Source organism: Rheinheimera pacifica, assembly GCF_900108485.1.
GTDB lineage: Bacteria > Pseudomonadota > Gammaproteobacteria > Enterobacterales > Alteromonadaceae > Alishewanella > Alishewanella pacifica.
Genome location: NZ_FNXF01000012.1, coordinates 1 through 56,465, shown reverse-complemented (window position 1 = coordinate 56,465; position 56,465 = coordinate 1). Strand labels below are relative to the sequence as shown.

The 56,465-nt window shown below is 49.0% G+C and carries 56 protein-coding genes (1 of these 56 running past the window's edge); 38 read left to right on the top strand and 18 right to left on the bottom strand.

Annotated elements, in window-relative coordinates; translation table 11 throughout:
• The 5 genes in view from rnm to rluB are tightly spaced (at most 29 nt apart) and all read left to right on the top strand, a layout consistent with a single transcriptional unit that may run on beyond the window.
• Positions 1-767: the 3' portion of an RNase RNM gene (gene rnm, locus BLW68_RS14585; protein WP_092794945.1), read on the top strand. Its footprint begins 91 nt before the window's first position; only the last 767 of its 858 coding nucleotides appear in the window; its start codon lies off the left edge, out of view; it ends in the stop codon at positions 765-767.
• 29 nt (positions 768-796) lie between these two features.
• Positions 797-1,417, top strand: a complete 621-nt coding sequence (locus BLW68_RS14580; RefSeq protein ID WP_092794944.1) for an L-threonylcarbamoyladenylate synthase — start codon at positions 797-799, stop codon at positions 1,415-1,417.
• A 23-nt stretch (positions 1,418-1,440) separates the two neighbouring features.
• Positions 1,441-2,265: a segregation and condensation protein A gene (locus tag BLW68_RS14575; protein WP_092795132.1), complete on the top strand. Its 825-nt coding sequence runs from the start codon at positions 1,441-1,443 to the stop codon at positions 2,263-2,265.
• Positions 2,265-2,849, top strand: a complete 585-nt coding sequence (gene scpB / locus BLW68_RS14570) for an SMC-Scp complex subunit ScpB (RefSeq protein ID WP_092794942.1) — start codon at positions 2,265-2,267, stop codon at positions 2,847-2,849. The genes BLW68_RS14575 and scpB overlap by 1 nt, the downstream gene beginning before the upstream one ends.
• The gene (rluB, locus tag BLW68_RS14565) at positions 2,849-3,859 is read left to right on the top strand and encodes a 23S rRNA pseudouridine(2605) synthase RluB (protein WP_092794941.1); all 1,011 of its coding nucleotides are present in this window, start codon (positions 2,849-2,851) and stop codon (positions 3,857-3,859) included. The genes scpB and rluB overlap by 1 nt, the downstream gene beginning before the upstream one ends.
• A 58-nt stretch (positions 3,860-3,917) precedes the next feature.
• Here rluB and BLW68_RS14560 read toward each other — a convergent pair whose 3' ends face one another.
• The 6 genes from BLW68_RS14560 to BLW68_RS14535 all read right to left on the bottom strand — a co-directional run bounded on the left by BLW68_RS14560 (position 3,918) and on the right by BLW68_RS14535 (position 8,583).
• Positions 3,918-4,214: a hypothetical protein gene (locus BLW68_RS14560; protein ID WP_092794939.1), complete on the bottom strand. Its 297-nt coding sequence runs from the start codon at positions 4,212-4,214 to the stop codon at positions 3,918-3,920.
• The gene (locus BLW68_RS14555) at positions 4,214-5,035 is read right to left on the bottom strand and encodes a formylglycine-generating enzyme family protein (protein WP_177172258.1); all 822 of its coding nucleotides are present in this window, start codon (positions 5,033-5,035) and stop codon (positions 4,214-4,216) included. Before BLW68_RS14555 ends, BLW68_RS14560 begins: the two co-directional genes overlap by 1 nt.
• A gap of 7 nt (positions 5,036-5,042) precedes the next feature.
• Entirely contained in the window at positions 5,043-6,029 is a 987-nt protein-coding gene (locus tag BLW68_RS14550) for a hypothetical protein (protein ID WP_092794937.1), read from the bottom strand.
• Between the two features lie 250 nt (positions 6,030-6,279).
• Positions 6,280-7,089 (bottom strand): SDR family oxidoreductase, encoded by an 810-nt coding sequence (locus BLW68_RS14545; protein WP_177172257.1) that lies wholly within the window; start codon positions 7,087-7,089, stop codon positions 6,280-6,282.
• Between the two features lie 153 nt (positions 7,090-7,242).
• Positions 7,243-8,259 (bottom strand): UDP-glucose 4-epimerase GalE, encoded by a 1,017-nt coding sequence (galE, locus tag BLW68_RS14540; protein ID WP_092794935.1) that lies wholly within the window; start codon positions 8,257-8,259, stop codon positions 7,243-7,245.
• Positions 8,260-8,283: 24 nt separating this feature from the next.
• Positions 8,284-8,583: a YciI family protein gene (locus BLW68_RS14535; protein WP_092794932.1), complete on the bottom strand. Its 300-nt coding sequence runs from the start codon at positions 8,581-8,583 to the stop codon at positions 8,284-8,286.
• A gap of 200 nt (positions 8,584-8,783) precedes the next feature.
• Between BLW68_RS14535 and BLW68_RS14530 the strand changes: the two genes are divergently transcribed.
• The 3 genes from BLW68_RS14530 to BLW68_RS14520 all read left to right on the top strand — a co-directional run bounded on the left by BLW68_RS14530 (position 8,784) and on the right by BLW68_RS14520 (position 10,842).
• Positions 8,784-10,196, top strand: a complete 1,413-nt coding sequence (locus BLW68_RS14530) for a sodium-dependent transporter (protein WP_092794930.1) — start codon at positions 8,784-8,786, stop codon at positions 10,194-10,196.
• Positions 10,197-10,303: 107 nt separating this feature from the next.
• Complete coding sequence (locus BLW68_RS14525) at positions 10,304-10,549, top strand: type II toxin-antitoxin system ParD family antitoxin (protein ID WP_092794928.1); 246 nt, start codon at positions 10,304-10,306, stop codon at positions 10,547-10,549.
• Positions 10,546-10,842 carry a type II toxin-antitoxin system RelE/ParE family toxin gene (locus tag BLW68_RS14520; RefSeq protein WP_092794926.1) on the top strand — a complete coding sequence of 99 codons (297 nt, stop codon included), beginning with the start codon at positions 10,546-10,548 and terminating at the stop codon, positions 10,840-10,842. The genes BLW68_RS14525 and BLW68_RS14520 overlap by 4 nt, the downstream gene beginning before the upstream one ends.
• A 48-nt stretch (positions 10,843-10,890) precedes the next feature.
• On the opposite strand, the gene BLW68_RS14515 is transcribed toward BLW68_RS14520, so the two are convergent.
• The 3 genes from BLW68_RS14515 to tsaA form a co-directional block, all read right to left on the bottom strand.
• The gene (locus tag BLW68_RS14515; protein WP_092794923.1) at positions 10,891-12,618 is read right to left on the bottom strand and encodes a proline--tRNA ligase; all 1,728 of its coding nucleotides are present in this window, start codon (positions 12,616-12,618) and stop codon (positions 10,891-10,893) included.
• Positions 12,619-12,679: 61 nt separating this feature from the next.
• Positions 12,680-13,747 carry a Kelch repeat-containing protein gene (locus tag BLW68_RS14510; RefSeq protein WP_092794920.1) on the bottom strand — a complete coding sequence of 356 codons (1,068 nt, stop codon included), beginning with the start codon at positions 13,745-13,747 and terminating at the stop codon, positions 12,680-12,682.
• Positions 13,716-14,450 carry a tRNA (N6-threonylcarbamoyladenosine(37)-N6)-methyltransferase TrmO gene (gene tsaA, locus BLW68_RS14505; RefSeq protein ID WP_245728349.1) on the bottom strand — a complete coding sequence of 245 codons (735 nt, stop codon included), beginning with the start codon at positions 14,448-14,450 and terminating at the stop codon, positions 13,716-13,718. Before tsaA ends, BLW68_RS14510 begins: the two co-directional genes overlap by 32 nt.
• A gap of 131 nt (positions 14,451-14,581) precedes the next feature.
• Here tsaA and purU point away from each other — a divergent pair, with 131 nt between their 5' ends.
• Complete coding sequence (gene purU / locus BLW68_RS14500) at positions 14,582-15,415, top strand: formyltetrahydrofolate deformylase (protein WP_092794916.1); 834 nt, start codon at positions 14,582-14,584, stop codon at positions 15,413-15,415.
• Between the two features lie 114 nt (positions 15,416-15,529).
• Here the strand turns inward: purU and can are convergent, their stop codons facing one another.
• Positions 15,530-16,186, bottom strand: coding sequence for a carbonate dehydratase (gene can, locus BLW68_RS14495; protein ID WP_068229795.1), 657 nt, complete (start codon positions 16,184-16,186; stop codon positions 15,530-15,532).
• A 204-nt stretch (positions 16,187-16,390) separates the two neighbouring features.
• Here can and BLW68_RS14490 point away from each other — a divergent pair, with 204 nt between their 5' ends.
• Positions 16,391-17,809, top strand: coding sequence for a mannose-1-phosphate guanylyltransferase/mannose-6-phosphate isomerase (locus BLW68_RS14490; protein ID WP_092794914.1), 1,419 nt, complete (start codon positions 16,391-16,393; stop codon positions 17,807-17,809).
• 350 nt (positions 17,810-18,159) lie between these two features.
• Positions 18,160-18,690: an H-NS family histone-like protein gene (locus BLW68_RS14485; protein ID WP_092794912.1), complete on the top strand. Its 531-nt coding sequence runs from the start codon at positions 18,160-18,162 to the stop codon at positions 18,688-18,690.
• 49 nt (positions 18,691-18,739) lie between these two features.
• On the opposite strand, the gene BLW68_RS14480 is transcribed toward BLW68_RS14485, so the two are convergent.
• A complete protein-coding gene (locus BLW68_RS14480; RefSeq protein ID WP_177172256.1) occupies positions 18,740-19,111 on the bottom strand; it encodes a DUF6746 family protein in 372 nt (123 codons plus the stop codon).
• Between the two features lie 426 nt (positions 19,112-19,537).
• Here BLW68_RS14480 and BLW68_RS21155 point away from each other — a divergent pair, with 426 nt between their 5' ends.
• Positions 19,538-19,690: a hypothetical protein gene (locus BLW68_RS21155; RefSeq protein WP_177172255.1), complete on the top strand. Its 153-nt coding sequence runs from the start codon at positions 19,538-19,540 to the stop codon at positions 19,688-19,690.
• Positions 19,691-19,821: 131 nt separating this feature from the next.
• Positions 19,822-20,175, top strand: coding sequence for a VOC family protein (locus BLW68_RS14475; protein WP_092794907.1), 354 nt, complete (start codon positions 19,822-19,824; stop codon positions 20,173-20,175).
• A 79-nt stretch (positions 20,176-20,254) separates the two neighbouring features.
• Here BLW68_RS14475 and BLW68_RS14470 read toward each other — a convergent pair whose 3' ends face one another.
• A complete protein-coding gene (locus BLW68_RS14470) occupies positions 20,255-20,512 on the bottom strand; it encodes a hypothetical protein (RefSeq protein ID WP_092794901.1) in 258 nt (85 codons plus the stop codon).
• Positions 20,513-20,777: 265 nt separating this feature from the next.
• Between BLW68_RS14470 and BLW68_RS14465 the strand changes: the two genes are divergently transcribed.
• Positions 20,778-21,530, top strand: a complete 753-nt coding sequence (locus tag BLW68_RS14465) for a substrate-binding periplasmic protein (RefSeq protein ID WP_245728348.1) — start codon at positions 20,778-20,780, stop codon at positions 21,528-21,530.
• Positions 21,531-21,564: 34 nt separating this feature from the next.
• Here BLW68_RS14465 and ettA read toward each other — a convergent pair whose 3' ends face one another.
• Positions 21,565-23,226: an energy-dependent translational throttle protein EttA gene (gene ettA, locus BLW68_RS14460; RefSeq protein WP_092794897.1), complete on the bottom strand. Its 1,662-nt coding sequence runs from the start codon at positions 23,224-23,226 to the stop codon at positions 21,565-21,567.
• A gap of 160 nt (positions 23,227-23,386) precedes the next feature.
• Between ettA and BLW68_RS14455 the strand changes: the two genes are divergently transcribed.
• The 14 genes from BLW68_RS14455 (at position 23,387) to purF (ending at position 37,660) form a co-directional block, all read left to right on the top strand.
• Positions 23,387-23,740 carry a DUF2750 domain-containing protein gene (locus tag BLW68_RS14455; protein ID WP_068229814.1) on the top strand — a complete coding sequence of 118 codons (354 nt, stop codon included), beginning with the start codon at positions 23,387-23,389 and terminating at the stop codon, positions 23,738-23,740.
• Between the two features lie 142 nt (positions 23,741-23,882).
• On the top strand, positions 23,883-24,527 hold the full coding sequence (folE, locus tag BLW68_RS14450) for a GTP cyclohydrolase I FolE (RefSeq protein WP_092794893.1): 645 nt from the start codon (positions 23,883-23,885) through the stop codon (positions 24,525-24,527).
• 128 nt (positions 24,528-24,655) lie between these two features.
• Complete coding sequence (locus tag BLW68_RS14445; RefSeq protein WP_092794891.1) at positions 24,656-25,285, top strand: PepSY-associated TM helix domain-containing protein; 630 nt, start codon at positions 24,656-24,658, stop codon at positions 25,283-25,285.
• Between the two features lie 32 nt (positions 25,286-25,317).
• Complete coding sequence (locus BLW68_RS14440) at positions 25,318-25,815, top strand: DUF2271 domain-containing protein (RefSeq protein ID WP_092794887.1); 498 nt, start codon at positions 25,318-25,320, stop codon at positions 25,813-25,815.
• A 38-nt stretch (positions 25,816-25,853) separates the two neighbouring features.
• Positions 25,854-26,654 carry a DUF4198 domain-containing protein gene (locus BLW68_RS14435; protein WP_092794882.1) on the top strand — a complete coding sequence of 267 codons (801 nt, stop codon included), beginning with the start codon at positions 25,854-25,856 and terminating at the stop codon, positions 26,652-26,654.
• 102 nt (positions 26,655-26,756) lie between these two features.
• Positions 26,757-27,878: a 4-phosphoerythronate dehydrogenase gene (locus BLW68_RS14430; RefSeq protein WP_092794876.1), complete on the top strand. Its 1,122-nt coding sequence runs from the start codon at positions 26,757-26,759 to the stop codon at positions 27,876-27,878.
• Positions 27,879-27,892: 14 nt separating this feature from the next.
• Positions 27,893-28,912: an aspartate-semialdehyde dehydrogenase gene (locus tag BLW68_RS14425; protein ID WP_092794871.1), complete on the top strand. Its 1,020-nt coding sequence runs from the start codon at positions 27,893-27,895 to the stop codon at positions 28,910-28,912.
• A 227-nt stretch (positions 28,913-29,139) separates the two neighbouring features.
• Positions 29,140-31,794 carry a FimV/HubP family polar landmark protein gene (locus BLW68_RS14420; protein ID WP_092794868.1) on the top strand — a complete coding sequence of 885 codons (2,655 nt, stop codon included), beginning with the start codon at positions 29,140-29,142 and terminating at the stop codon, positions 31,792-31,794.
• 63 nt (positions 31,795-31,857) lie between these two features.
• Positions 31,858-32,643: a tRNA pseudouridine(38-40) synthase TruA gene (gene truA, locus BLW68_RS14415; protein ID WP_092794865.1), complete on the top strand. Its 786-nt coding sequence runs from the start codon at positions 31,858-31,860 to the stop codon at positions 32,641-32,643.
• A 162-nt stretch (positions 32,644-32,805) separates the two neighbouring features.
• On the top strand, positions 32,806-33,681 hold the full coding sequence (accD, locus tag BLW68_RS14410) for an acetyl-CoA carboxylase, carboxyltransferase subunit beta (protein ID WP_092794862.1): 876 nt from the start codon (positions 32,806-32,808) through the stop codon (positions 33,679-33,681).
• 6 nt (positions 33,682-33,687) lie between these two features.
• Positions 33,688-34,971, top strand: a complete 1,284-nt coding sequence (gene folC, locus BLW68_RS14405) for a bifunctional tetrahydrofolate synthase/dihydrofolate synthase (RefSeq protein WP_092794859.1) — start codon at positions 33,688-33,690, stop codon at positions 34,969-34,971.
• Complete coding sequence (locus BLW68_RS14400; protein WP_092794855.1) at positions 34,968-35,579, top strand: SPOR domain-containing protein; 612 nt, start codon at positions 34,968-34,970, stop codon at positions 35,577-35,579. The genes folC and BLW68_RS14400 overlap by 4 nt, the downstream gene beginning before the upstream one ends.
• A gap of 59 nt (positions 35,580-35,638) precedes the next feature.
• A complete protein-coding gene (locus BLW68_RS14395) occupies positions 35,639-36,127 on the top strand; it encodes a CvpA family protein (protein ID WP_092794851.1) in 489 nt (162 codons plus the stop codon).
• A 21-nt stretch (positions 36,128-36,148) separates the two neighbouring features.
• Positions 36,149-37,660 (top strand): amidophosphoribosyltransferase, encoded by a 1,512-nt coding sequence (purF, locus tag BLW68_RS14390; RefSeq protein WP_092794848.1) that lies wholly within the window; start codon positions 36,149-36,151, stop codon positions 37,658-37,660.
• A 62-nt stretch (positions 37,661-37,722) separates the two neighbouring features.
• Here the strand turns inward: purF and BLW68_RS14385 are convergent, their stop codons facing one another.
• Positions 37,723-38,322 (bottom strand): Yip1 family protein, encoded by a 600-nt coding sequence (locus BLW68_RS14385; RefSeq protein WP_092794843.1) that lies wholly within the window; start codon positions 38,320-38,322, stop codon positions 37,723-37,725.
• 163 nt (positions 38,323-38,485) lie between these two features.
• Here BLW68_RS14385 and miaE point away from each other — a divergent pair, with 163 nt between their 5' ends.
• Positions 38,486-39,283: a tRNA isopentenyl-2-thiomethyl-A-37 hydroxylase MiaE gene (gene miaE / locus BLW68_RS14380; protein WP_245728347.1), complete on the top strand. Its 798-nt coding sequence runs from the start codon at positions 38,486-38,488 to the stop codon at positions 39,281-39,283.
• A 2-nt stretch (positions 39,284-39,285) separates the two neighbouring features.
• Here the strand turns inward: miaE and BLW68_RS14375 are convergent, their stop codons facing one another.
• Positions 39,286-40,221: a GGDEF domain-containing protein gene (locus BLW68_RS14375; protein ID WP_092794840.1), complete on the bottom strand. Its 936-nt coding sequence runs from the start codon at positions 40,219-40,221 to the stop codon at positions 39,286-39,288.
• An 84-nt stretch (positions 40,222-40,305) separates the two neighbouring features.
• Here BLW68_RS14375 and BLW68_RS14370 point away from each other — a divergent pair, with 84 nt between their 5' ends.
• On the top strand, positions 40,306-42,015 hold the full coding sequence (locus BLW68_RS14370) for an esterase/lipase family protein (RefSeq protein WP_092794837.1): 1,710 nt from the start codon (positions 40,306-40,308) through the stop codon (positions 42,013-42,015).
• Between the two features lie 317 nt (positions 42,016-42,332).
• Positions 42,333-44,804 carry a TonB-dependent receptor gene (locus tag BLW68_RS14365; protein WP_092794834.1) on the top strand — a complete coding sequence of 824 codons (2,472 nt, stop codon included), beginning with the start codon at positions 42,333-42,335 and terminating at the stop codon, positions 44,802-44,804.
• Positions 44,805-44,873: 69 nt separating this feature from the next.
• Here the strand turns inward: BLW68_RS14365 and BLW68_RS14360 are convergent, their stop codons facing one another.
• A complete protein-coding gene (locus BLW68_RS14360) occupies positions 44,874-45,875 on the bottom strand; it encodes a LacI family DNA-binding transcriptional regulator (protein WP_092794829.1) in 1,002 nt (333 codons plus the stop codon).
• A 131-nt stretch (positions 45,876-46,006) separates the two neighbouring features.
• On the opposite strand from BLW68_RS14360, the gene BLW68_RS14355 reads away from it, so the two are divergent.
• The 6 genes from BLW68_RS14355 (at position 46,007) to BLW68_RS14330 (ending at position 53,135) form a co-directional block, all read left to right on the top strand.
• Positions 46,007-46,519: a gluconokinase gene (locus BLW68_RS14355; protein WP_092794826.1), complete on the top strand. Its 513-nt coding sequence runs from the start codon at positions 46,007-46,009 to the stop codon at positions 46,517-46,519.
• Between the two features lie 67 nt (positions 46,520-46,586).
• Positions 46,587-47,981: an MFS transporter gene (locus BLW68_RS14350; RefSeq protein ID WP_092794823.1), complete on the top strand. Its 1,395-nt coding sequence runs from the start codon at positions 46,587-46,589 to the stop codon at positions 47,979-47,981.
• A 22-nt stretch (positions 47,982-48,003) separates the two neighbouring features.
• On the top strand, positions 48,004-50,391 hold the full coding sequence (locus BLW68_RS14345; protein ID WP_245728356.1) for a GH36-type glycosyl hydrolase domain-containing protein: 2,388 nt from the start codon (positions 48,004-48,006) through the stop codon (positions 50,389-50,391).
• A gap of 21 nt (positions 50,392-50,412) precedes the next feature.
• A complete protein-coding gene (locus tag BLW68_RS14340) occupies positions 50,413-51,435 on the top strand; it encodes a Gfo/Idh/MocA family protein (protein WP_092794820.1) in 1,023 nt (340 codons plus the stop codon).
• Between the two features lie 82 nt (positions 51,436-51,517).
• Positions 51,518-52,426 carry a LysR family transcriptional regulator gene (locus BLW68_RS14335; RefSeq protein ID WP_092794817.1) on the top strand — a complete coding sequence of 303 codons (909 nt, stop codon included), beginning with the start codon at positions 51,518-51,520 and terminating at the stop codon, positions 52,424-52,426.
• 160 nt (positions 52,427-52,586) lie between these two features.
• Complete coding sequence (locus tag BLW68_RS14330; RefSeq protein ID WP_092794814.1) at positions 52,587-53,135, top strand: acyloxyacyl hydrolase; 549 nt, start codon at positions 52,587-52,589, stop codon at positions 53,133-53,135.
• On the opposite strand, the gene BLW68_RS14325 is transcribed toward BLW68_RS14330, so the two are convergent.
• On the bottom strand, positions 53,132-53,908 hold the full coding sequence (locus BLW68_RS14325; protein WP_342741260.1) for a UDP-2,3-diacylglucosamine diphosphatase: 777 nt from the start codon (positions 53,906-53,908) through the stop codon (positions 53,132-53,134). The genes BLW68_RS14330 and BLW68_RS14325 overlap by 4 nt on opposite strands.
• A gap of 9 nt (positions 53,909-53,917) precedes the next feature.
• The gene (locus tag BLW68_RS14320; protein WP_092794811.1) at positions 53,918-54,412 is read right to left on the bottom strand and encodes a peptidylprolyl isomerase; all 495 of its coding nucleotides are present in this window, start codon (positions 54,410-54,412) and stop codon (positions 53,918-53,920) included.
• A 178-nt stretch (positions 54,413-54,590) separates the two neighbouring features.
• Between BLW68_RS14320 and cysS the strand changes: the two genes are divergently transcribed.
• The gene (gene cysS / locus BLW68_RS14315; RefSeq protein ID WP_092794807.1) at positions 54,591-55,970 is read left to right on the top strand and encodes a cysteine--tRNA ligase; all 1,380 of its coding nucleotides are present in this window, start codon (positions 54,591-54,593) and stop codon (positions 55,968-55,970) included.
• Positions 55,971-56,465: the final 495 nt, after the last annotated feature.

Below are 56,465 nucleotides of genomic sequence, written 5' to 3'. Positions count from 1 at the left end.
ATGTACTGGCCATTACCGATCATGACACGGTAGCCGGTTTAGCCGCGGCACAGCAAGCCATAACAGAACAGCAATTAGCGTTGCAACTGATTAATGGTGTGGAAATTTCTACCGCCTGGCAGCAACTGGAAATTCATATCGTTGGCTTGAATATTAACCCGCAGTGCCCGGTGTTTTTGCAGCGTTTAGCCAGCCAGCAACAAGCCCGGTTGGTACGTGCTGAGGAAATGGCGCGCCGGCTGGAAAAAAGCCAAATTCCTGATGTGCTGCCAGCCGTGCTTGAGCTGGCTAATGGTGCGGCGTTAACCCGTACCCACTTTGCCCGCCATCTGGTGAGTATTGGCAAAGCCAGCTCGATGGATGGCGTATTTAAAAAGTATTTAAGCCGCGGCAAAATTGGTTATGTGCCGAATAACTGGGTTGAGATGGCTGATGCCATCCAATGGATCCACGATGCCGGCGGTGTGGCCGTGCTGGCGCACCCGCTGAAATATAAACTGACAACCAAGTGGGTAAAACGGCTGGCAGAGCAGTTCGCTGCTGCCGGAGGTGATGCGATAGAGGTGATCTCGCCGCAGCAAACGCCGGTACAAAAACGTGAACTATGGGCCCTGTGCCAGTTACATGGTTTAACGGCGTCGGTCGGCTCGGATTTTCATCAGGTAACAACTTGGAATGACATTGGAAAAAATCTATATTTAACCGACGATGTCATTCCGGTTTGGGCTAACTGGCCACTGACAGTCGCAACTGTGCAGCCGGGCTAACGTAATAATTTACTGTAAGAAGAATAACAATGAGTCAATTTTTTCATATTCACCCTGAAACCCCGCAGCTTCGCTTGTTAAAACAAGCTGTGCAAATTATTCGTCAGGGCGGTGTAGTGATTTATCCCACCGACAGTGGCTATGCGCTTGGGTGTCACGTAGGTGATAAAAACGCTATGGAGCGTATTTTACAAATCCGGCAGGTAAACGTTGATCATAACTTTACGCTGTTATGCCGCGATTTATCCGAGTTATCAGTGTATGCCAAAGTAGAAAACAGCGCCTTTCGCCTAATTAAAAACAATACGCCCGGCGCTTATACCTTTATTTTGCGCGGTACCAAAGAAGTGCCGAAACGTTTGCTGAACGAAAAAAAGAAGACCATAGGTTTACGCATTCCAGAAAATAAAATTGCCCAGGCACTGCTGGAAGAATTAGGCGAACCCTTACTGAGCACCAGTTTGATACTACCCGGTGAAGAATTTGCTGAAAGCGATCCAGAGGAAATGCGCGCCAGGCTGGAAAAGCAAGTTGATTTAATTTTGCACGGTGGTGTAATTGGTGAAGCACCGACAACGGTTATTGATCTGTCGGATGATGAGCCCGTGCTACTGCGTGAAGGCCGTGGCGATCCAACGCCATTTCGCTAACGCTGTTGCCAGAGCATGCCAGTTTGACAGAACTCTTACCAGATAGCTTAACCATTCAACAGCCGCTGCCGCTGGCTTTTGTTCGCGGCGAAGCGGTGCTTGAACGGCCGGAAGACTTATATATTCCGCCGGATGCGCTGGAAATTTTGCTTGATGCCTTTGAAGGCCCGCTGGATTTTCTGCTGTATTTAATTCGTAAGCACAAATTTGATATTGTCGATTTACCGGTCAATGAAATTACTCTGCAGTATATGGAATACATAGACCTGATGCAGGGAATGAATTTTGAGCTGGCGGCAGAATATTTAGTCATGGCGGCGATGCTGGCCGAGATTAAATCCCGCCTGTTGCTGCCAAGACATAGCCAGATCGAAGACGAAGAGGCCGATCCGCGGGCAGAGCTAATCCGCCGCCTGCAGGAATATGAAGTATTTAAACAGGCCGCGACAGAGCTGGACAGCCTGCCGCGCGATGAACGTGATCATTTTACTGCCAATGCGGTGTTGGCAGATAACTTTGCGCCACTACTGATTTTACCGGATGTCGATTTAGCCGAGCTGACATTAGCGCTTAAAGACATTGTAAAACGGGCGAAAGACTTTCAGCATCATCATATTAAGCGCGAGCATTTATCTACCCGTGAAAGGATGAGCCGCATTCTGGATTTGCTTAGCCAACATAATGGTTATCTGGCGTTTTCCAGCTGTTTTGATGTAACAGAAGGCCGCGAAGGGGTAGTGGTCACCTTTTTAGCCATGCTGGAGCTAACCAAAGAAAAGCTGGTAGAAATTATTCAGGTGGAAGCCTACGGCCAAATTCATGTCAAACTTAAAGCAGGTGAGGCATAATGGCCGGCAAAATTAATGACGTGCAGTTAATGCAGTTGGTAGAGGCGGCTATTTTTGCTGCCGACAAGCCACTTAACAGCGATGATTTGCAAAGCACGGTGCTCGATGGCTTTAATGTCAGCAAAAAGCGTTTAGCTGATACCTTAGCGCGGTTGGTGCAGGATTATGCCGGGCGCGGTATTAGCTTAAGTGAAACGGCATCAGGCTATCGCTTTATTACCAAACCGGAGCTGAGTGACTATTTAGCCAGACTGTGGCCAGAGCGCTCGCCGCGTTATTCGCGTGCAGTGCTGGAAACCCTGGCGCTGATAGCCTACCGTCAACCCATTACCCGTGGTGAGATTGAAGATATTCGCGGCGTGTCGGTAAGCAGCCAGATTATGCGGACCTTGCTCGATCGTAACTGGGTTAAGGTGGTCGGCCATAAAGAAGTACCGGGCCGGCCGGGTTTATACGCCACTACAAAAGAGTTTTTAGATTACTTTGGTTTAAAACATTTAAACCAATTACCCCCTTTGCCGGAATTTCAGGCCATTAGCCTGGATCTGGCTGACACCGTCGTGACGACAGGAGAATTGCACTAATGAGTGAAAAAGCCGCAAGTGAAAAGCTACAGAAAGTATTGGCCCGCGCCGGCGTAGGTTCGCGCCGTGAAATGGAAGAGTGGATAAGCGGTGGCCGCGTAACAGTAGATGGCAAGCCAGCAACGTTAGGTGATCGCATCAGCCCAACACAACAAGTGCGGGTAGATGGCCACCCGGTACAAATTGCCAGTGAAGCCGAGCAAATTTGCCGCGTGCTGGCGTATCACAAACCGGAAGGTGAAATTTGTTCGCGTACCGATCCGGAAGGCCGGCCCACGGTATTCTCGCGCCTGCCAAATATAAAAGGTGCGCGCTGGATAGCAATTGGCCGCCTTGATATTAATACCTCAGGCTTATTGTTGTTTACCACTGACGGTGAGCTGGCCAACCGCCTGATGCACCCCAAGTTTGAAGTAGAACGTGAATACGCGGTACGGGTATTTGGTGATGTGAACGATGCGATGATCCAGCGTTTGCGCACCGGCGTTGAGCTGGAAGACGGCAAAGCTAACTTCAAAAAAATCAAAGCCCTGCCGGGCGAAGGTATTAACCGCTGGTTTCATGTAGTGTTAACAGAAGGCCGCAATCGCGAAGTGCGCCGCATGTGGGAATCACAGGGCGCGGTAGTCAGCCGGCTTATTCGCGTGCGCTATGGTGATTTACTGCTGCCCAAACACCTGCCGGCTGGCGGCTATGCCGAATACCCGCTGGAAGATGTTAACTACCTGCGTAAGTTGGTCAGCTTAGCGCCGGAAGTTGCAACCCTGGTTAAACCGGAAGACCGCGACGAGCGCCGTCGCCGTATGGCCAGCATGAAGCGCGCTGTGCGTAAACACGATATCGCCGCTAAAACACCGGAACGCACTCCCAAAGAACGCAAACCAAGCGAGGCAAGGCCTGCTAAGCCGGATGGCGCCAAGCCGGCAGGGCGCAGAGGCCCGGCAGCACCGAAAGGCAAACCACAACGTCAGCCCAACGGTAAAAAGCCCAGCCGCGAAGGCAGAGGTTAACTGAGACACAACAAAGGCGCGTAAAGCGCCTTTGTTGTTTTAATGCATATTCTGGTATCTAGGGAGTGTGCAGTGTTCTTGGAATAGCAAGCTGGGTTGCCAGGGCAATTAAACCTCCGATAAAAGCAAGCATCGGGCCTGTGATAATCCCGCCAAGCTGAAAATACCCCATCACTGAGCCGCCTAGCAGCATCAATAAGCCAAGGTTTTTGACCACTGCTGCCTTCTGGTTTTCATGGCTCCACTGTTGGCAGTTAGCGCATTGCAACATAAAAATACCGTTCACTTTCTTTGTTGCTGCAGCCAGCTTTAAATTCACCTTCTGTTTGCAGGCAGGGCATTCTAGTATTTTCATCAGTGGATCTCCCTTACCAACCTGAAGCCAAGAGAGGGGGATTTATCATCAACAGAGAATCCGTGCCGGGCAGATAGTCGCGTATTGTGGGCCCGGCTGGAGTAGCTCCCCCCTTTGACAATGCGGTATTCACAATCACCGGTTTTTACCGGCGTTGTGTCATTTGACCGGGTTTTTTCATCATCACAATCCAGTACCCACTCTGCCACGTTAGATGACACGTCATACAGACCATAAGGGTTTGCGTTATAACGGCCGGATATCCATGGCTGTGCTGCTTCGGTGCCGGCTGTACAATCGCCAATATCACGGTCACAGTGTTCTTTGCTCTGAACGTACTCTTCGCCCCACCAATACACTGTTTTTGTACCAGCTCTGGCAGCATATTCCCACTCGGTTTCCGACGGTAAGCGGTAATACTGGTTAGTTTGTTCCGTTAACCATTTGGCGTAGGCCGTAGCGTCCATCCAACTGACATTAATCACTGGCATATCACCCCGGCCCCATCCTCTATCGTCCGGTAGAGTTCGATTAGTGGCGTTAGCAAACTTATCGTATTGAGCAAAAGTAACTTCAGCGCGGGTTATGGCAAAAGCCGTGTTATTTTTTATGCTGCGCTGCGGGCCAAGATAACCGATTGAAGTAGTATATTCTTCACCAGCAACACCTTTCCCTACAGGAATAATGCTTAACTGCGGCCCTTCACTGTCATCGCTGAGCTTATCTGAGAAGAATTCAGTGGTATAAGGGATGTTTTTATCACATGAAATAATCAACACTGGCACAGTGAATACTGCTAATAGGTTTTTCAGCAAAGACATATTCTTCCTATTCATTAACGCTGTAACCGATAACAAAGCTACGGGCACTCTCGGCTTTCCCTGCGAGACTGGTGCCACTGCCGTAAGTGGTAACGCTGGCACCAACCAGCTCCAGAAACTTAGTTCCAAGCAGAGCCTGCACCTGCTTTTGCGAAAAAACTTTAGTTGCTTTAGTGCCGTCATCCAACAATTTACCGTGCAACATAACTGCCTTTAGAGCTTTTTGGGATTTACGTAGTTCCGCATGCTCTAATTTGAGAATTTCTTCCGCTAAACGTTTACGATCAGCTCTGGACAGACTTTTATACATCTTAAGTATTCCAGCCTTGCCGATACCTTTTTTGCGCAAAGCAGTCGCCAATATGGCCTGGTTACCTAATGTTTTGGTGACATCAGCTAATTGCACAAAATCGGTTGCAATAATCAATGCATTAAATAACGGCGATTCATCCAGATAGTCGTTATAGTGGGCATTACCGGAGATCGCATTATAAGAGCGGCCGATTCCGGTACCACATTGAAAGGTTGCGGCAGCAGTAGCCGTTAGTGTTAATGGCATTGCTGCCCAAGCGGCACCTACCGTCACTGTGCCACCACCTGCCTCAACAACAAGTAAAACCCAGCCGATTGCGGCTCCGGCGCAGCTAATGCCAGCACCTTTTAATTCAGAGCCAATGCTTGATTTTGCAGTCTGTAGCGCTTTTTCAGCCGATTGGTGCTTAGGTAGTTTTATTTCCCGAATATAAATGGTTTTGCCATCGGCCCTACAACTATTGCGCAGTACTCTGGCAAAAAACAGTGATTCACGCTCAATGCCGGTAATCACGTAGTTTGACATCTCAGAGTTATAACCGATAAACGTTACACCGGCGCCATAGAATTCGGGATCGCTATCTAACTGCGCGTACATTTTTTCTAACTTAGTATCGGGGAAAAGCTGTTTAACTTTCTGTTCTTGGTAGTTGCCAGCGAACCGTAATGCTGCAAGAGCCATATCAATTCCTTTTGTAGTAAATCGGCGCATTTTATGGCTTTTGTTGATAATTGTAAATTAATTTGGTGTTAATTTTTTTGGCTGTTGTTGATTGTTAAGAAAAAGATGATTGAGCCGACGGATTAAGTTTTACGCTGTTTGCAATTGGTAAGGCTCTATAAAATAAGGTTTAATAGTGTTTGATCTCGATTTACTAACCTTGCTGGTTATTGCTGGCATTGCCGCGCCGCTGCTGCGGCCCCGGTTTCAGTTAACGCACCTTACTTTTTCGCACCATTTTATACAGCAGCTCCGGTGATAGGCGTGACATCAGTGCGGCTAAGCGCTCTTTTAGGCCGCCTATCACAATATAATTTTTACCTTTTAGCAGCGCTTTTACCGCTTGTTCGGCAAAGGCTTCGGCGCTCATGGCATTGGCCTGGGCGTCATCCATCTGGCCAAGAGCACTGCCATCGCCGGTTAGGGCATTGCGCGATACGTCGGTTTTAACAAAACCTGGGAAGATAGTGGCCACACTTAAGCCTTGTTCGAACATTTCGGCGCGCAGGCTATTAGCCCATAAATGCAGTGCCGCTTTGGCGGCAGAATAACTGCCGCGATACTGGGTACCAACTAAGCCTGCGACAGAAGAAATAAACACTACTTTGCCGCCACCATCGGCAAGTAGCAGCGGTAGTGCCTGACGGGTTAAGTTAATCTGGGCGAAATAGTCCACTTCAAATAATTTACGATCAGTATCACTAGTGGTGTCTGTGATTAGTGCCCGCTGACTAATACCGGCGTTATTAATCAGCCAGTCCAGGCCGCCGATTTGCTGTTTAATCTGATTAATCGCGGCGCTGACGGCCACAGTATCGGTGATATCCAGCGGCAACAATAAATGCTCAGCACTATTAGCCAAACTGGCGCGCACCTGTTCCAGCTCTGCTGTTCGGCGGGCACTAAGAATAAGTCTGGCGCCGTCTGCTGCCAGCTCACGTGCCAGCGCCTCGCCAATACCACCGGAGGCGCCGGTTATCCAGATCACTTTATTTTGTACTGCGGCGTTTTGTAGCGTCATGTTGTGCGCTGTCCTGTGTTGGGCTATGCAGGACATTAAGCCAGCTTTAATGCGGTTGTAAAGCCTTACATATAGCAGCGGCATGCTCACTGCGCTGGGGGTGCGTGACCGCACCCGGGCAGTATTGCTGGCACTGGAGCTTGGGCTAATCAGCTAGCCTTTATAGCCATTGGGGTTAGCCGACTGCCAGCGCCAGCTGTCACCGACCATGTCATCTAAAGTTTTTTCTGCCTGCCAGCCCAGCAGCATTTTTGCTTTGGTGGGTTCTGCAAAACATATCGCTATATCTCCGGGGCGGCGCGGCGCTATTTGGTAAGGCACGGCAATATCGTTTACCTGGCTAAATGCCTTAACCATGTCCAGTACGCTGTAGCCTGTGCCGGTGCCCAGATTAATGGCTTCAATCCCCTGATTTTTTTCAAGGTATTGCAGTGCTTTTACATGTCCGCGGGCTAAATCGACGACATGAATATAATCACGCACACCGGTGCCGTCATGGGTGGCATAGTCGTTACCAAACACACTGAGCTTGTCGCGCTTACCAACGGCGACCTGTGAGATAAACGGCATCAGGTTGTTGGGTATGCCATTAGGATCTTCACCGATGCGGCCGCTATCGTGCGCCCCGACCGGGTTGAAGTAACGCAGCAGGGTAATACCCCAGTCGGGCTCGGCACGCACTAAATCTTCCAGAATATGCTCTATCATCAGCTTGCTCTGGCCATAAGGGTTAGTGGCAGAACGCGGCGCGGTTTCCGGAATTGGCACCTGTTTGGCATCGCCATATACCGTAGCCGATGAGCTAAATACCAGTTTTTTTACACCAAATTCCCGCATTACCCGACACAGTGTTACTGTGCCGGCAACATTGTTGTCGTAGTAATGCAGCGGTATTTGGGTGGACTCACCCACGGCTTTTAGCCCGGCAAAGTGTATTACAGCGCTAATGCTGTAGTCGGTAAACAACTGGCGCAGAGCCTGTTCGTCACGTATATCACCGGTAATACTGATAATGCTTTTACCACTTAGCTGCTCTACCCGTTGTAAAGCGGCATCTGAGCTATTACTGAAGTTGTCAAAGCTCAGCACCTTATAGCCCGCGTTCAGCAGTTCCAGTGCGGTATGGCTGCCAATATAGCCGGCACCGCCGGTCAGTAAAATATGGCTCATGCTTGTCTCCTGATTTTTCGGGCCTTACGGCAATACTTTTTTAAACGGTTTAACCGTTGAGCGGGCGTACACGCCAGCTGCCAGATAAGGATCGGCATCTGCCCAGCGTTGTGCATCAATTAACGAAGCAAACTCGGCCACCACCAAAGAGCCACTAAAGCCAGCTGCGCCCGGATCCAGGCTGTCAATGGCAGGTAAAGGCCCGGCTAACAGCAGGCGACCTTCAGTTTTTAGCTGTTCTAAACGGGCCAGGTGTGCCGGTCGGCTAGCCAGACGCTTGTCTAAGCTGCCTGTAACATCTTCGGAATAAATCATATAAAACATCGGTAAAGTCCTTCTGCAGCGCTGATTTTAACAGGCGCACCTTAGCAGATCCTGAACGTTGTTCCAACGACATTGAACGCATCGGAGCAGTGCAGCACTAGGATTTGCTGCAACAGCCTGTTAGCATGCAGAGCGCTATAACAATAACCGGGCCAAGCTCCGGCATTCTAATAAGAAAAATTCAGGGAGTCCGCGTAGCAATGAAACGTGAGCAATTCAGTTCCAGCCTGGGCTTTGTACTGGCAGCCGCCGGTTCAGCTGTAGGTATTGGTAATCTGGTCGCCTTTCCGGTAATGGCCAGTAAAAACGGCGGCGCCGCCTTTTTAATCATGTATGCCTTTTTCGTCTTCTTTATCTGCTTGCCGGTAATGCTGGCTGAGATGAGCTTAGGCCGTCACACGCGGCAAAACCCGCTAGGTGCCTACACTGAAATTGGCCAAAACCGTGCATGGCGCACAGTTGGCTGGATGTCAGTTATTACGCCTTTTATGATTGGCGTGTTTTATCTGGTGATCACGGTATGGATTTTTGGTTATCTGGCTAAATCGGTCATGGGGCAGCTGAACGAGCTTGCCGGCCCAGACAGCTTTAGTGTTTTTATTAATAGCAATGAGCTGTTTATCTATATGGCGGTTGTGATTGGCCTGACCTTTGCCATTTTGCAGGGCGGGGTAAAGCAAGGTATTGAGAAGGCCGCACGTGTACTGATGCCGATGCTGTTTGTCATGCTGATAGCGTTGGTGATTTACGTGTTCACTCTGGATAACGCTATGTTAGGGGTGAAGTTTTTTCTTATTCCTGACTTTGATAAGCTCACCGGTAAGGTACTAAACGGCGCATTAGCGCAGGCATTTTTCTCGTTGTCGCTGGCCATGGGTATATTAATTACCTACGGCTCTTATATTCAGAAAAACAATAATATCGTGCATGCCGGTAAAATGGTGGCAGGATTGTCAGTGCTGGTGGCTTGCTGTTCAGGTTTACTGATCCTGCCTGCGGTATTTTCGTTTAACCCGGATATTCAGTTAAGCGAATTATCTGAGTCCAGTATTGGCATGATTTTTATGTTTCTGCCAAAAATCTTTCTGGCATTGCAGGCGGATATTGGCTATTTCGGGGCCTCCTTTATTGCCAGTTTCTTCTTTCTGCTGGTGTTTTTTGCTGCGCTAACCTCACTGGTGTCAATTATTGAAGTACCGGTATGCAGTTTAATGGACGGTAAAGGCGTAAGCCGCCGGGCAGCGTTGTATACCCTGGGCGGAGCCATGATTGTATTGTCAGTTATTTCAGCTCTGTCGTTTGGCCGCGTAGAGCTGTTTAGCAACCTGCTAAGCTACGGTGGCCTGAACAAATCGTTTTTCGATCTGGTGTATGACATCTTCTATGAAACCATACTGCCACTTAATGGTTTTTTGTTATGCCTGTTCGTCATTTACCGCTGGAAGAAACATAATCTGGATGCAGAAATCAGCCAGGGCAACAGCACTTTTGCCGGTTCCTTACTGCAAAAATACGTTAACTTCTCGTTGGGTACCTTTATTCCGCTGATTTTGGCGGTGATTTTTGTCAATACGGTATCGACGATTTTCTTTGGTAAGAACCTGCTGTTTTAAGCAAACCGATCGCATGACCAAAGGCAGCTTCGGCTGCCTTTTTTAATTTTTAAATTTGCCCGAGCCTGATTATGTATTAATATCTAATACAGTTATATGGAGGCTTTATGGCACGTAATACATCAGTAACCCTTGGCGAGCACTTTGAGCACTTTGTTGCCGAGCGCGTGCAGCAGGGGCGCTATCAGTCTGTTAGCGAAGTAGTGCGCGCCGGGCTGCGATTGTTGGAAGAAGATGAAATTAAGCTGGCAGAGCTTCGGCGTAAGCTGGAAGCGGCTGAACTCAGCCCTGTGGTGGATAACTTTGATGAACTGCGCTTTGTTGCGGAGCTGCAGCAGAAATACGGTAAATGAACCGGCGTTATCAGCTTAGGCAGCATGCCAAAGATGATTTAGAACAGATTTGGCTGTATAGCGCAAAGCAGTGGGGCAAGGCGCAAGCGAATCGTTATCTGTCTCAGTTGTTTCACTGCCTTAACCAATTAGCAGATGATCCCGGGCTCGGTACCAATCGAGAGGACTTACGGCCCGGTTATTATAGTTTCAGCATCTTACAGCATCGGGTGTTTTACCTGCCGAATGATACCGGCATTGATGTGATAGCGATAATTCATCAACGGATGGATGTAAAATCGACAAATATTTAAACAGAAAAGGCAGCGAATTCGCTGCCTTTTCTGTTTTTGCGCCTGGGTTTATTTCGCCAGTTTATGTGCCATGGCTTCAACTACGGCAGAGATGTCGAGCATTTCTTTCTCACCGCTACGGCGGTTTTTGTATTCTACCTGCAGGTTGTCGAGGTTACGCTCACCAACGACGATGCTGTGTGGAATACCCATTAGCTCCATATCTGCGAACATTACACCGGGGCGCTCTTTACGGTCGTCAAACAGCACTTCAAAGCCAGCAGCAGTAAGCTCGTTATATAAACGTACTGTGGCTTCTTCGATGCGCACTGATTTGTGCATATTCATGGGTATTAAGGCAATTTGAAACGGCGCTATGGCATCTGGCCAGATAATGCCGTTTTCATCGTGGTTTTGCTCAATAGCAGCGGCAATAATGCGCGACACGCCGACACCATAACAGCCCATGGTCATGATCTGGTGTTTGCCGTCTTCATTAAGCACACCGGCTTTTAACGCCTGTGAGTAACGCTCACCCAGCTGGAAGATATGGCCAACTTCAATACCGCGTTTTACTACCAGCTTACCTTTGCCGCATGGGCTGGCATCACCTTCAACGATATTGCGTAAATCTGCCACGCTGTAATCTTTAATATCACGGTCCCAGTTTACACCGGTTAAGTGATAGCCATCTTTGTTGGCACCGCAGATAAAATCGCTCAGGTGTGCGGCGCTGCGATCAACAATAACCGGAATGGGCATGCCAACCGGGCCCAGTGAGCCAGGGCCGGCACTAATGGCTGCACGGATTTCTTCTTCGCTGGCAAATACCAGCGGGCTTTGTACCTGCGGCAGTTTTTCGGCTTTTATTTCGTTTAGCTCGTGATCACCACGCAATACCAGTGCTACCAGTGTTTGCGGCGCTTTGTCATCGGCTTTTGCGGCGTAAACAATCAGGGTTTTGCTTACCAGCGCCATATCCTGCTGTAACAAGGTTGCGACATCGGCCACGGTTTTGGCATTAGGCGTAGCCACTTCGGCTAAATCTTGTTTAGCAGCTGCACGCTCGCCTTGTGGCGCTAAGGCTTCGGCCATTTCGATATTGGCGGCATAATCGCTTTCATCTGAGAAGGCGATAGCATCTTCTCCCGATGCTGCCAATACATGGAATTCATGTGACATACTGCCGCCGATAGCGCCGGTGTCGGCCAGTACCGGCCGGAAATCTAACCCTAAACGGCTGAAAATATTACAGTAGGCCTGGTACATTGCATTGTAGGTTTGCTGCAGGCTGTCCTGGCTTAAATGAAAGGAGTAAGCGTCTTTCATTAAAAACTCACGGGCGCGCATGACACCAAAGCGTGGCCGGCGCTCGTCGCGGAATTTAGTCTGAATTTGATACAGATTCAGTGGCAGCTGCTTGTAACTGGTGATCTCGCGCCGTACTAAGTCGGTGATTACTTCTTCGTGGGTTGGGCCCAGCACAAAGTCACGTGTATGGCGGTCTTTAAAACGCAGCAGCTCAGCGTCCATCTTGTCCCAGCGGCCGGATTCCTGCCATAACTCGGCCGGTTGCACCATCGGCATCAGTACTTCAATGGCGCCCGCTTTGTTCATCTCTTCACGTACAATTTGCTCTACCTTACGCAGCACCCGCACGCCGGTGGGTAAATAGGTGTACATGCCTGAGGCGACACGGCGGATCATGCCGGCGCGCAACATTAACTTGTGGCTGATCACTTCGGCATCGGCCGGTGTTTCTTTAATGGTGGATAGTAAGTACTGACTGCTGCGCATCGTAATTCCGTATTGGTGCTGAAAAAATTGCCGCCATTCTAGCAAGGCGGCAGGGGCAATTCTATTGGAGTTTTATCGGGTGTTTAATCAGCTTGCCGCTAACCTGTTGGCCGCCTGTCATGCCACCTACTGAATAAATCTCACCGTCTATCTCAATAAGGCTTCTTAAATCCATTATCGGTGTGCTGTCAGCAGCTTTAAGCCAGCGTTTTTCCCCGGGAGAAAACACCCATACTTTACTATTGGGTTCTGAGGCTGCGCCGTTATAGCCAATGCCATTGTAATTATAGGGGTTGGTGCTGCCGCCAATAAACACCAGCATATCTTTACCCTCTACTTTGGTATTAATGCCTGCCATGCGATACCTTGCCGTGCCGGTAGGATGATCGATAAGCCGCCAGTCAATCTGGTTAGCATTGCTACCCACAGTGCCTAAATAGCAGGCTGGTTCACTTTTATACTCGCGTTTTTTATCAGCATAGTACTCAAGCGCCACGCCATCACAGATCAGCATTTGGTTACCGGTCATAGCACCGGCTAAACCAAATACCGGTTTGCCGGGAAACGGCGTAGCCTGTGACCAGCGCTGGGTAAAGTTATCAAATACCTGCACCAGATTCACATTGCCATGGTCACTCCAGCCGCTGACCAGGTAGATATAGCGGTTCTGATAGGTTAACGCCACGGCGTCATCTACCGGCACCGGCATATCGTTTAGCTTGGTGTAGCGCTTGGTGATCGGGTCAATACGGTAGCTATCTACCGCAGTTTGCTCACTGCCGTCAGCGTTTACACTAAAGCCGCCAAAAACAAAGAAATTACTGTTTAATGCCACCGCACTGGCCGCAATACGGCCGCTGACTTTTTGCGTGCTGGGCACAGCTGGCAGGCTTTGCCAGTTAAATTCACCCACTGTGTGCATCCACACTTTATTATGAATATCGCTGTGTTGTTTGCCCGGGCCTAAGCCCATAAAGCTGGCAATGTAGGTTTTACCCCGCACAGTGGTGCTGGCAACGGCATTATTGCTTACCGGCTCAGGTAAGTCGGGCAGGGTGGTTGCGGATACGGCAACACAGGTTGCTGCAGCTGCCACACTACTCAGGTAGCTGATGGATTTCAGTAACATGGTTATGTTCTCCGTTCACGGTCCATTTAATATTGTAGTTATACAGTGTCATACCATAACTTTGTTCACCGTCACGCTGTTTTTTATAAGACGGTCTGGGGTCTTGCTTTAACACTTTATCTATAAATACTTGTAAATCAGGGTATTGGCTTTGCTGTTGGCAAAATGCGCTGGCGGCTTCACTAAAACTAACCGTCATGGCTGTTTCTGGTGCCGCGTCGGCGAAACCACCTGCGGCGTCAGGTAATGCGTCTGAGTATGGCAAATAGGGTTTAATATCCACTACCGGGGTGCCGTCAAGCAAATCTATGCCACTCAGTTTCAGTATCAGTTTACCGTTTTTGCGCTCAACGCCTTCCAGCTTTACTACGGATAACCCTATCGGGTTGGGCCTGAACGTAGCACGGGTAGCAAACACGCCTTTACGGGTATTACCACCCAGGCGTGGCGGACGTACCATCGGTGACCAGCCTTTATCGGCCGTTTCATGAAACACAAACAGCAGCCATAAATGGCTAAAGCTGTCGATACCGCGCAAAATGGCGTCATCGCTGTAATCGCTTTCCAGTACCAGATAGCCGGTGGCTTCCGGGATCAAACCTGGCTGGCGTGGAATTGCAAATTTTTGCTTGTAGGGCGATTGAATATAACCCACCACATTAAACTGATAAGACGCCATACACTCCAAAGCTTTACTGATCAAACCCGACTGCGGGTATTATGCGGTTTTTTGTCGAAACAACAAGTTAAGTAGAAGACGTCTAAATGTCTTTGACGCTGCAGGTCAAGATGCGGTAAAACAGCAGCTGGATTAAAAAACAACAGATGTGAGATATGGAACGCAAAATTTTATTAACGGAATGCCCCGACTCCAAAGGACTTATCGCGCAGATCACCAATATTTGCTACAAACACCAGCTGAATATTATCCGTAATACCGAATATGTTGACCCGGTAAGCGGCCGGTTTTATATGCGCACTGAACTTGAAGGCGTATTTAACGACGCTACCTTGTTGTTTGATTTAGACCGGGCCTTACCTCAGGGCTCAGAGCGCAGCCTGGTCAGCCAGCGGGCTAAACGGGTAGTGGTGCTGGTAACGAAAGAAGCACATTGCCTGGGCGACATTTTGATTAAGGTATTTGATGGCTCGCTGGCGCTGGAGATTGCAGCTGTAGTGGGAAATTACCCCGAGCTGGAGCAGCTGGCTGCCCGTTTTGACTTACCTTACCATCATGTCTGCCATAAAGGCTTAAGCCGCACCGAACATGAAGCTGCCTTACTGGAAGTCATAAAACCTTACCAGCCGGAATATCTGGTGCTGGCTAAGTTTATGCGTATTTTAACGCCGGCTTTTGTCGCGCAGTTTCCGGAAAAAATTATTAATATTCACCACAGCTTTTTACCAGCCTTTATTGGTGCTAACCCATACCAACAGGCATTTGAGCGCGGTGTGAAAATTATTGGTGCTACGGCACACTTTGTAAATGACCATTTAGATGAAGGCCCAATCATTCAGCAAATGGTCGCGCCGGTGGATCATAATTTCAGTGCCGACGATATGGCCCGCGCCGGGCGCGATGTAGAAAAAGCGGCCTTGAGTAAAGCATTGCAACTGGTGGTAGAAGACAGAGTGTTTGTACATGGTAATAAAACCGTGATCTTGTAACGGCTGTTTTTATCTGGCGTAGTTTCGCGGTGATATTAACCTAGCGCCAGTTCGGGTCAATATCATCACACCGCCTGCAAGTGAGTAATACGGTAACACAGTATTTTTATAAAGCTATTTTTCGCTGATATGGCAGTCGGCCAGATCCAGCGTATAAATATCGTCAATTTTATCCGCACAGGAATGGCTGACACGTAAATCTTTTACCCGGCCGTTACGCAAGCTATATACCCAGCCATGAATGGTTAATGGCTGGCCACGCTCCCAGGCTTCCTGCACAAAGCTGGTGTGGCACAGGTTACGTACCTGTTCCATCACGTTTAGCTCTATCAGCCGGTTTAACCGCTCACTATCGTCGGCAACTTGCTCCAACTCGTCACGGTGCATAGAGTAAACATCTTTAACATTCCGCAACCAGTTATCGACAAAGCCAACCCGTTGTTTGGTCATCGCTGCTTTAACGCCACCACAACCATAATGGCCTACCACTAAAATATGTTTTACTTTAAGGATATCAATAGCATACTGCAGCACCGATAAGCAGTTCATATCCGAATGCAGTACCAGATTAGCCACATTACGGTGCACAAATAACTCGCCTGGTAACAGGCCTACAATTTCATTGGCTGGTACGCGGCTGTCTGAGCAACCGATCCACAGATATTCCGGCGCCTGTTGCTCGGATAACTGTTTAAAAAATCCCGGTTGTTCTTTTTCAATCCGGTCTGCCCAATTTCTATTGTTGACAAACAGTTGTTTAAAATCTGGCATAACCCTACCCTGATCAGAAAAATCGCGACAAGATAGCCGATCTTACCTGCTTTTAGAGCACCGACCAGCTGAAATTAAACAGTATTGCACGAAAACTTACCACGCAGATTAAGTTAATGCCAGCGGCTGACGAAACGAAAGCAATATCGCTATACTGTGGCAAAGGTTGTTTTATAACGCTAAGTTCAACAAAAGGAAGCAAAAATGATCCCCGTAATACTGTCAGGTGGCTCAGGCACAAGGTTGTGGCCCTTATCCCGGGCAAAAAAGCCAAAACAATTTCTGCCACTGCTCAATGATAAAAGTATGCTGCAAAATACCATTTTGCGGTTAAAAGGCCTTGCCGGTTTACAACCGCCAATGGTGATTTGTAACGAAGATCATCGCTTTATGGTAGCAGAGCAACTGCGAGAACTGAGCACCGGCCAACCAACAATCATGCTGGAGCCGGTAGGGCGCAATACGGCACCGGCAATAGCGGTTGCCGCTATGCAGGCTATAGCCGATGGTGACGATCCACTGTTGCTGGTGCTGGCAGCCGATCATGCTATTAAAGACATCCCGGCTTTTCACCGTGCGGTTGAATTAGCCGCACCCGCGGCCAGGCAAGGCAAGTTGGTAACCTTTGGCATAGTGCCTACCAGCGCTCACACCGGTTATGGCTATATCCGCCGTGCTGATATTGCTGACAGTGCCTTACCTACTGAAGTGGCAGCCGTGGCCAAGTTCTGTGAAAAACCGGATTTGGCTACCGCGAAGCAATTTGTCGACTCGGGCGAGTACTTCTGGAACAGCGGTATGTTTTTGTTTAAAGCCAGCAGCTTTATTGCCGAATTAAAGCAATTTGCCCCGGCTATTATCCGTGCAGCCGAGCTGGCCCTAACAAATGCTGCCAGAGATTTAGATTTTATCCGGCTGGATAAAGCGGCATTCTCTGCCTGCCCATCCGACTCGATTGACTATGCCGTGATGGAGAAGTCTGCCAATACCGCTATGGTCGCGCTTGATGCCGGCTGGAGCGATGTTGGCAGTTGGGATGCATTGTGGGAGGTAATGGCCAAAGATGAGCAGGGTAATGCGTGTCGTGGCGACGTGCTGCTGGAGCAGTGTAAAAATAGCTATGTTAATGCTGAAGAGCGTCTGGTAGCCGTTATTGGCCTGGATGACGTGGTAGTAGTTGAAACTAAAGATGCTGTTCTGGTTGCCAGTAAAACACATATTCAGGGCGTGAAAAACATCGTGGCTAAATTGCAAAGTTATGGCCGCACCGAAGTGGATTTGCACCGCGAAGTGTTCCGGCCATGGGGTAAATATGATTCGGTAGATAATGGCACACGTTATCAGGTTAAACATATTACGGTAAAGCCTGGCGCTAAACTGTCAGTACAAATGCATCATCATCGCGCTGAACATTGGGTAGTTGTCAGCGGCTCCGCGTTAGTACGCAATGGTGACAATGAGTTTCTGGTTACTGAAAATGAATCAACCTATATCCCGGTGGGTGTGATCCATTCATTAGAGAATCCCGGAAAAATTCCGTTAGAGCTGATTGAAGTGCAGTCCGGCAGCTATCTGGGTGAAGATGATATTGTGCGGTTTGAGGACAAATATGGCCGTAGCTGAGGCTATAGGGTATTAGCGGATACACTATATTCCGCGTTGGCTCTGGCAAAATACAGCAGCACTGTTCTCAGTTAAGTGCTGCCGTACTCGCCTTTTAACCCCACCCTTGGCATGGCATGCACCGCTTACAGGTTTAATCTTCATAGCGCTAATATAGAAAGTATGCTTAAATTGAATGTATAATTAAAACAACAAACCCTGTTAATGGAACAAAAAATCGGCAATATTGATTTAATCTTAACTGAAGCTGAATGAATGATATTGTTTTTGTTGTTTAAGTGTTTTTTATATCTTTATTTTATTAGATAAATTGCTTATCCTTTGGCGATGAATTATTAAAGGAGATGGCAATGTCAATTTTATTAGATAAACGTGAACTAAAGAAAGCAGCAAAAGAACTAACACTGGGTAAACTGACCGACGTTATTGAAACTCTGAATACGGTGTTAGCAGAGCGTCAGGTAGAAGTTGAGCTGATCACTCAGTTAGAGCAGTTAGCAAAATCTCAGGGTTTTACGCTGGAACAATTAGGTTACAAATTAAACAATGATTCTCTGAGTACTGATTCTCAGGATAGCCCGGCTAAAGCAGATAAGCGTCCTACCAAGCCTAAGTTTAAAACGATTAATAAAGACAGCCAGTACTTTTATGTTGAGAACGGCCAGCTACAGCTGTTACGTACTCACACTATGAAGAAAGGTTTACAGGAGCGCGGTATCGACGTTGTTCCGGTAACTAAAGTTGATAAAAAATATGCCAAGCAAATTGATGGTTTAATTGCTGATGCAACAGCGCAAGCGGTAGAGAACTTTAATGCTAAAGTAGATGCCTGGAATGAATGGGCAGCAGCTAATGCTGAAGAAATTCTTACCAAAAAATAATCTAGCGTTTTAAAGCATAAAGCCCGGGTTAGCCGGGCTTGCTATTTAATTACTTCACCAGTGTTTGTGCTGCTTTAATGTAAGCATCACCCCGATCTTTAGCCGTTGCTGTGTCCATATGCTCAGAGGCAACGTGCACTTCTTCCAATACGTCTTTTAATTTGCCGGTTTCAGCATGAATTTTTTCCAGCGCCACTTCAATGGTGTAGGTTAGCTCGTGAATTTCTACCATCGCCAGTGGTGTCAGCTCTCCTGCCAATACTGTTTTTAGTTTTTGATTGTATTCACTGAAGTTGGCTACTGCTTGCTCCAGCGTATCTGAAGGCTTGCCTTTATAATGATCTGGCCGCTCATCGGCCTGAACCACTGCAGAACTTAACAACGCAGCGGTTACCAATGTTGCAGATAAGATTTTTTTCATACTAAACTCCAAAATGTAAATGAGAACCTTTCGCAACTAATTTAGCATATAACAAAGCTACAGCCTACTATAAACCCTAAAAAGCTGCATTTTTGCATCTGTCGGCTTTAGTGGCGTAATTTTTGATTAGAATAACTAACCAAAACTACGCAACGACTATTCCAGTTACCGCCTTATTGCCTCAACGTAGTTATAGTTGCTGTGGCAGTCTCTGCGCATAATTTGCTATTTTATATGCATAAAAATTACATTTCATTGGTTTTTGGCGTGCTGCTTAGTGACATATTTTTGAATGTACAATGAACTTTATCTTATTTATTCATTAGATTTATTAATGGCTTGGTTGTAATTTATCTCGTTCGTGAGTTGTGCAAAAAGTCGGCATAATGCACAGCATATAAGCAACGCTAAACACAGAGGTGAAGCATGACAACATTAAATACTGCAGCAGATAAACATAATGTTACTGGCAAGCGCAGCAATGCTATTGGTCGTGCTTTGCTGATCCGTCGTATCAACCACTTACTGGCTAAAATGGGCCGGGCGCTCAACACCAGTTCGTTGGTAAGAAGTAAATAAACCAAGCTGTTCTACACCAGAAAAGCCACGCGTCCCCAACCCGCGTGGCTTTTCTGTTTCTGGTATCTTGTTAGCGCCTAAGGCTTGCATTACATTAGTATATAAATGGGTAAAAACTGGGAGCTTAAATAATGAGTGGGCATGAGAAAATCAATTATGTAGAGCTTCCGGCAAATAATTTAGCGGCAGCAAAGCAGTTTTACGGGCAGGTCTTTGGCTGGGTGTTTGCAGATTACGGGCCTGATTATGTGGCTTTTGCCAATTCAGGCCTGGACGGTGGTTTTTACCGTTCAGTAAAACAATCCAGCGTTGCAGCCGGTGCTGCCTTGATAGTGTTATACAGTAAAGACTTGCAGCAAACAGAAACTAAGGTCCTCGCTGCTGGCGGTACTATCGTTAAACCTGTCTTTACCTTTCCCGGCGGTCGCCGTTTTCACTTTGCCGATCCAAATGGTAATGAACTGGCGGTGTGGTCAGAGCAATAACATTAAGCCGCTTACGCTGTACAACCTGGCGTAAGCGGTTTTTACTTAGCTGCATCTTACTTAATTGCATAGTACGGCCTTATTTTTTGCTGGCAGCTACCTGCTCTGTAGTTTTAGCAAGGTGCTGTTCAGCTTGTTCTGTACCGGTTGCGAAGAACAGTTCTGTTGCGGTTTTTTCCAGTGCCGCTTTAGCCTGTTGTTTAATATTCCCAGCCAATTCTGCAAGCTGGTTGGTTGCAGCTTCAGTTAACGCGTCAGTGATATTGTTGGCCTGAGCCGGTGCAGCAAAACTTATAGCGATAACGGTGGCCAGGGTAAGAGTAGTTAATGTTTTCATCATTTCATCCTTTTTATCTTTGGTTAGGGTTAACAACACTCTTCCTATTACAAACAGCATGCCAGAATTTTATATAAGTTTATCTTGTTGATTTTTATTGTTTTTTTATTTCTGTACTATTCTGTATTTGCTTATTTAAAAATATGGCTAACTTTATTTGGTGAAATTGACTAAAAATTAGTTGTTTTTTTATTAGCCATTCTGGTGCTTGGCGCCGAACTGCAATAAGCTATACTGCAGACATGACACACCAAAGAGCGCTAAAGTGGTTAAGTTAAGACTGTGTTTTGTATTGCTGTATGGTATGAGTGGGGCCATCTTTGCTGCTACGCCTCTGCGGGTTGTTACTGAGCTGTCACCGCCACATCAGACCATGCAACACGGGGAAGTTGCGGGGCTTAGTACGGCACTGGTAAGGGCTGTGTTAACGGAAGCCGAACTGGAAACCAAGATTGAAATGTATCCCTGGGCCCGTTCGCTGCGTATCGCCAGAAGCCGGCCTAATGTGCTTATTTACAACATGGCCCGCACTGCAGAGCGTGAGGCTGAGTTTCACTGGATAGGAACTGTTGCGGCGTATCAATTGGGTTTTGTTGCTTTAAGCCATCGCAATGATATTAAAATTGAAAAACTGCAGGATGCTAGAACATTTACTATTGCGGTTCAGCGTGATGATTTATCTGCTAACTTTTTAATGAACAATGGTTTTGCTCTGGGGCAGCAATTGGTGCTGGCTGCCGATATCACTGAATCGTGGCAATTATTGCTCAATGGAAAGGTCGATTTAGTTATTGATGATCCGGTAGCGCTGGCTGATATGGCCGCCAGCCTGAAGTTGCCGGAAAAATACATCCGTTTTGTGTATGCTGTGCCTGAGTTAGCGCAGCAAACCTGGCTGGCGGCTAATATACAAACGTCACCTGAGCTGGTGACAAGGCTAAAGCAAGCGCATCATAAGGTGGCTGCGACAACGCTTTATCAGCAGGTTATGTCATCCAGTTACCATCCGCTGCAGTAAAAAACGCCCGCAGTGTAGCGGGCGTTATAAAACATCAGATTTTTTTGTATTTAATGCGGTGTGGTTCCAGCGCATCAGCACCATAAGTGGCTTTTAACCAGGTTTCATAGTCTGAATAGTTACCCTCAAAGAAATTCACTTTGCCTTCATCACGGTAATCCAGAATATGCGTAGCGATACGGTCAAGGAACCAGCGGTCATGCGAAATCACCATAGCGCAACCGGGGAAGTCGAGCAGGGCATTCTCAAGGGCACGCAGTGTTTCTACGTCCAGATCGTTGGTGGGCTCATCCAGTAGCAACATATTACCGCCGGCTTTGAGCAGGGCGGCTAAATGGACGCGATTACGCTCACCGCCGGATAACTCGCCGATAAATTTCTGCTGATCGTTGCCTTTAAAGTTAAAGCGGCCAACATAAGCCCGGCTTGGGATCTGGAAGTTACCAATTTGCAGCATATCCTGGCCGTTAGAAATTTCCTGCCAAACGGTATTCTTTGGGTTCATACTGTCGCGGAACTGATCAACACTGGCCAGTTGTACGGTGTCACCGACACTGATGTCGCCTGAGTCAGCTTGCTCTGCACCGCTAATCATCTTAAACAATGTCGATTTACCAGCGCCGTTCGGGCCGATAATACCAACGATGGCACCTTTGGGAATGCTGAAGCTTAAATCGTCGATCAATAAGCGATCGCCAAAGGATTTACGCAGGTGATTAACTTCCAGCACTTTGTCGCCCAGGCGTGGCCCTGGCGGAATAAACAGCTCGTTGGTTTCGTTACGTTTTTGAAATTCCTGGCTTTGCAGCTCTTCAAAGCGGGCCATCCTGGCTTTACTTTTAGCGTGGCGGCCTTTCGGATTAGTGCGTACCCACTCAAGTTCCTGCTTAATTGAACGCTGGCGGGCATTTTCAGCTTTTTCTTCCTGTTGCAGCCGGGCATCTTTTTGTTCCAGCCAGGAAGAGTAGTTACCTTCCCACGGAATACCATAACCACGGTCCAGCTCTAAAATCCAGCCGGCAACGTTATCAAGGAAATAACGGTCGTGGGTAATGGCCACCACTGTGCCAGGGTAATCGTGCAGGAAGCGCTCCAGCCAGGCAACAGATTCAGCATCAAGGTGGTTAGTCGGTTCGTCCAGCAACAGCATGTCCGGGCGCTCTAACAATAGGCGGCAAATAGCCACGCGGCGGCGCTCACCACCGGATAAATGTTCAATTTTGGCATCCCACGGCGGCAGGCGCAGTGCATCTGCAGCGCGCTCCAGCGTATTGTCCAGATTATGACCTTCTTTGGCCTGAATTAACGCTTCCAGCTCGCCTTGCTCACGTGCAAGGGCATCAAAATCGGCGTTTTCGTCGGCATAGGCGGCGTAAACTTCATCTAATCGGGTCAGTGCATTTTTAACGTCACTGAGAGCTTCTTCAACAATTTCACGCACTGTTTTGCCGGGATCCAGCTGCGGTTCTTGTGGCAGATAGCCGATTTTAGTCCCTGCCAGTGGCCGGGCTTCGCCCTCAAACTCTTTGTCGACACCTGCCATAATACGCAGCAGGGTAGACTTACCTGAGCCGTTTAAACCCAGTACGCCAATTTTAGCTCCAGGGAAAAAGGATAACGAAATGTCTTTTAAAATAGTGCGCTTAGGCGGAACTACCTTCGACACACGATGCATTGAGTAGATATATTGAGCCATGTTTTATCTGCTTATCATTGCTGGTAATAGTGCCAGCAATTGTACGTTATTTTCACCGGACAGGGAAAGGCGCGCTCTTGGTGTATGAGATAAAACTCGCTTTTACGCCGCGCTTTCTGGTCTAATAGCAACCAGTACTTTACCCCGGGTGGAAATGAATATGAGTCAATTTGCGCAAGATCCTAGTTTTCAGCGTTTCGTTGAAGAAGCTAAAACCCATGGTGTGGTTTATGTATTAGCAGATGGTGAAGATCTGCTGGTAGTTGAATCGGTAGAATTTGAAGACACAGATGTAATGCCGTTCTGGTCAGATGAAGCATCAGCCAAAGCGCATTGCTCTGAAGAGTGGGCAGTGTACAAGCCAGAAGCCATTCCACTGGACGTATTTTGTGATGGTTGGTTAAAAGAAATGTACGACGATGGTGTGTTAATTGGCACTAACTGGGACGAAAGTTTAAACGGCCCGGAAGTGGAACCGCGCGAGTTACTGGAAGCCCTGTCACTGGTGCAATAAGCCTTTCTGCTGTTTAAAGCCCTGCGGTTTTCTCTGTCGCAGGGCTTGCTGATCATAAAAATGGCAAAAAAATGACTTTACTCTTAAACTATCGGCCTCGGCGGCACGTATTGTTGGTCTAACAGCCGGTTTGGATATAGTTATGTTATCAGAAGAAGCAGTATTGGTACGAAGCGCGTTAGAAGCACTGGGGCTTGAAACTCCGATGCTGGACAATGGTTTGTCGCGTGATCAGAAGTACGACAAGATAAACAGCCTGATGGCGGAAGTTGTCAGCACGCTGGGCTTAGATTTGCGGGATGACAGCCTAAGTGAGACACCGCATCGGATTGCAAAAATGTATGTCGATGAGATTTTTGGCGGTCTTAATTATGCCAACTTCCCAAAAATGGCATTGATTGAAAACAAAATGCAGGTAAAGGAAATGGTTAAGGTGAAGGACATCAGCTTTACCAGCACCTGTGAGCATCATTTTGTGACGATTGATGGTTATGCTACGGTGGCCTATATTCCGGAAAAACGCATTATTGGTTTATCAAAAATTAACCGTATAGTGCGCTTTTTTGCTCAGCGCCCGCAGGTGCAGGAGCGTTTAACGCAACAGGTTCTGGTGGCGATGCAAACATTGCTGCAAACCCAAAATGTCGCGGTAACGATGGAAGCTGTGCATTACTGCGTAAAATCGCGTGGTGTAATGGATGTCAATTCCAAAACCCAAACCACTGCGCTGGGCGGTATTTTTAAAGATGATGGCCGCACCCGTGCCGAGTTTCTTGCCCGCTACTAAAGCATTGTTTTGCCTGGTTTGCTGATATTAAGGCGCTTAAATGCGCCTTTTTTTATGTCTGACTTTTTGTTGCAAATGCGAATTGTTATCAGTATTATGCCGGTAACTTTTTTACCGGTAGTGTTGTAATGATAGAACGTAGTCGTGGCCCTGTGCTGGCAAAATTTATGCGGTTGCTGCACAGCTACAGCTCAATGCTGGTGTTGGTACTACTACTGTTTTTTGCTATTACCGGTATAACCCTGAACCACCCTGATCTCCTGTACAGCACGGCAGGTAAAAGCAGCCGTCAGCAGGTACTGACATTACCTGAGGCATTGCAATACACCGATTTACCTCAGTCAGACAGCGAACAAGCCGCGCTTGCTTCGCAGTTTCGTGACTGGCTTGGCAGCGAGCATCAGGTTAAAGCATCGGTATTCAGTTACCAGTTTGATACTGACGACAGCTTGTTGGAACTGGATTTCAAACGTCCGGCGGGGTATGCCTCTGTCGTAGTAGATTTTGCCGCCAACACGGCCGAGCTGGAACTGGAGTTTAACGGCTATCTGGCACTGTTAAACGATTTACATAAAGGCCGTAATGCCGGGCTTAGCTGGCTACTGTTAATTGACCTCACCGCGGTTGCCTGCATTATTTTTGCCCTGACCGGGTTTTATCTGATGCTTAAGCAAACTTCGCGGCGCAGTGTCGGTAACAGCCTGGCCATGCTGGGTATTTTTATCAGTTTGTTTGCATATATCTTGTCGTTACATTAACGCCGGTGTTGGCGTATTGCAGAGGGAACATTATGAAGTTAACCGGTGCTTGTTTATGTGTATGTGCTGCGGTCTTATTTGGCCACGCTACGGCACAGGCCGCACAAAGTGATATTAAGCTGGAACTGCCAGTAATAGAAACCAGCCAGTATCACCGGCCTTATGTTGCCGTGTGGATTGAAGATGCACAGCAGCAACCGGTAAAACTGATTGCACTGTGGGTAGAAAAACCAGACTGGTTAAAAGACTTACGCCGCTTTTGGCGCAAAATTGGCCGTAGCAATACGGCCTTGGTTGATGCCGTAAGCGGTGCCACGCAGAAACCCGGCAACTATACCCTGCACTGGGATGGAAAGAATGATGACGGCGGCGCACTGCCGGCTGGCAAGTATACGCTTTTCGTCGAAGCCGCTCGCGAACAGGGGGGCCGTAGCCTGGCTAAACATGATTTTAAACTGCCGGCGACAAATGCAGTAATTGAAATAGCCGCCGACGGTGAGCTTGGCGATATCAGCGCAATACTGCGCTAAGTAATACCTGAATTAACAGACTATTAAGGAATATTAACATGTTAAAAAAAGCAGCATTAGTCATGTCGGCATTGTGTATCAGTGCCAGTGTCAGCGCCCACACTTTATGGCTGGTACCCAGCCACTACGTGTTATCTAAGCAAGACAGCTGGATAGCGGTTGATGCCTCTGCTGCCAATATGACATTTGTACCTGATAAAGGTATTGGTTTGAATAGTCTTAAATTGTATACCCCTGATGGTAAAGCACAGGATGTGACAACTGTATATCAGGGGAAACGTAAATCTATGGCGGATGTTCAACTGGCTGGCGATGGCACTTACCGGCTGGAAATGGCCAACCCGCTGCGTTACTTCACCAGCTATGAGCTAAACGGTGAGCGCAAGCGGCTAATGGCGAATAAACAGGAGCGCACGGCGCAGCTACCTGCCGGCGCCACAAAAGTAGAAACCGTGCAAATGCGCAGCCGCAATTTTGCTTACGTTACGGTAAACAGCCCCTCTGATACCGTGGTAAAACTACAGGGTAGCGGGCTGGAAATTAGCAGCAATACCCACCCGGCCGATGTGGTAGCAGAAGAAAACCTGCAACTGGTGTTTAACATGGACGGCAAACCGCAGGCTGGTGTAAAAGGTACACTGTCTTATGAAGGTGAGCTGTATCGCAATGATGCTGGCCGGGTGGAATTTGAAACCGACAGCAAAGGCCAGTTCAGTTTTACCCCACAGCACGCCGGGCGCTATTTAATTGAAGCATCTTACTCAGCCGATACTGCTACCGCCTTGGCAGATAAAGTGCGTGAGTCTGTTACTTTTACGTTCGAAGTAGCTCTGCCTTAACTACACAATTTGCTGTTTTATTGAATAAAGCCAGCCTGTTTCGATAGGCTGGCTTTATGCTATTTGCTACACTCTGGCGCAAAATATTTGCAGGGAAATCTTATGCGCATTTTTGCTGATGAGAATATGCCACTGGTGCAGCCGTTTTTTGCTCAGTTTGGTGATGTCAGCTTATTTAACGGCCGTACCGTAGCTGCTGCTCAGCTGGCTGAAGCTGATATTTTGCTGGTACGTTCGGTAACGCAAGTCAATGCAGAGTTGTTAAATAACTGCCCGCAGCTACGCTTTGTCGGCACTGCTACTATAGGCATGGATCATATTGACCAGCCTTACCTGGCACAACGCAATATCGGCTTTGCCAGTGCGCCGGGTTGCAATGCGCAGTCTGTGGTGGAATATGTGCTGAGCAGCCTGTGGTATCTGGCAGATAAATATCAGTGGCAGTTAACTGAAAAAACTATTGGTGTGGTTGGCGTAGGTAATATTGGCCGCCGGCTGGTAAATGCATTGCAGGCGCTTAATATCAGCGTATTGCAGTGCGATCCGCTGCGGGCACAGCAAGAGGCTGATTTTGCCCATACCGATTTTGCTACATTGTGCCGGCAAGCGGATATTATCAGTTTTCATACACCGCTTATCAGCAATGGGCCTTTTGCTACCCGGCATTTGCTTAATGCCACAACATTACCGCAGTTAAAACCAGAGTGTGCGCTGATTAACGCCTCACGTGGTGCCGTGATTGATAATCAGGCCTTACTTAACGAGCTGAGGTGTGTAGAGCAAAGAAGGCCGGTGGTGCTGGACGTATGGGAGCAGGAGCCGGATATCCTTACGGCATTGCTACCCTATGTTGATATCGCCACGGCACATATAGCCGGACATAGTGTTGAAGGTAAGGCTCGCGGTACCGAAATGCTATATCAGCGCTGCTGTGAATTGTTTGGCCAGCCGGTAAAACAGCAATTGGGCCAGTTGCTTGCAGTGCCAGCAATGGAAAAACTGCAAATTAGCGCAGATTTTGGGCTTCCAGATGTCCAAAATTTGGCAAGACTGTTATATGATGTGCGCCGGGATGATGCAATACTGCGCCATTATCTGCAGCGTAACGGGTTTGACTGGCTTCGAAAGTCCTATCCGGCGCGGCGTGAATTCAGCTCATTACAACTGTGTGGCAAAGTGATACCAGGCTATTTGCCGCAATTAGGTTTTAGCCTCGCACAATAACTAGAGGAACTGTCATGGCTTCGCAATATAATGTTGCCGTTTTAGGTGCAACAGGGTTAGTGGGACAACATTTAATTGAAATTCTGGAACAGCGCGACTTTCCGGTTGCTGAACTGTTCCCATTAGCCAGCAGCCGTTCTGCTGGTGGTACTGTGACGTTCAAGGGTAAAAAAATTAAGGTTATTGACGCAGAAACCTTTGATTGGTCAAAAGCCCAAATTGGCCTGTTCTCTGCCGGTGGCAATGTATCGGCAATTTACGCACCTAAGGCAGCAGATGCTGGCTGTGTGGTGATCGACAATACCTCGCATTACCGTTACGAGCCGGATATCCCGTTGGTGGTGCCGGAAGTGAATGCCCATGCTATTGCCGATTACCGCAACCGCAATATTATTGCCAACCCGAATTGTTCAACTATTCAGATGTTGGTGGCGTTAAAGCCTATTTATGATGCGGTAGGGATCAGCAGGATTAATGTGGCAACTTATCAGTCGGTTAGTGGTGCCGGACAAGAAGCTGTCGAAGCCTTAGCCCATGAAGCTGCTCAACTGATGAATGGCCGGCCGATTGAGAAAGAAGGCCAGTTTGCCCGCCAGATCGCCTTTAATGTGATCCCGCAAATTGATGTGTTTATGGACAACGGCTACACCAAAGAAGAAATGAAAATGCACTGGGAAACGCAGAAGATTTTCGGTGATGACAACATTTCTGTTAACGCCACTGCGGTGCGGGTGCCGGTGTTTTTTGGCCACGCCGAGGCGGTACATATTGAAACCCGGATGCCAATCAGCGTTGAGCAGGTAAAAGCGTTACTGGCCGATGCACCAGGTGTGGTGTTACTGGAAAACAATGCCGATTTCCCCACCCAGGTGTGCAGTGCTGCCGGTAAAGATGATGTATTTGTGGGCCGTATCCGCCAGGATTTATCGCATGAAAATGGCATAAACCTGTGGGTTGTCGCCGATAACATCCGCAAAGGCGCCGCTACAAACAGTATTCAGATTGCAGAGCATCTGATCCGCGATTACCTCTAGTAATGTTAAGGCCCCGGATGGGGCCTTGTTGTTTTTATGCCCGGTTAATTTCACTACGTTTTTTTAACACTGGTCAGAATGGCCGCCTTGCTTTATATTTTCAGCATTTAGTTACCACATATAGTTGGAACAGTGTTTGCAGGTCGTTTGCAGTTAGCGCTAAAGATTAATGCGGTTGCTGCCGATTTCTTCTGTAAATGCGCCTGATTTTGGGGTAGGGGACATTAATGCCTTGGTTATTTGTTTTACTGATTACTGTGCTTGTCAATTTTTCGTCGTCTTTGCAAGCCCAGGAAAATACAACCCAAATTCGTGGGCCGCGTGGTTCAGATACGGTTACTCCATCGCAAATCCGTGGACCGCGTGATTCTGATACCGCGGCACCAGCTGAGCAGATTGGCCCGCTAAGCCCGGCCGACACGCTGTGGCGCGTAGCCGAACGGGTTAAACCTGCCGGCAACATCAGCCTGTATCAGGTGATGTATGCGCTTTACCTGAAAAACCCAGATGCATTTCTTGAGAATAATCTTAATCACTTAAAACCCGGAGCTATCCTGGTATTGCCATCGCTGCAGGAAATTCAGCAGGTGGATGTTGCCATTGCCAGACAAAAAGCCGAGCAGGACGACCAAATCTGGGCACAGCGGCAAAAAGCTGCCGCGCCAAAGGCAGTGACTAGCGCCAGTACCAGCACCAGCAGCGCTGCGGTTAGTGCGGCGCCGCAATGGCAGGCAGAGTTAAAACGGCTGGACGAACAACAGCGGCAGCAACTTGATGGTTTACGCAGCCAGTTTGCTGATTCAATGCAGCTGGTTGAAACCATGGTGCAGGAAAATTTGCAGCTAAAAACCAGTTTAACCAAGTTACAGCAAGAACTGGAATTATTAAAAGCAGAGCTGAGTGATGACAGCCAGATTCAGCAGCAAATTGAGCTTTTAGTGCAACAGCAGGCGACATTACTACAAGCCAGAGCTGATGACGAAGCCGCAGCAAAAGAGGCTGCAGAGCAAAGTTCTACCTGGCAAAGTGTGCTGCAAAACCCGCTAAGCTGGATCCTTGCTGCTTGTGTACCGGCATTGCTGGTATTGTTTAGCATACTGCTGTGGGTGAAAAAGCGTGGCCAGAAAACAGAAGAAGTGATTAACGCTGCCCGTACCGAGCCACAGGCAGACCCAACCTATCATTCACCACTGCCGCCGCTGGAAGAAAATGATGATCTGGATGAAAGCCTGTTCGAAATTGATGATGCATTACTCGAAGACGCCTTCGTAGATGACACCATTTTAGCGGCAGACAGCGGTGTCGACAGCGATTTGCTGCAGTTTGACGATGCGCTGACTTTTGAAGATGACAGTTTGTTGCCAACGGCAGATACCAAACCAGCAGAGCAGCCAACAAAGCCGGATGAGACGTTTGATGCCGACAATATTTTGTCTGACAGCGACTTATCTGCCCTGTTTGCTGCAGCCGATGACGATGACACCATTGTAGAGTTGGCCGACAACGACGACAGTCAGGACGATATATTAAGCGAGCCTGATATCCAGCCAGACGTAACCAGCGATGCGGCACCAGAGGATGAAACCTTTGATGAGTTTGATATTGATGATCTGATTGAAGAAGTTGCGCTGGATGAAGATGACGATGAGCTGGCTGAACTGACCGGACAAGAACAGGACATGCTGGCTGCGTTGGCCCGCACAGCTGCGGCATCAGCTGAACCGGAAGCGGATACTGAAACCAGCAATGCTGAAGCTGAGCAGGATATTACCCTGGATGACGCTTTGCTGGCAGAACCGGAGCAAAGCTTTGACAGCTCAGAGCTGGAAGAATTTGCCGAAAGCCTGGTGGCGGAAAGTGAAGCTGCGCAGCTTGAAGTGATACCAGAGTATGAACTGACAGATGATGATGAAGCACTGCTAAATGCAGAACTGAGTGAACTGCTGGATCAGGTAGACACGCTTGACGATGTGGCAGCTGAAGATGCTAATACTAATACCGTTACGCCGCAGGATATCGGTCTTGAGCCATTGCCATCAGAGCCGGACAGCGAACTGGCTGACGAGCTTGACACTACAGCACTGGATGCGACGTCACTTGATACTGCACCGTTTGATACTACAGCAATAGATAGCGGGCTGAGTGAGCTGGATGATGCGCTGATTGATGATGCTGAGGCCTTAAAGGCCGAAAATAAAACCTTGCAGAACCTTGATCTGACGGCATTGGATGACAGTTCTGTCAGCCGGCCAACAGAAGCCGCATTATCGGTAGAAAACCCCAGCAAGATACTTGAGCAATACCCAGAGCTGGAACTGGCTGATGATGATCTGTTCGATGAGTTTGATCCGGCTTTTGAGTTGTCTGACATCAACGAGGCTTTGACTGACGAAGCGGTGGAAATAGAGCTGGATCCGCTGCCTGAGGCACAGTTTGATACGTTAATGACTGAACTTGAGGCGATGGCCGATAATCTTGAACTGACAGACGCTACTGCAGATGAAGAGGCCGGTTTCAACCTGACAGATGGCACTGACACCACAGCCGCGCCAATAGCAGAAGATTTTGATTTTGCCGACGACGATTTTGTTGAAATTGACAAGTTGCTGGCCAGTGCCGAACAGCAGGAGCTGGACCCGGAGCGGTTTAATAAATTAAATGTTGATGTAGGGCTGGACGAGTTTGCCGACATTATTGGCGAACACGAACAACGCGATGTTGACAGAGAAGATAACGGCTATGCTGCCAAACTTGACCTGGTGCGGGCTTATATCGAAATTGACGATAAAGAAAGTGCCACTATGTTGCTGGATGACATTCTTAGCTCTGACGCCCCACAAAACGTGAAAACCGAAGCTGCGAAACTCAAGCAAGCCGAGTAACCGCCAACACTGCATATTGATGGCGGTTGCGGTATAATCGCCGCCGTTTAACAGGGGGATGGCATGCGCATTGCGTTAGGTATTGAGTACGATGGGGCTGGCTTTTATGGCTGGCAGCGGCAGCGTGAAGTAAACAGCGTACAGCAGGAGCTGGAAATTGCGCTGTCTAAAGTGGCTAACCAGCCGGTAGAATTGTTTTGTGCCGGCCGTACTGATGCCGGTGTTCATGCCACCGGGCAGGTAGTGCATTTTGATACCACTGCTGTGCGTGATGATAAAGCCTGGGTAATGGGCACTAATGCCCAGTTACCTGATGCCATCGCTGTGCGTTGGGCAAAAACAGTGCCCGATGATTTTCACGCCCGTTTTAGCGCCACAGCCCGCCGTTACCGCTATATTATTTATAACCATAAATTCCGTCCGGCCATATTGCGCGCCGGGTTAAGCCACTATCATCAAAGCCTGGATACCGATTTAATGCAGCAGGCCGGCGGGTATTTACTGGGCGAGCAGGATTTCAGTTCGTTTAGGGCCATGCAATGCCAGTCGCATAGCCCGTTTCGTAATGTGCATCACTTACGTATTAGCCGGCAGGGCGACTATATTATTCTGGATATTAAAGCCAACGCATTTTTGCATCATATGGTACGCAATATTACCGGTAGTTTGCTGGAAGTTGGCATGAAAAACCGCCCGCCAGAGTGGATTGCGGAGCTATTGGCGGCCAAAGATCGTAATCTGGCCGCAGCAACGGCTAAACCGGGCGGGCTTTATCTGGTGGATGTAGATTACCCCGCGCACTTTGCTTTACCCAAAGCGTTAACCGGGCCGTTGTTTTTACCAGACTAACGGCTGTCTGGTTACCTTACAGCTTGTACTACTAAGACCAGTTTTTTATATTATGTAGCGTCAGTTTTGTGCTTTAATAGCGCCGGTTTACTGAATTTCGGCGTTTTTTAACGTATTTACGGCATGGCGAGTACGCGGTGCTGTTACCTATAGGAAACATTTATGAGTTGGTTAGAAAAAATCCTGCCCAGAACATCCTCTTCTTCCGCGCGTCGAAATATCCCGGAAGGTGTCTGGACCAAATGCACATCCTGTGAAGCCGTATTATATAAAGCAGATTTAGATCGTAATCTGGGTGTATGCCCCAAGTGTGATCATCATATGCGGGTGTCGGCCCGCTCACGCTTAACCAGCTTTTTAGATGCCAACACCACTAAAGAATTGGCTGCAGAGCTTGAACCGCAGGATTTACTCAAGTTTAAGGACAGTAAGCGCTATAAAGACCGTATTGCTGCTGCACAAAAAGATACCAATGAAAAAGACGCCATGGTGGTAATGCATGGCACCTTAAAAGGTATGCCTATTGTTGCTGCATCATTTGAGTTTGAGTTTATGGGCGGTTCAATGGCCTCAGTGGTGGGGGCCAAGTTTGTTGCCGGTGTGGAACATGCTTTAAAACACAAAGTACCTTTTGTTTGTTTTTCTGCCAGCGGCGGTGCCCGAATGCAGGAAGCGCTGTTTTCTCTGATGCAGATGGCAAAAACCAGTGCCGCGCTGGCTAAAATGAGTGAAGCAGGCCTGCCATACATTTCAGTGTTAACCGACCCGACTATGGGCGGTGTATCAGCCAGTCTTGCTATGCTGGGTGATGTAAACATTGGCGAGCCCAAAGCACTCATTGGTTTTGCCGGCCCACGGGTTATTGAACAAACTGTACGTGAAAAGCTACCGGAAGGTTTCCAGCGCAGTGAATTCCTGCTGGAACATGGTGCTATTGATATGATTGTTGACCGGCGCAAAATGCGCGATACAATTGCGCGATTAGTCGCGAAGTTTATGCAGCTGCCTGCTCCTGTGTCGGAGCACAACGCCGCTTAAGGTGTTATGTCAACTACAGTACTGAACAGCCAATCGTGCCAAAGCCTGGCCGATTGGCTTTGTTATATAGAACAAAGCCATCCTGTGCACCAGATAGAACTGGGACTGGAGCGGGTATACGCCGTGGCTGCCAGAGCTGGCCTGCAGCATCTGCCGGGCAAAAAGGTCCTTATTGCCGGCACCAACGGCAAAGGCACCACAGCCTGTTGTATCGAACAGCTGTTGCTGGCGCAGGGCAAAACGGTTGGGGTATATAGCTCGCCGCATCTGCTGCAATTTAACGAGCGTTTACGCATTAATGGCCAGGATGTAGCTGACGCTGATTGGGTCAGTGCTTTTGCTTTTGTTGAAGCGCTGCGCCAGGACATTGCCCTGACGTATTTTGAATTTACCACGCTGGTAGCATTTCGCCTGTTACAGCAACAGCAACCAGAGTACTGCCTGATAGAGGTTGGCTTGGGTGGGCGGCTGGACGCGACCAATATTATTTCACCGGATATCAGCGTTATAACCACTATAGATTTGGATCATCAGGATTGGCTGGGTAATGATCGCGACAGCATTGGCCGTGAAAAAGCCGGTGTGTTCAGAGCCGATGGTATCGCCATTATTGGTGAGCTTAACCCGCCACCATCTGTATTGCACAAGGCTGCCGAGCTGGCGTGCAAAACGGTATTGGTACAGCGCGACTACCAGTACGAGTGTCAGCAACAAGCCCAAAACTGGCAATGGCAAGGTGTAAGCCAGCAGTTTGATAAGCTGCCGATACCGGCAGTGCCGGTGCAAAACGCCGCTTGTAGTTTGGCGGTGCTGGAGCAGCTGAATATGCTGCCTTCGCCACAGCAATTGTGCAGCGTTTTAACTGGCCTGACACTGGCTGGCAGAATGCAATGGCTGCAACAACAGCCTGCTATTATTGTCGATGTGGCGCACAATCCGCAGTCAGCCCGTTATCTGGCTCAGCAACTGCTGCTGCTTAAACCGCGTTTCAGGCGTATACTGGCGTTGGTTGGTATGCTAAAAGATAAAGATATTGAGCAGACATTGCTGCCCTTGACGCCATTGTTTGAACAATGGCATCTTGTCAGCCTCAAAGGAGTAAGGGGCGCAACTGCAGAGCAACTCGATAAAGTGCTGGCTGCGCACGGTGTGGTAACCCAACTGCATGAAGATACGCAAAGCGCTTATCAGCAGTTGCAGCAAAGGTTGCAAAGTGATGAGTTACTGGTTGTGTTTGGTTCGTTTATTACAGTGTCAGCAGTGCTGTCATGCCATCAGGAGGCAAAGTGACACCCGCATTTAAACATCGTTTACTCGGTACAGTGATCCTGGTACTGGCCGGTATCATTTTTCTGCCTGATTTACTCGATGGTGAAAAACAGGTTGTGAAAGACGATTTTAAAGTCATCCCAAATCGTCCTGAATTTAAAGGCGTGCCACAGCAGCAGGCTTTTGATCAGCAAGCATTTGAACAGGCGCGCTCAGAGGTAACACCAGAGCCGGTGGATGAGCCTGCGCTGGATACGGTAGAACAAACACCAAAAGACGATAATGGCTTGCCGTCGCAGCGCTATACCCAGGTAACGGCCCCTTCTGCAGACAGGCCAGCAACAACAAGGCCGGTTAATGAAGCGCTGGCTCAGGCTGGCTGGGTAGTCAGGGTCGGGAGTTTTAGCAAACCGCAGAATGCCAATGCGCTGGTCGCTAAATTACGCCAGGCGGGTTTTGTTACCTTTACCCGTGAGATAAGCAATGCGCAGGGCGTAAAACTTACCAGTGTACTGGTAGGCCCGGAGCTGAGAAAAGAGCGGCTGGAACAGCAGTTGCCCAAACTTCAGCAAATAACCGGTATTGAGCGGTTATCCGTAATGAGTTATCAGCCGACAGAAAATAATTAGCCAAGCAGTCGCTGTGTTTGGTAGAATGCGCGCCGTCATCAAACAACCTTTGGTAGCAAATGGTCTGGGTTGATTTTGCCATTTTGGCAATCATAGCGTTATCTGCAGTTATCAGCTTGGTACGAGGCTTTGTTAAAGAAGCTATTTCACTGGCTGTCTGGATCCTGGCATTTTTTATTGCCAGCCAATATTACCCCCATCTGGCTGGTTTATTTACCTCAATGCAGGATGAAACCCTGCGCAACGCCTGTGCTATCGCCATTTTATTTATCTGCAGCCTGATTGTAGGCGCTTTAGTTAATTTTCTTATTGGCAAACTGGTGCAGTCTACCGGTTTGTCCGGTACAGACAGGGTATTAGGCCTGGTATTTGGCGCGCTGCGCGGTGTATTGGTAGTTAGCGCGGTATTGTTTTTTATGGATGCTTTTACCCCGGTGGCAAGTGCCGACTGGTGGCAGCAATCAACTTTGATCCCCGAATTCGGTTTTATTATTGAATGGTTCTTCGAATATTTGCAGAACCATTCCAGTTTTATGCAAAAGCCTTAACGCTGGCGAGGAAGAAAATCCATGTGTGGTATTGTTGGTATCGTTGGGAAATATCCGGTTAATCAGGCACTGTATGATGGTTTAACTGTGTTGCAGCATCGCGGGCAGGATGCTGCGGGTATCGTTACCGTTGACCACAACACGCTGCGCTTGCGCAAGGCGAACGGGCTGGTTAAAGATGTGTTTGAAGCCCGCCATATGCAACGGCTGGCGGGAAATATTGGTATTGGCCATGTGCGTTACCCTACAGCGGGCTCTTCGAGTACAGCTGAAGCGCAGCCGTTTTATGTCAATAGCCCCTTTGGCATAGCGCTGGCGCATAACGGCAACCTGACCAACTCGCACATTCTTAAAGAAGATATTTTCCGTGTCGCCCGCCGCCATGTAAACACCACTTCAGACTCTGAAGTGTTGTTAAACGTGCTGGCGCATGAGCTGCACAACAGCGGCGTAATGGAGTTGCAAGCTGAACATATTTTCCGGGCTGTGGCCAATGTGCACCGCAAGGTAAAAGGTGGCTATGCCGTTGTGGCGCTGATTATCGGCCACGGCTTACTGGCGTTTCGTGATCCTAACGGCATTCGCCCGTTAGTGATGGGTAAGCGCGAGACGGCTTTGGGCACCGAATATATGGTGGCATCTGAGAGCGTTGCGCTGGATGCAGACGGCTTTACGGTACTGCGTGATGTATCTCCGGGCGAAGCGGTGTATATCACCGAGCAGGGGGAGTTACACAGCTTCCAGTGCGCCGAAAACCCCAGTTACACACCGTGTATTTTCGAGTATGTCTATTTTGCCCGGCCAGACTCCACCATTGATAATATTTCGGTATATGCCTCCCGTGTAGCGATGGGCACTATGCTGGGACAGAAGATCAAACGTGAATGGGCTAATCTGGATATTGATGTGGTTATTCCTATCCCTGAAACCAGTAACGATGCAGCCTTACAGATTGCCACTGTGCTTGGCCTGCCATACCGTCAGGGCTATGTAAAAAACCGCTATATAGGCCGTACCTTTATTATGCCTGGGCAGGAAGCGCGGAAAAAGTCGGTTAAACGTAAACTCAATGCCATAAAGCAGGAGTTTAAAGACAAAAATGTGCTGTTAGTAGACGATTCAATAGTGCGTGGTACTACTTCACAGCAAATTATTGATATGGCACGGGAAGCTGGTGCGAAAAAAGTATATTTTGCTTCAGCTGCACCGGAAATCCGCTTTCCTAATGTGTATGGTATCGATATGCCATCAGCCAATGAACTTATTGCCCATGGCCATGATGTGGAAAGTATCTGTAATATTATCGGTGCTGACGGCCTGATTTTTCAGTCACTGCCAGATTTGATAGAAGCTGTACGGCTGGAAAACCCGGAAATTAAACGCTTTGAAACCTCGGTATTTGACGGTAACTACGTTACCAACGATATTGATCAGGAATACCTGAACCGGCTGGACCAGATGCGCAGCGATGGTGCTAAGGAAAAGTCCGGCGCAGCGATGGCAACTAACCTGGAAACCTATAACGAAGGTTAAAACAGGGCCATAGCACAAAGGGAGCATTAAGCTCCCTTTGTTATTTCTGGCTTAGTAATAGTTTAATGTGTAAATGACGGGCCGAAGCCGGAACTCCACAATATCGCCGTGGCGGCAAGAATGCATACCAGCAGCACCAAACCGCAGGTAACCACCGAGCTGGCGTAGATAAAACCACGCTCTTCCGGAATATGCATCAGTATGGGTACGCCGACATACAGCAGATACACTGAATAAGCCAGGCCAAGTAAACCAACTACCATCACTACCCAAAGTTCCGGATACAAACCGGCAAAACCCACCATAAACAATGGCGTTGAGGTATAAGCTGCCAGCTCCAGAGTTTGAGTGTAGGTAGGTTCGGCTCCAAAGGTATGTGCCATCCAGTGTGCCAGTAATGCCAGTGCAAATACACCGGCAATAAGCGCAATGTACATGGCAACTGACATTATCAGCGCACTGTCGGGGGTTAGCATAATACGGTCGCCCACACCTATACTCCAGCCCAGATAGACGGCGGAATAGTAAGCGCAAACCGAGGGTATCAGTGCAACCAGCAAAATGTGGATCAGGCTATAGCGAAAACTTTCATGTCTTGCATCTATCGTATGCCATTCTTCTTTCGGATGTGCATACAGTCCCCATAAGTGATTCAATATCATAATTATTATCCTTGTCACTACGTCTGTATTATCGGGCTATCTGCAATAGCCGTTATATCAGTTATGACCAATATAATGCACTTCGTCAAGCATTCTGGCTGAAATTTGACCAAGCAGTTTCTGCAGTTATCATCACTTGGTAGCCAGAGGGCTATCCGCTATAATGCGCGCCATCTCTGAACGACGAACTAACAGCATGCTAAGCGCCGAAATTACGCAGTTATTAAGCCCGGTTAAGCAGTTTCTGCAATGTGAAACCCCTGCACAGTGGCTGGCTGTAGCCGCTAAACCAGAAAGTTTGCCGCTGCTGTTACAGGATCACCTGATTTGTGAGTTAAAAGCGGCGCAGTCAGCTATGTACCTGATCCGCCGTTACGCCAGCGACGAGCAAAGTGGTGAAGCCCTGCTGCAATGGCTTAAACCGTTTGAAGATTTTACTTATCGCCAGCAAGGCGATTGGCAGGCACTGGCCGGGCTTAGCCTGAAAAAGTCTATGTTGCCTAAAGCCAACTCTGCCTATGCCCAGGATCTGATTGATAAAATGGTGCTGCTGATCAAAGAAGAGCTGCATCATTTTTATCAGGTGCTTGAGGTGATGGCTGAAAATGGCATTGAGTACGAAAAAATTACCTCCAGCCGCTATGCCCGTGGGCTGCTACGCCATGTTCGCACCTATGAGCCACAGGCGATGGTGGATAAGCTGATCTGCGGTGCTTTTATTGAAGCACGCTCCTGTGAGCGCTTTGCAAAGTTAGCCCCGCTTTTGCCAAAGCCGATTGCCGATTTTTATATTTCTTTACTGCGCTCCGAAGCCCGGCATTATCAGGACTACCTGACACTGGCAACAGAGATAGCAGGGCAGGATATTAGTGAGCGCATCGCGTTTTTTGCGGCAATTGAAGCTGAGCTTATCAGCTCGCCAGATGCCGATTTCAAATTTCACAGTGGTGTACCGGCCTGAGTCTATAAAATAACGCAGTACTCTGCTACCACAACTTTATTGCGGCCGCTGTGTTTAGCCTGATACAAGGCGGCATCAGCATCGGCGTATAATTGTTCAAAGCTGGTTTTGTCGCGTGCCAGCGCAATACCAACCGATAACGTAATACGCAGCTCGCGGCCCTCAATATGCATCTTTTCATCGGCGATCTGCTGACGCAGACGTTCTGCGACCTCAACCGCCGTGTCGCGATTTGTTTGTGCCAGAAAAATACCAAACTCTTCGCCACCAATACGGCCGAAAATATCGTATTCACGCAAGGTGCTTTTGATTAAACGTGCCACCTGGCGCAGCACTTCATCGCCGGCCTGATGGCCGTAGCTGTCGTTAACGTTTTTAAAGTGGTCGATATCCAGCAGAAAAAACGCCATTGCACAGCGCTGGCGGCTGCAACGGGTAATTTCAGCTTGTACTGAGGCAACAAAACTGCGCCGGTTAGCAATTTGCGTCAGCTCGTCGGTAAGCGCCAAATCAGTTAATCTGCGGGTATGCTCGTTTAAATGCTGCTCAACAATTTTTTGCTTGGTAATGTCTTTGGCTTGTATCAGCATTTCACCACCAGGCAGAGTTTGTTCCGAGAACAAAAACCAGCGGCCATCTACTAAATCTACCTCAAACAGGCGAAAATCACGCGAACGGCGCAGTTGCTGTATCCGGTTTAGCCAGCTGTCGATATTGTCGGCATCAATGCGCGGACCTTTTTGTGTGCGAAAAGCAGTATGCATAATTTCAACAAAACTCTGACCAATCAGCTCGGTTTCGGGCCGGAAAAACACTTCCAGAAACGCTTTGTTGGCGCAGAGCAGAATATCGTCAGCAGAGAAAATGGCATAGCCATCGCGGCTGACGTCAATAAATTCAGCTAACTGGCCGGCAAAGCGTTTAAATGAGTTTTCCATACTGAAAAAAACCTGACACAGAACAATGCTATAGTGATATAGCATAGCGGAAATTCAGTCAGTTTTTTAATTGCAGGAGTAATAATGTTGCAGCGTTACCGTTTAGGGCAACTGTGTATGCTACTGCTGGTTATAGCACTGCAGGGATGTAGCCAGGGCAAGTATATCTACTGGAAAAAGCCTGCACCTATGCCGGAAGAGGCGGTAACCGGCTTGCTGGCCTATCAGTATATTGCTTTGAATCAGGTGGCTGATGAGGCAATAGCAGGTTACTGTCTGCAGCTTACTGCCCTGCGCTCGCCTGGGTATCAGCTGTTTTTGTTACAGCTAAGCTGCGCAGAGCGCTGGCTGGCACAGCCGCTGGATGAGCAACAACGCCAGCAGGCTATCGGCTACTATAACCGGGCGTTAATGCCGCTGGTCAGGGCGGCATTGGCGGGGCAGGATACCAGGGCGTTGAATTTAAAGCTGCAACTGTCGCCGGACAGCGATGAAAGTGGCCTGGCGTTTGAGCGGTTTTTTCTGGCTGCCGATCTGCAAGCCTACGACCCTTATATGTTGCGCCAACAGGATAATGGCTTAGGCATTACTGTGATAGGGCAGCGTGAAAACACTGGCTCTGAGCAGGATCGTTATTTCCCGCCTGAGGGTATTTTCCGGCCACTTACTGTGATACCGGTAAAGCTGGATTATAGTAACCCGGTGCTGCCAGTGCTGGTATTACGCGGTGTTTATATGCAACAGCAGCAACAGTGGCCTGTTGCCGCTCAGCAATATCCACTGAATTATGATCCGGCATCAGCGTATTTATGTTTAGTTGAAGTGGCGGTGGCTGATCGGTTGGAAAAAACCGGCCTGTTTAATGCTGATAAGGTAGAAGAAAAGCTTGGTATTTATGCGATAGAGCCGCTAAGCGAAGATAAAATTCCTGTCCTGATGATCCATGGTTTAAATTCCAGCCCGTTAATATGGCGCCGCTTAAGCTGGGCGATATTTTCTAACCCGCAGCTGTCGGCCCGTTATCAGGTGTGGCATGCATTTTACCCCTCTGGCCCACCACCATTTTTTAATGCCATGCGTTTAAGAAAGCGCACCGATGAACTGCTGCATCGCATCTCGCCGGACGGTGAGGCAATAGCGGCTAATAATATGGTACTGGTAGGCCATAGTATGGGCGGTATTATCAGTAAAACCTTTGTCCAAAACAGCGGTATGGCGTTGTGGGATACCACGTTTTACCGGCCAGCAGCTGAACTGCCGGTAAATGCCGACACCCGTCAGAACTTGCAGGACATTTTTATCTTTGCTGCCAAACCTTATGTAAAAGCGGTGGTGTTTATTGATACGCCGCATCGTGGCGCCGCCACGGCTGACGGCTGGATAGGCAGACTAGCCTCGGCCATGATTACGCTGCCAAAAGCGGTGAAAAATGTATTTGGTAATATGTGGCTGGCGTTAACCAAAGACGATATTAAACCTGCCATGCGCAGTTATATGCGTGGTTTTGGCCCCAACAGTGTTGACGTATTATCGCCAAAGCATCCGCTGGTGCAGCAATTAACCTTGTTACCACTGCAGGTGCCGGTGTATTCGGTAATAGGTAATAACAGGGTGGGCCGCTGCGCCGACTTTGCCACATGCCCGGCATTGAACGACAGTGTAGTGCCCTATAGTAGTGCGCATTTACCCCAAGCTGTGGCAGAGCATGTGGTTGCCTCAGAGCATAACTCTTACCAGTCACCGCAAGCTATTGAGTTTATTTTGAAAATTTTATCCTCAGACACTGCATTCTAACGGCAGTACCTCAAGTGTTTAACGCTATTATGCGGCAGTTGCTGGTGCAATAGCCGCTTTTTTCCTTGACAAGCTACCCGCTTTCGCTCTAATTTAGCTCAATTATTAAAACATGGTTGCGCAACCATTTTCGGTTGATGGCAGTTTTGATGACGCTTAAGTCAATAACTTGCTGTATTTAATTGGCCTGCTGTAGGTTTTTTTCTCATAACTTTCAGCTAAATGGTAGCGCAAACATTTTTTTGATAAAAATAACTGAGCCCTGTGTAAGTGCTTGAGCTGCAGTAACGACAATAACTCCGGGGGGAGAAACAATTATGCCAATCAGCAAAAAACCAGTTACCAAACTAAAACAAAGCTATCTTCTGATCTCAGCTGCGCTGCTCGCAGCCGGGGCAACTAATGTATATGCGCAAAGTGCTGAGCCAGCAGCAGACAGCAGCGAAGCACGTGCGATAGAAGTCATACAGGTAAGCGCCACCAAACGGGTAACCACTATCCGCGAAACGCCATTGGCGGTTACTGCTTTTGATCAAAATGCACTGGATGACAACCACGTACTGCAACTGGATGATTTGCAGGGTGTTGTGCCCAGTTTACATATTGCCCAAAACGGCACGCAAAATACGCCTATGGTATATCTGCGTGGTATCGGCTCGTCGGATCAAACCGAAAGTGGTGACCCGGCTGTAGCATTTCACGTTGACGGCGTTTATTCTGCCCGCTCACAGGGCGCTTCAGCACTGATGTTTGACTTAGAGGGCGCCGAAATTTTGCGCGGGCCTCAGGGCACCTTGTTTGGCCGTAATGCTACCGGCGGTGTGGTTAACCTGCACACGGCCAAACCTAAGCTGGACTACTTTGAAGCCAATGCTGAATTTACGTTGGGTAACTATGACCGGCGCGCCACCCGCGCTATGGTTAATTTACCGCTGACAGACACGCTGGCTATTCGGGTGGCTGCGGCAATGGATAAATCGGAAGGCGTGGTTGATATGGCACCAGGTTCTGCCATGGGCAAAAAATACGGCTCTACCGATTTAGCGGCAGCCCGTATCAGCGCTTTATGGCAGCCGAATGATAATTTTGACTGGTTTTTGTCGTATGAAAACTTTACCGATCAGGGCACCGGTCATATTCCTACCGTAACTGGTGGCTCCAACCGCTCGGCTTATATTCAGGAGCCGGGCTTTAATGATTTTGTTATCGACAGCGTGCGTACCCGGTTAAATTACAACTTCGATAACGGTATAACGGTGTCTTATATCGGTGGTTATACCGATTCGTCGCGTGAATCAGTGTGGGACAGAAGCTGGACTGAAAACAAATACGAATGGGGCGGCTGTGTAGAGTGTACTCACGAAGCGACCCAACATGAGCTGCAGCTGAAAAATGAAGACAGTGCCCGTCTGCAGTGGATGGTTGGCTTGTTCTACTTCAAAGAAAACAACAGTACCCACTTTGATATAGTGCACCCGGATGTAGATTACGAAGGTGGCAACACGCCTAACCCGAATTTATGGTCTACCTACCGTCAGCCGGATCGTGGCCTGAAATCGAACAGTATTTATGCGCAAAGCACTTACAAGCTGACGGATGTATTCCGTATCAGCCTGGGCTTACGTTATACCGAAGACGAGCGCTGGGACAGAGGCGGCCGCAATATTATGTGCCCTGACGTTAAGCGCACCGAAAATCTGCCGCTGAACAGCGATTACGTTGGCCTGCTGGACCCGGATAACCTGCTAAATGGGCTGGCACCAAACAAATTTCTGGTGCAGCCGGGTCAGTGCTGGGTAGATACCTATAACGATACCAGCCCAAGCTGGGATAAAACTACCGGTATGGCGCGGCTGGAATGGGATTTTTCCCCGACAATTATGTTGTACAGCTCTTATGCTACCGGCTTTAAATCCGGCACTATTCAGGATGGCGGTCAGTACACTGGCACCGGCCCGTTTACGCAAGCTGATCTGGATGCCATTATCGGCAGAAATAACAACGAAGCGGCCGGCACTAATGCTTATGTGGCGCCGGAAGAAAATACCAGCATTGAGCTGGGGTTAAAAGGCTCATTCCTGGATAGTACTTTGCAGGTATTTGCCGCCTTATTTAGCACCGAATACACTGACTTACAGGTAACCAGTAATGTCACTACTGAAACCGGTGCTGACTTACTGCGTAAAACCAATGCCGGTAAAGCCACTATTAATGGCCTGGAAGTAGAAGCCAAATGGCTGGTGGGCCGTAATGGTGAGCTAAACGGTACACTGTCGTATCTGGATGCGAAGTACGATGAGTTTTTCACGACCGACTCCAGCTACGGTGCCGACGGTATCGCCTTTAACCCGTCAGCCGGTAACCCGAACCTGCCTAATCTGCTGGATTTCAGAGGTAACCGTCTGGTGCAGGCACCGGAGTTTAGTATGTCGCTAAGCTATGAGCATTTCTTTGAGTTAAGCAATGGTGCTTCAGTACGTCCGCGCCTGCGCGCCAGCTACTCGTCAGAGATCTGGTTTGATCCGGCTAATCGTGGCGACAGGCCTGAAGGGTTCCGTAACCTGCCTTATGCCGCAGATATTGACCGTCAGGATGCTTATACCAAACTGGATGCCAGCCTGGTTTATCAACCGTCGGCCGGCAACTGGAGCCTGGAAGCTTTTGTTAATAACCTGACAGATAAAGCGATAAAAAGTGATCAGGGCCGCTGGAACAATAACCCGGTACCGAACTATATGTGGCAGGCGCCGCGTACTTTTGGCGTGCGGGTAAAAGTGAGCTTTGACTAACCGGCAGTAGTAATAAAGCCGTAAAATAAAGCCGCTGTTATACAGCGGCTTTATTATTTATGCTGCAGCTCAGGTTGAGCTGCGTACCATAATACTGTAGCCGACATCCACCGGAGCTACCGCATGGCGGCCTTTACCGGCGGCACTAAACAGCATTTCTACCGCCTGGCGGCCCATTTCAACGCGTGGTGATGCCACTGATGTAATGGCCGGCTCTACCAATGCCGATGCTTCCAAATCATTAAAGCCGCAAATGGCGATATCTTTAGGTACACTTAAATTCATCCGTTTGCTTTCAAACAAGGCGCCCAGTGCCAGATCATCATTACAGCAAAATACAGCATCGCACTGGTTGTCTGATTCGGCAATTACCGCTTGTAATAACTGGCCGCCCAGCTTAATAGAAGACGGTTGTACTGTGGTTTGAATAAAACTGCGGCACGGCTGTGGCCAATCGGCTATGGCTTGTTTAAAACCCGCCAACCGCTGCTGGGTGCGCGGGTCCATACGGGCACCGACAAAGGCCGGTGCGCGATAGCCTTGTTGCAGCAAATGTTTCGTCATATCGTAACTGGCCTGATAATGCGAAAAGCCAATATTCATATCTATCGGTTGATTGGTCAGTTCCATAATCTGCACTACCGGAATATCGGCCTGCAGCAGCAGTTTACGGGCGTAATCGGTTTGCGCCGCACCGGTAACAATAAAGCCTTCCGGCGACTGGCTAAGCAGGGTGGCAATCAGCTGTTCTTCTATCAGCGGCGAGTAATGGCAGTCGCCAAGCAGCACCTGCAGGTTTTTCGCTTTAACCGCCTGATAAATACCCTGTAGTACATCGTTAAATACGATATTGGATAACGACGGAATAATGACTGCCAGCACGCCGGACTTTTTCGAGGCCAGCGCACTGGCAGCATGGTTGCGGATATAGCCGATATCATGAATGGCTTTTTCCACCTTATTGCGTAATTTGTCAGACACCTTGGTTGGATCTGTCAATACCCGCGATACCGTGATGGCGCTTACACCGGCTACTTTGGCAACGTCTTTTAAATTTGGCTTCCTGCTCATAAGCTTAGCTCTGCGATCTTTTACAAGACAATACTGTATTGCGGGTTGTTAGTCAAAATGGTTGCGCAATCATTGTTGCTGGTTTAAGCTCTTAGCCAACAAGCAACACTAACAGGAAGCAACAGCTTATTATGCGCGCTACAGTAAGCAAAACTATTGTGATTATGGGCGTTGCCGGCAGCGGTAAGTCGACCGTTGGCCAGTTACTGGCACAGCAGCTGGGCTGGCGCTTTATTGAAGGCGACGATTATCACAGCCCCGAGGCCAAACAAATGATGGCCAGTGGCATACCGCTGGCTGATCATTTACGCGAAAGCTGGGTGCAGGCACTGTGTAACGAGCTTAGCGCCTGTAAAGCGGCAAAGCAGCCTTGTGTGTTAAGTTACTCTGGCTTAATTGCCCGCCATCGCCAGCAAATTCGCAGCAGCGCTGATAACGCGCATTTCTTTTATCTGCAGGGGGATGCCGCTTTGCTGGCAGAGCGCCTGGCACAGCGGCAAAACCATTTTATGCCGCCGGCCATGTTGCAAAGCCAGTTATTGACGATGCAAAGTTGTGACAATGAAACGGATATAACCATACTGGATATCACGCTGCCGGCAGCGAAGCTGGTGCAGCAGATAACACAGTTTTTAGCAGCGTAAAGCCACACCTGATTGCGCTATCATATTCAGCCGCAGAGCTGATGCCATAACAGTGGGATAACAGGGTATGACAGTTCCGGCTTCACAAAACATAGCAACGCAAAATACAGCCACAGCGGTACCGCTGCGCGAAAAAATCGGTTACGGCCTCGGTGATATGGGCTTTAATTTCTACTGGGCTAATATTTCAGCCTTTTTGCTGATTTACTACACCGACGTTTTTGGTATCTCCGCCGCTGCGGCCGGCACCATGATGCTGGTCACCAAAATAGTCGATGCCTTTACCGATCCGCTAATGGGCGCCATTGCTGATCGTACCCGCAGCCGCTTTGGTAAATTCCGGCCCTATTTATTATGGCTGGCGCTGCCGCTGGCTGGTGCCGGTGTGCTGACCTACAGCACGCCGGATTTAGGCGAAACCGGCAAACTGGTGTGGGCTTACGGCACCTATACGCTGTTAATGCTGGTGTATACCGCTATTAATATTCCTTACTCGGCATTATCCGGTGTGATTACCAGCGACAGCCAGCAGCGCACTACGCTGGTCAGCTTTCGTTTTATCGGCGGTTTTAGCGGTGGCATCCTGGTAACCTATTTAACGCCCAAGTTAGTGCCGTTGCTGGGGCAGGGCGATGATGTGCTGGGTTGGCAGCTAACGATGCTGGTATTTGGTATTGCCGCAGCCTTAATGTTTTTAATTACCTTTCTTACCACCAAAGAGCGTATCGCCCCGCTAAGCCTGCAACCTAATGCGGTGCGGCAGGATTTAGCCGACTTAAAAAACAACAAACCCTGGCTGGTGTTATTTGCGCTGGCGCTGATCATTATGGTCACCATTACCATGCGCGCCGGCAGCGGCGTGTACTACTTTAAATATTATGTCGAGCGGCCCGATTTAGTCGGTGAGTTTTTATCCTCCTACATGCTGGCACTAGCACTGGGCGCGGCCGCCACACCGCTGATGACGCGCTTTATCGATAAAAAACGCCTGATGGTATTACTGATGTCTTTAGCAGGGCTGCTTTCGATCAGTTTGTACTTTGTGCCGGCGGATGCGGTGGGCGTTATTTTTGCACTGAACTTGGCAATTGGTTTTGTACTGGGGCCAAAATCTCCATTGGCGTTTTCGATGTATGCCGACACGGCCGATTACAATGAATGGCGTACCGGGCGCAGGGCCACCGCTATGACCTTTGCTGCCGCCACTTTTTCGCAAAAACTCGGTGGCGCCATTGCTTCGGCGTTAATCGGCTGGTTGCTGGCAGCTATTGGTTATGTGGCTAACGAGCAGCAAAGCACCGGCTCGCAAACCGGCATAGTGCTGCTGATCTCGGTGATCCCCGGCGTTATTGCGCTGCTGGCAGCCTTTGTTATGCGCTACTACAGTCTGGACAACCGGCAACTGGCAAAAATTCAGTTTGATTTACACCAGCGCAAGGCAGAAGCCAGCGCATTAAGTTAATTTTACCCGGAGTATTACTTTGATGGCAGCCTCTGGCATGCAACCTGGCGACAACGGTCAGCGTTATGATTTATTCAGCCCCACCACTATGCCGCTGGCAGCGGCGTTTTTATGGAACAAGCAGTTAATGGTGCAACTTAACTGCCGTGGCTATGCCACCGCGCAGTTTATGCAACCGGAGCCGGCCAAATACGCCCATGCGCCGAATCTGGAAGCAAAAACCTTTATGCAGCCGGAGCAGCCGTATTACGCGCATCATCCGGGCCGCTTTGTCTATATTAAAGATGAGAAAAGCGCTGAGGTGTTCTCGGTACCTTACGAGCCGGTGCGCAGCAAAGCCGACAGCTTTGTGTTCTCTGCCGGTAAAAGTGATATCCGCTGGCAGCTGCAGCAACAGGGCTTGCAACTGCAATGGCAGCTCTGCTTAAGCCCGGACCAGCCGCATGAACTGTGGCAGCTTACCGTGACTAACCTCAGCGCGCAGCCACGCGAGCTTAGCATCTACCCGTATTTCCCGGTCGGTTATATGTCGTGGATGAACCAGTCGGCAAAGTTTGAACCGGCGCTAAATGCTATTGTTTGCTCATCGGTTACGCCGTATCAAAAATACCCCGATTACTTTAAAAACAAACTGTTAAAGGATAAAACCTTTTTACTGGCAGAGCAGGTGCCCACCAGCTGGCAATGTGCACAGCAAGCGTTTGAAGGCGAGGGCGGCCTGCATGCGCCGGATGCTTTGCAGCAAACCGAGCTCAATGGCGGCGATGCCTTATATGAAACCCCGGCTTGTGTGATGCAATACCGGCTGCAACTGGCAGGCGGCGCGCAGCAGGTTTACCGTTTTGTATTTGGCCCGGCACTGGATGAAAGCGAGATTGCCGCAGCACGGCAGCGCTATTTTTTAACGCCGGATGGTTTTGTAAAGGCGCAGCAGCAGTACAGCGATTATATTGCGCAGGGCCACGGTTGTTTACAGATCGAAACACCGGATACCGCGCTGGATAACTTTGTTAACCATTGGCTACCGCGCCAGGTGTATTACCACGGCGATGTCAACCGGCTCACCACAGATCCGCAAACCCGTAATTATCTGCAGGATAATATGGGCATGAGTTATGTGCGGCCGGAGGCATTTCGCACCGCGCTGTTAACGGCGCTGGCGCAGCAGCACAGTAGCGGCGAAATGCCGGACGGTATTTTGCTGCACCCCGACGCCGAGCTGAAATACATTAACCAGGTGCCGCATACCGACCAATGTGTCTGGTTACCGGTGTGTTTGGCGGCCTATCTGGCCGAAACCAACGACACCGCCTTATTACAGCAAACTATCGCCTTTGGCGATAGCACAGAGCCCGCCACTGTGTTTGAGCATATTTGCCGCGCCATGAGCTGGCTGCTGCATAAACGCGATGCGCGTGGCCTGAGTTTTATTGAACAGGGCGACTGGTGCGATCCAATGAATATGGTCGGCTACAAAGGCCGTGGTGTGTCGGGTTGGTTATCGCTGGCGGCAGCTTATGCGCTTAACTGCTGGGCCGATATTTGCCAGCAGCTTGGTAAGCAGAGCCTTGCGGAGCAATACCGCAATGATGCCCACAGTTTTAATCAGGCGGTTAACCGGTATTTGTGGGATGGTAAATGGTATGGCCGCGGCATTACCGATGATAATGTGGTATTTGGCGTCAATAAAGATGCCGAGGGTCGTATTTACCTGAACCCGCAAAGCTGGGCCATGTTAAGTGGTGCTGCCAATAACGAGCAGCTGCAACTGATGCTGGCTGAAATCGACGCGCAATTAGCCACGCCTTACGGCGTGCAAATGCTGGCGCCGGCCTATACCGCTATGCGTGACGATGTGGGCCGCGTAACACAAAAGCACCCCGGTTCGGCTGAAAATGGCTCGGTGTATAACCATGCCGCGGCGTTTTATTTATATGCGCTTTATCAGATTAACCAACCGGATAAAGCCTTTGACGTCCTGCGCCAGATGCTGCCCGGCAGCACAGAGCAAGACTGCCTGCAGCGCGGCCAGTTACCGGTGTTTATTCCGAATTACTATCGTGGTGCTTACCGGCAATTTCCGCGCACCGCCGGGCGCTCCAGCCAGTTATTTAATACCGGCACCGTGCACTGGGTATATCGCTCGTTAATCGAAGGGTTATTTGGCATAAAAGGTTGCCCGGAAGGGTTATTACTGCAACCGCAGCTGCCAACTGCCTGGCCACAGGTGAAACTTACAAGGCAATTTCGCGGTGCAGAGTTTGTTATCCTAATGCGCCGGCAAAGCGGCATCAGCAAGGCACAGCTAAGTGTCGATGGCCGCTTATTGGCCGAACCGCTTATTACTGACATTGTTGCCGGCCGGCATTATCAGGTCGAGCTGCTGCTGCCTGTTGCCTCAGCCAGTTAAATAACCGCATAAGGAATCGCTATGATCCGCATTGGTTTATTAGGCGCTGCCCGTATCAGCGACAAAGCAATATTTCAGCCGCTTAAGCAACTGGATGGTTTTGTGTTGCAGGCGGTAGCCGCTTCTTCGACAGAACGGGCCCGCCAGTATGCCGGTGCGCATGGCATCTTATATGTCGCCGACAGCTATCAGGCCTTACTTGAGCGGGACGATATCGACCTGATTTACAATGCGCTGCCACCGTCTGAACATGCGCACTGGACCATAAAGGCGCTTGAGCATGGTAAGCACGTACTGTGTGAAAAACCGTTTGCTATGGATGAAGCCGAAGCTAAAGCCATGGTGCAGGCAGCGCAAACCTGCGGCAAGCTATTGCTGGAGGCCTTTCATTACCGCTTTCATCCGTTGTTTGTTGAGGTGATGCGCCTGGTGCAGGCCGGTACTATCGGCACTATCAGCCATTTGCGGGCGAATTTTTCGGTGCGGATCCCGTATTTTGCCGGCTCGCTGCGCCATGAAGCGGCATTGGGCGGCGGTGCCATGATGGATTTAGGCTGTTATCCACTGCATTGGGTGCGCACTGTTATGGGCTCTGAGCCAGGGCAGGAGCCTGTGGTATTAAGCGCTAACTGTATTACCGCCAATGCGACAACCGGCGGTGAACAAATTGATATCACCAGCCAGGCACAGCTGCAATTTGCTAATGGCGCTATTGCCGATATCGGCACCAGCATGGCAGAGCATTTAAGCCGCACACCCGATACCAGCCTGGTGTTGGAAGGTAGCCTCGGCAGTATTGAAGTGAGCGGCCTGATTACGCCGCAACAGGGCAACAGTATTAAAGTGGTTACTGCCGGAGCCGAGCAGCAATACAGTGTGCCTGGCCATAGCACCTATTATTATCAACTGCAGCATGTACAAGACTGCCTGCAAGGTCGTGCCACCGCCTTAACCGGCGGTACCGATGCCATTAGTAATATGCGCCTGCTGGACCAGATTTATCAGCATGCCGGTTTGCTAAGCCGCGGCCAGTGCCGTAGTTAGCCGTGGCGGCTGCCGCTGGCATTGCAGCGCTGCTGGTTGTTGCCTATTATGCCGGTTATAGCAGCATTAGGGTTATACCGGCATGGATCATCTGTTAGCCATTAAAGTGTTTTGTCGTGTGGTTGAAACCGGCACCTTTAGCCGCGCCGCAGATTTACTCGATATGCCAAAATCCACCGTAACCAAGCTTGTGCAAGAGCTGGAAGCGCATTTGCGGCTAAAATTACTGCACCGCACCACGCGCCGGGTTACGGTAACGATGGAAGGCGCGGCCTATTACGAACGCACTACCAAGTTACTGCATGAGCTTGAAGATATTGAAAGCAATATCAGCAATGAACAGAGCACACCGCGGGGCCGGCTAAAGGTTGATATGGCGTCGGCGATTGCTAATTTTATACTGTTGCCGGCGTTACCGTCTTTTATGCAGCAATATCCGGAAATTCAGCTGGAGTTAGGTGTTAGTGATACCAATATTGATTTGCTGACCGACAATATAGATTGCGTAATTCGCGGTGGTGAGCTAAACGATACATCGCTGATTGCCAAACGTATTGCCGAGCTGACCTTTGTTACCTGTGCCGCACCATCTTATCTGCAGCAGTATGGCACCCCGCAAACGCCGGACGAATTAAGCAGCAAACACCGTATTATTTATTATCGCTCGCGTAAAACCAACCGTGTAGTGCCACTGCGTTTTAGCAACCGGCAACAATCAATGGAAATTCAGCAGCAAGGCAGCCCGTTGTCGGTAAACGATAGCACCGCACAGTTAACCGCTACCTTAAGTGGCCTGGGCGTAAGCCAACTGCCGTTATTTATGGCGCAGCCTTTTCTTGATAATGGTAAGTTGCAGTTGGTACTGCCAGACTGGCAGCGCGCAGCCTTTCCGCTGTATCTTATTTACCCACCCGGCCGCCATCTCAGTGGCCGCTTAAGCACCTTTATCAACTGGGTTATGGCGGTGTTTCAGCCGTACCGGCCGTATTAAATCTGCTTTACATAAAAATGTAATAATTTATGCCAAAACATTATTCACCACTGTGAATAATGTTGTCGGGGAAAGCCTGTTTATCTAATTTGTACCGTTCGGTATATTTGTCGCCATTAACGGTTGGCCCACAGCGGGCAAAGCATGGCGAGGTAAATATATGCAACGGTGGCTAGTGGCATTAGTGTTGTCATTTGGAATAATTTGGCAAGCACAGGCTGATATACGCACAGAGCAGATTTCACAGCTTTCAGTGGAATATTTAAAAGGCGAAGGCCGGGTAAATGGTGTGCGGTTAGGTTACCGGCCGCTGGAATTTCACTTTACTACCTTGCCGCTGCTGGGCGATGCCAATATGTATCTGGAAGCCAGCACTAACTTCTGGCAGTACGGCCAGCCATCGCAGTATCAAACCAACGTGGCGCTGGCCTTGTCACCGGTGCTGAAAAAGCAATTTGCCAACTGGTACGGCAAGCCGGTGTTCTGGGAGTTTGGTATCGGTGTTAGTATGCTGACAAAGCGTGAATTTGCCGGTAAAGATTTAGGCTCGCACTTTCAGTTTGAAGACCGGCTGGGCCTGCTGATCGGGCTCGACCAGCAAAACAGCAAAATGCTGGCAGTGCGCTATATGCATTACTCTAATGCGGGTTTATCCAGCCGTAACCCCGGTATGGATTTTCTCAACATTGCTTATTCCTGGCGGTTTTAAGCCGCCGGGCTGTCATCTGCCAGCGCATTAAAATACAGCTGCCACTGACTGACGCTAACTTTTAAATAACTGCTTTGGCTGTACCAGTCACCCAGTACATAACGCTCGGCAGCGTTGCCGTTAACCTCCAGTTGGTGCACTGCAGGCCTGTGAGTATGGCCGTGGATCAGCTTTAATACGCCGGCTTCTGCCATCACTCTGGGTACTTCATCCGGTGTCACATCCATAATTTGTGGTTGCGCCTGTGCCATATACTGCTGCTTATATTTGGCGCTTCTGGCGCGGGCTTTACGGGCCAGACGCTGGCGATACCATAGCGGCATATTCAGCATCAGCCACTGCCACCAGGGCTGGTTCCACCATTTACGGAATTTCTGGTAGGCAATATCCAGCGTACACAGGCTGTCGCCATGCATAATCAGCGTTGGCTTGCCGTATAAATCAATCACTTTGGACGGAGGCAATATCGCCATGCCACAGCGCTTAGCATAAGCATCGCGCAGGAAAAAGTCGCGGTTGCCGTGAATAAAATACAGCGCTACGCCGCTATCGCTAACGGTTTTAAGTGCGTTGGCTACCTCTGCCAGTAGTGGCTCGGGGTTGTCATCACCAATCCAGACTTCAAATAAATCGCCGAGAATATACAAGGCTTCGGCGTGGATGGCTTGCTCGCGCAAAAAGCGCAAAAAGGCGGCGGTAATATCGCTCCGATCTGCCGCTAAGTGCAGATCGGCGATAAACAGCGTGTGCTGCTCAGACATCAGCTCTGACATTAACAGGGCTTAAGCGTGCAGTTCAGCTTTTTCAATCACAACCGGTTTTACCGGCACGTCGCTGTGGCCGGCATTGCGGCCGGTGGCCACTTTTTTAATCTCGTCAATCACGTCCATGCCTTCAACCACTTCGCCAAATACGCAGTAACCCCAGCCGGAGCCGGTTTCAGAGCTGAAGTTTAAGAAGTCGTTGTCGGCAATGTTAATAAAAAACTGGCAGGTGGCAGAATGCGGATCGTTGGTGCGCGCCATCGCAATAGTGCCTTTTTTATTTGGCACTTTGTTGTTGGCTTCGTTTTTAATCTGGCCTTTGGTGTCTTTTTGCTCCATATCGGCAGTAAAACCACCGCCCTGGATCATAAAACCGTTAATCACACGGTGAAAAATGGTGTTGTCATAAAAGCCGTCTTTTACGTAGCTGATAAAATTCTCTACCGTAGCAGGGGCTTTGTCGGCAAACAGGTTTAATTTAATTACGCCGTAATTGGTGTGTAAGCTAATCATAATCAGAGTCCTTATTTCAAAGTGACGCTATTCTAACGTAGTCAGGCCAAATCATAAAGCAAGGATAGCCGCGTTACAGTGCCGGTGATACACTAGCGCGCTGGTGCAGCAGCTGCGCTTGTTTCAGCTTTCAGCCTTTTCAGGTTAGCGTTTTTAGTCAAATGACTTCGAGGAAGACATGCTACATATTTATAATACCTTAAGCAGAAAAAAAGAACTTTTCACCCCAATTGAACCCGGTAAAGCAGGGCTCTATGTCTGCGGTATTACAATTTACGATTACTGCCATGTCGGCCACGCCCGTACCTATGTTGCCTTTGACGTAATAAACCGCTACCTGCGCTTTTTGGGTTACGACGTAACCTATGTGCGTAATATTACCGACGTAGACGACAAAATTATTAAGCGTGCCGCCGAGAATAACGAAAGCTGCGATGCCTTAACCGAACGTTTTACCCAAGCCATGCACGCCGATTTTGCTGCGCTGGGTTTAATGCCGGCCGATATCGAGCCGCGCGTTACTACCCATATGGCCGAAATTATCGCCCTGATTGAAACCCTGGTCGCCAAAGGCTATGCCTATGTTGCGGCCGATGGTGATGTATTATTTGACGTTAGCAAATACGAAGCCTATGGCGAGCTTAGCCAGCAAAACCTGGAGATGCTGCAATCCGGCTCACGGGTCGAAGTGGCCGACAACAAAGACGATCCGCTGGATTTCGTATTATGGAAAGGCGCTAAGCCGGGCGAGCCGTTCTGGCAATCGCCGTGGGGCAATGGCCGGCCGGGCTGGCATATTGAATGTTCCGCCATGAGCGCCAAGCATTTAGGCGAGCATTTTGATATTCACGGCGGCGGTTCTGACTTACAGTTCCCGCACCACGAGAACGAAATTGCCCAGTCGACCTGTGCCCATGGCCACAAGTACGTTAATACCTGGATCCACACCGGTATGGTGCAGGTAGATAAAGAGAAAATGTCTAAATCACTGGGCAATTTCTTTACGGTAAAAGACGTACTGGCAGAATATAACGCCGAGGCGGTACGCTACTTTTTATTATCCAGCCAGTACCGCAGCCAGCTGAACTATTCCGCTGAAAACCTGCAGCAGGCCCACGCTGCCTTAGGCCGCTTATACACCGCGCTGCGTAATGTAACGCCAAGCCACAGTATTGATTTAAACAGCCCGTATATTGTGCGATTTAAAGCGGCAATGGATGATGATTTCAACACCCCGGAAGCCTTACCGGTGTTGTTTGAACTGGCGCGTGAAGTAAACCGCTTTAAAGAAACCGAACCGGCCAAGGCTGCTGAGCTGGCCGGCGTATTAAACCTGCTAGCCGGTGTGCTGGGCTTGCTGCAGGGCGATGCTGAACAGTTCTTACAATCAGGCGCGTCAGATGATGATGTAGCTGAAATAGAAGCGCTGATCGCTAAGCGTAACACCGCCCGCGCCAACAAAGACTGGGCAGCAGCAGACGCCGCCCGCGATGCGTTAACGGCCAAAGGTATTATCGTAGAAGATAAAAACGGCGTAACCAGCTGGCGTAAAGGCTGATTAAGTTACCCCGATAAAAAACCGCCTGCTGGCGGTTTTTTTATGGGTGAATTTTGCAGCAGATAACGGCTGACAAGTTGTTTGATGTTTTGCTGAAATAGGCTGTACCTATAACTTATTGTAAGTTGAAAAGAAGCGGTGTAGTGTTCATTACATTAAATGGATAAAAGCGGAGGCGGCCGTGTTTAAATACGGATATTTCCGCCGAATAAATGTTATTGCGTATTTCGGGATGATCCGGCCAGCGATTTCGGCATGAGTCGGCCACCCATTTCGGTATCATCCGGCCACTGATTTCGGCCTTATCCGGCCACCTGTTTCGGTATCGTCCGGCCAGTTTGTTCTTCCTTCGTTTTACGGACTTTGGCATAACAGTTTTTTAACTGTTTGCCGGAGTAGTCATGACACGTAAAAAGAAAATGGTAAGGACAGATATGCAAACTTATCTGGATATATTCCGTCTTAAATTTGAGGCCAGACTAAGCGACAGGCAAA

What these genes read in the sequence shown, in the direction of transcription:
- BLW68_RS14510 (WP_092794920.1), bottom strand. Translation starts at nt 13,747, where the DNA reads ATGTTACTGAAATCCATCAGCTACCTGAGTAGTGTGGCAGCTGCAGCA.
- BLW68_RS14345 (WP_245728356.1), top strand. Translation starts at nt 48,004, where the DNA reads ATGGCAGCCTCTGGCATGCAACCTGGCGACAACGGTCAGCGTTATGAT.
- rluB (WP_092794941.1), top strand. Translation starts at nt 2,849, where the DNA reads ATGAGTGAAAAAGCCGCAAGTGAAAAGCTACAGAAAGTATTGGCCCGC.
- BLW68_RS14545 (WP_177172257.1), bottom strand. Translation starts at nt 7,089, where the DNA reads ATGACGCTACAAAACGCCGCAGTACAAAATAAAGTGATCTGGATAACC.
- BLW68_RS14555 (WP_177172258.1), bottom strand. Translation starts at nt 5,035, where the DNA reads ATGTCTTTGCTGAAAAACCTATTAGCAGTATTCACTGTGCCAGTGTTG.
- BLW68_RS14385 (WP_092794843.1), bottom strand. Translation starts at nt 38,322, where the DNA reads ATGATATTGAATCACTTATGGGGACTGTATGCACATCCGAAAGAAGAA.
- BLW68_RS14520 (WP_092794926.1), top strand. Translation starts at nt 10,546, where the DNA reads ATGAACCGGCGTTATCAGCTTAGGCAGCATGCCAAAGATGATTTAGAA.
- BLW68_RS14530 (WP_092794930.1), top strand. Translation starts at nt 8,784, where the DNA reads ATGAAACGTGAGCAATTCAGTTCCAGCCTGGGCTTTGTACTGGCAGCC.
- miaE (WP_245728347.1), top strand. Translation starts at nt 38,486, where the DNA reads ATGCGCGCCATCTCTGAACGACGAACTAACAGCATGCTAAGCGCCGAA.
- BLW68_RS14360 (WP_092794829.1), bottom strand. Translation starts at nt 45,875, where the DNA reads ATGAGCAGGAAGCCAAATTTAAAAGACGTTGCCAAAGTAGCCGGTGTA.
- BLW68_RS14435 (WP_092794882.1), top strand. Translation starts at nt 25,854, where the DNA reads ATGTTAAAAAAAGCAGCATTAGTCATGTCGGCATTGTGTATCAGTGCC.
- can (WP_068229795.1), bottom strand. Translation starts at nt 16,186, where the DNA reads ATGCCAGATTTTAAACAACTGTTTGTCAACAATAGAAATTGGGCAGAC.
- BLW68_RS14490 (WP_092794914.1), top strand. Translation starts at nt 16,391, where the DNA reads ATGATCCCCGTAATACTGTCAGGTGGCTCAGGCACAAGGTTGTGGCCC.
- BLW68_RS14475 (WP_092794907.1), top strand. Translation starts at nt 19,822, where the DNA reads ATGAGTGGGCATGAGAAAATCAATTATGTAGAGCTTCCGGCAAATAAT.
- BLW68_RS14525 (WP_092794928.1), top strand. Translation starts at nt 10,304, where the DNA reads ATGGCACGTAATACATCAGTAACCCTTGGCGAGCACTTTGAGCACTTT.
- BLW68_RS14480 (WP_177172256.1), bottom strand. Translation starts at nt 19,111, where the DNA reads ATGAAAAAAATCTTATCTGCAACATTGGTAACCGCTGCGTTGTTAAGT.
- BLW68_RS21155 (WP_177172255.1), top strand. Translation starts at nt 19,538, where the DNA reads ATGACAACATTAAATACTGCAGCAGATAAACATAATGTTACTGGCAAG.
- BLW68_RS14515 (WP_092794923.1), bottom strand. Translation starts at nt 12,618, where the DNA reads ATGCGCAGCAGTCAGTACTTACTATCCACCATTAAAGAAACACCGGCC.
- BLW68_RS14550 (WP_092794937.1), bottom strand. Translation starts at nt 6,029, where the DNA reads ATGGCTCTTGCAGCATTACGGTTCGCTGGCAACTACCAAGAACAGAAA.
- BLW68_RS14455 (WP_068229814.1), top strand. Translation starts at nt 23,387, where the DNA reads ATGAGTCAATTTGCGCAAGATCCTAGTTTTCAGCGTTTCGTTGAAGAA.
- accD (WP_092794862.1), top strand. Translation starts at nt 32,806, where the DNA reads ATGAGTTGGTTAGAAAAAATCCTGCCCAGAACATCCTCTTCTTCCGCG.
- BLW68_RS14420 (WP_092794868.1), top strand. Translation starts at nt 29,140, where the DNA reads ATGCCTTGGTTATTTGTTTTACTGATTACTGTGCTTGTCAATTTTTCG.
- BLW68_RS14350 (WP_092794823.1), top strand. Translation starts at nt 46,587, where the DNA reads ATGACAGTTCCGGCTTCACAAAACATAGCAACGCAAAATACAGCCACA.
- purF (WP_092794848.1), top strand. Translation starts at nt 36,149, where the DNA reads ATGTGTGGTATTGTTGGTATCGTTGGGAAATATCCGGTTAATCAGGCA.
- BLW68_RS14445 (WP_092794891.1), top strand. Translation starts at nt 24,656, where the DNA reads ATGATAGAACGTAGTCGTGGCCCTGTGCTGGCAAAATTTATGCGGTTG.
- galE (WP_092794935.1), bottom strand. Translation starts at nt 8,259, where the DNA reads ATGAGCCATATTTTACTGACCGGCGGTGCCGGCTATATTGGCAGCCAT.
- BLW68_RS14335 (WP_092794817.1), top strand. Translation starts at nt 51,518, where the DNA reads ATGGATCATCTGTTAGCCATTAAAGTGTTTTGTCGTGTGGTTGAAACC.
- BLW68_RS14485 (WP_092794912.1), top strand. Translation starts at nt 18,160, where the DNA reads ATGTCAATTTTATTAGATAAACGTGAACTAAAGAAAGCAGCAAAAGAA.
- BLW68_RS14320 (WP_092794811.1), bottom strand. Translation starts at nt 54,412, where the DNA reads ATGATTAGCTTACACACCAATTACGGCGTAATTAAATTAAACCTGTTT.
- BLW68_RS14365 (WP_092794834.1), top strand. Translation starts at nt 42,333, where the DNA reads ATGCCAATCAGCAAAAAACCAGTTACCAAACTAAAACAAAGCTATCTT.
- BLW68_RS14535 (WP_092794932.1), bottom strand. Translation starts at nt 8,583, where the DNA reads ATGTTTTATATGATTTATTCCGAAGATGTTACAGGCAGCTTAGACAAG.
- truA (WP_092794865.1), top strand. Translation starts at nt 31,858, where the DNA reads ATGCGCATTGCGTTAGGTATTGAGTACGATGGGGCTGGCTTTTATGGC.
- folE (WP_092794893.1), top strand. Translation starts at nt 23,883, where the DNA reads ATGTTATCAGAAGAAGCAGTATTGGTACGAAGCGCGTTAGAAGCACTG.
- BLW68_RS14355 (WP_092794826.1), top strand. Translation starts at nt 46,007, where the DNA reads ATGCGCGCTACAGTAAGCAAAACTATTGTGATTATGGGCGTTGCCGGC.
- scpB (WP_092794942.1), top strand. Translation starts at nt 2,265, where the DNA reads ATGGCCGGCAAAATTAATGACGTGCAGTTAATGCAGTTGGTAGAGGCG.
- BLW68_RS14440 (WP_092794887.1), top strand. Translation starts at nt 25,318, where the DNA reads ATGAAGTTAACCGGTGCTTGTTTATGTGTATGTGCTGCGGTCTTATTT.
- BLW68_RS14395 (WP_092794851.1), top strand. Translation starts at nt 35,639, where the DNA reads ATGGTCTGGGTTGATTTTGCCATTTTGGCAATCATAGCGTTATCTGCA.
- BLW68_RS14375 (WP_092794840.1), bottom strand. Translation starts at nt 40,221, where the DNA reads ATGGAAAACTCATTTAAACGCTTTGCCGGCCAGTTAGCTGAATTTATT.
- BLW68_RS14325 (WP_342741260.1), bottom strand. Translation starts at nt 53,908, where the DNA reads ATGTCAGAGCTGATGTCTGAGCAGCACACGCTGTTTATCGCCGATCTG.
- BLW68_RS14425 (WP_092794871.1), top strand. Translation starts at nt 27,893, where the DNA reads ATGGCTTCGCAATATAATGTTGCCGTTTTAGGTGCAACAGGGTTAGTG.
- folC (WP_092794859.1), top strand. Translation starts at nt 33,688, where the DNA reads ATGTCAACTACAGTACTGAACAGCCAATCGTGCCAAAGCCTGGCCGAT.
- purU (WP_092794916.1), top strand. Translation starts at nt 14,582, where the DNA reads ATGGAACGCAAAATTTTATTAACGGAATGCCCCGACTCCAAAGGACTT.
- BLW68_RS14330 (WP_092794814.1), top strand. Translation starts at nt 52,587, where the DNA reads ATGCAACGGTGGCTAGTGGCATTAGTGTTGTCATTTGGAATAATTTGG.
- BLW68_RS14370 (WP_092794837.1), top strand. Translation starts at nt 40,306, where the DNA reads ATGTTGCAGCGTTACCGTTTAGGGCAACTGTGTATGCTACTGCTGGTT.
- BLW68_RS14470 (WP_092794901.1), bottom strand. Translation starts at nt 20,512, where the DNA reads ATGAAAACATTAACTACTCTTACCCTGGCCACCGTTATCGCTATAAGT.
- ettA (WP_092794897.1), bottom strand. Translation starts at nt 23,226, where the DNA reads ATGGCTCAATATATCTACTCAATGCATCGTGTGTCGAAGGTAGTTCCG.
- BLW68_RS14430 (WP_092794876.1), top strand. Translation starts at nt 26,757, where the DNA reads ATGCGCATTTTTGCTGATGAGAATATGCCACTGGTGCAGCCGTTTTTT.
- cysS (WP_092794807.1), top strand. Translation starts at nt 54,591, where the DNA reads ATGCTACATATTTATAATACCTTAAGCAGAAAAAAAGAACTTTTCACC.
- BLW68_RS14340 (WP_092794820.1), top strand. Translation starts at nt 50,413, where the DNA reads ATGATCCGCATTGGTTTATTAGGCGCTGCCCGTATCAGCGACAAAGCA.
- BLW68_RS14560 (WP_092794939.1), bottom strand. Translation starts at nt 4,214, where the DNA reads ATGAAAATACTAGAATGCCCTGCCTGCAAACAGAAGGTGAATTTAAAG.
- BLW68_RS14580 (WP_092794944.1), top strand. Translation starts at nt 797, where the DNA reads ATGAGTCAATTTTTTCATATTCACCCTGAAACCCCGCAGCTTCGCTTG.